Here is a 41,888-nt window from a genome sequence, read left to right as displayed (position 1 = left end):
ACCCGCTCGGAGACGCCGGCGCGGGTGGAGGCTGAGCGGTTGCTCTCCTCGATGCGGGACAGCTTGCCCTCGATCCACTCGAGCATGTGCTCTTCGTTGAGCGGGGGGGGCGTGGCGTCGCCGGGGTTGGTCGGGCGGGTGGTCATGATCGGGAGGGCTTGACGGGGGCGGGGGTGACGGTGGGGACGGGGGTGGGCTTGTCGGCTTTCTCGAGGGCTTCGACGGCGTCTCTCAGGGCGGTGCGGGCGCGGAACAGGCGGCTCTTGATGGTGCCGACCGCCACGCCCATCACTTCGGAAATCTGCTCGTAACTCAGACCACGGCAATCACAGAGGATGAGAACGGCCCGTTGATCGGGGTCCAGGTGGCGGAGGGCGGCCAGCACCCGCTCCTGGTCCTCATGCGCTTCGACGCTCGAGAGCGACCCGGGTTCCCGTGACTGCTCGAAATCGAGGCCGCGGGAGGGGTCTGTCTGGGTCCCCCGGGCACCGTCCTGGAGGGCTTCGAGGCTGGCGGCCTTGCGGACCTTCTCCGAGCGGAGCTTGGAGAGGCACACGTTCATGGTGATCTTGATCATCCAGGTGGAGAGCTTGGCCCGCCCGTCGAAGCTGGCGATGTGCTGGATGATCTTGACGAAGGCGTCCTGCGTGAGATCGGCCGCGAGCTCGCGGTTGTGCACCATGCGGAGGCAGGTGGAAAACAGGCGGTCCTGGTAACGGGAGATGAGGGCGGGCCAGGCCTGGGTGTTGCCGGCGCGGATGGCGTCCACCAGCTTCTGGTCGTAGCTGTCCTCGTCGAGGGGCTTGTTGGCGGGGTGCTGCGGGGGCAACGTGCGGATTGTACTGATCAGTCGGGCTGAAGTGGCTGTGCGGGGCGGCCGATAAGCCAGTGTGCAGTCGTTTTCTCTATTCCATCCCACGAAGCTGCGGTTCGGACGCCGCTGGCCTATAGTGAGCGGATCGCCGGTAGTTCTCAGAGGGCTTGACTTCGGTCTCGCTTCCCGATTGGGCACCTGCTGGCGCGGCGAGCATCAGTGCACTCCAGCACATCGCCGCTCACTTTCACCAGTAGCGCCTGATCTGCCCTACCGAGGACACCTGTCTCATGTTGTTTGCTGATATTTCGCTTTCACCGGTCCTTCTGCGCGCACTTGCTCAGGAGGGTTACACCGCCCCCACCCCCATCCAAGCCCAGTCCATCCCGGTGGCCCTCACCGGCAAGGACGTGCTGGGCTGCGCACAGACGGGCACGGGCAAGACGGCTGCGTTCGTGCTGCCGATCCTGCACCGCCTGATGGCCACGCCCGCCGACAAGACCCGCACCGGCCCCGCCAAGGCGCGGGCGCTGATCCTGTCGCCGACGCGCGAGCTGGCCTCGCAGATCGGCGAGAGCATCGCCCGCTACGGCGCCGAGAGCGGCCTGGTGCACACCGTCATCTTCGGCGGCGTCAGCCAGTACCACCAGGAGAAGGCCCTGCGGCGCGGCGTTGACATCATCGTCGCGACCCCCGGCCGCCTCATCGACCTGATGGAGCAGCGGCTGGTCGACCTGCGCGAGGTGAAGTTCTTCGTGCTCGACGAGGCCGACCGCATGCTGGACATGGGCTTCATCAACCCCATCCGGCAGATCGCCCGCGAGATCCCCAAGCAGCGGCAGACGCTGCTGTTCTCGGCCACGATGCCGGGCTCGATCATGGAGCTGGCGGACTCGCTGCTCACCAACCCCACGAAGGTGTCGGTGGCGCCGCAGCAGCGCACGGCGGACAAGATCGACCAGAGCCTGTTCTTCGTGCCCCGCATGCAGAAGTTCAGCCTGCTGGAGCTGCTGCTCAAGGACGGCACGGCGTCCCGCGTGGTGGTCTTCTCCAAGACCAAGCACGGGGCCGAGAAGCTGGGCAAGCGACTGGGCCAGTCGGGCATCAACGCCGAGACCATCCACGGCAACAAGGCCCAGAACGCCCGCAAGCGCGCCCTGGACTGCTTCCGCAGCGGCAAGGCCCGTGTGCTGGTGGCGACCGACGTCGCGGCCCGCGGCCTGGACATCGACGACGTGACCCACGTGATCAACTACGACCTGCCCATGGAGCCTGAGGCCTACGTGCACCGCATCGGCCGCACGGCCCGCGCGGGCGCCAGCGGCAAGGCGATCTCCTTCTGTGACCACGAGGAGCGCGGGCTGCTGCGCGACATCGAGAAGCTGCTGGGCAAGAAGGTGCCCGTGTCCGAGACCCCCGACCTGCCGAAGGTCGAGTGGAAGCCCGAGCCCCGCGAGGGTCGCGAGGGCAGGTTCGAGGACGCACGCCACAACCAGGGCCACCGGCACAACGACCGAATCTCCACGCAGCCCTTTCACCAGAAGGGCGGCAAGCCGGCCAAGGCCCCTGCTATGAAGGCGGCCCACCAGAACGGCAAGCCGCGCCGGAGCTTCGGCTTCGACCAGCCGCTGGACGCGGTGCCGGCGAATTCTGACATCGTGCGGGGCGACGCGGCGACGCGCGGCCCGCGGGTGTTCGGGGCGAAGAGCTGGACGGGTGCGAAGCGGGGGTACTGAGCCGCTCTTTCTGCAACCGAGATGATCAGCGACGGCCTCTCCCTGCGGGAGGGGCCGTTTTTGCAGGGGACACACTGTGCCTGTGTTGATGCAGGCAGGTCGGCACATGCGTAAAATGGCGGCATGACCGTCACTTTCGATCTGCCGCCTGATATCGAGTCCATGCTGCGGACCAACGGGCAGGATCCATCGGCTGCACTCAAAGAGGCGGCGATGGTTGAGTTGTACCGTTGTGGCGTTCTCAGCGAATATCAGCTCGCGCGCGCACTCGGGCTTGAACGACTCCAGGTCGATGAGGTTCTCAAGCGGCACAATGTCCCGCTTGAGATGACGATCGAGGAGATCGAGGCGGAGGCCGAGACGCTCCGCGCAGGTCGCGGCGGATGATCGTCATCTGCGACACGTCGCCGCTCAACTACCTGATCCTGATCGATCACATCGAGATCGTGCCGAAACTGATGACCGATGTGGTCGCACCGCCTCAGGTGCTGGCCGAGCTGCAGCGTACGGGTGCGGCGGATCGGGTCCGGGCATGGGCCGCTCAGCCGCCCGCGTGGTTGCAGGTTCGCGCTCCGATGGAGATCGCTCCAGACCTCGCTCTTCATATTGGTGAGTCCGCCGCGATTTCGCTCGCTCTGGAGCTGAAACCTGCGCACTCCGTCCAACTCCTGATGGACGAACGGATGGGAAGGCGCGTCGCTCGTAGCCTGGGGCTTCCCACGCTTGGGACGCTGGCTGTGCTGCGGGATGCGGCACGTGGTGGCCTCATCGATATCGAAACGGCGATCTCGCGACTGCGACAGACGCGGTTCCGGGCAACGGAGCAGCTGTACGAGCAACTGCGACAGAGCGTCAGGCGGGAGAAGGACACATGACGAGCCAGTACGACACCTACACCTCCCCCCTCGCCGCCCGCAACGCCTCGAAGGAGATGCTGCGGATCTGGTCGCCCCGCCACAAGTTCCAGACCTGGCGGCGGATCTGGCTGGCGGTGGCGGAGGCGCAGCACGAGATGGGGCTGCCGGTCACGCGTGAGCAGGTGGAGGAGCTGCGGGCGAACCTGGAGGTGACGGACGCGGACATGCAGGCCGCGGAGGGGTACGAGCGGAAGCTGCGGCACGACGTGATGGCGCACGTGCACGCGTGGGGGGACCGGTGCCCGAAGGCGAAGGGGATTATCCACCTGGGGTGCACGAGCGAGGACATCGGGAGCAACGCTGACCTGATCATTCTCTGGGATGCGCTGCGGCTGATTGAGCAGAAGACGGCGCGGGCGGTGCTGTCGTTCACAGCGCCTGCGCAGCGGTGGGCCGCTGCTCCGACGCTTGGCTTCACGCATTACCAGCCGGCGCAGCCGGTGACGGTTGGGCGGCGGATTGCGAACTGGGCGAGCGACCTCAACCTCTGTCTTGAGGCCCTGGACCACCGCGCGAAGTCACTGCTCTTCAAGCGGCGCGGCCTCCGCGGCGCCACCGGCACGCAGGCGTCGTTCCTCAGCCTGTGCGGCGACGATCATGACCGCGTCGACCTGCTGGAGGCGGGCTTCCTGTACGAGCTCGATGAGAAGGGCTATGCACTCGCCCCCTGGAAAGCCGACGAAGCATGGGAAGCCGACAAGGCCGCGCGGATCGAGCGGCTTCGCTACGTCGCGTCGCGGGCCAATGACCCCAATGAGGGCGCCTCCGAGCAGGCGCAGAAGTGGCTGCGGCAAGCGGAGGAGCTCGCCACGATGCCGGTCGCGGAATACCGCGTGAGGGAATCGATCGACTTCACCGGCATGCGCACGTTCCCGATCGTCGGACAGACCTACCCGCGCGTTATCGACTCGCTGATCCTCTCCGACCTCGCCGCCACCGCCTCCGTCCTCCACAAGATCGCCACCGACATCCGCCTCCTCTCCAACCGGAAGGAGCTCGACGAGCCATTCGAGGAGAAGCAGATCGGCTCCTCGGCCATGCCCTACAAGCGCAACCCCATGCGTTGCGAGCGCATCTGCGGGCTCACGCGGTTCGTCATGAACCTCGTGGGCAACGCCTACGACACCGCGGCCACGCAGTGGCTGGAGCGCACGCTCGACGACAGCAGCAACCGCCGGCTGTCGCTGCCCGAGGCGTTCCTGGCCCTCGACGGGGCCCTCGACCTGATGCACAACGTCGCCGGCGGCCTCATCGTGCACGAGGCGATGGTGCGCAAGAACCTCATGGCCGAGCTGCCGTTCATGGCCACCGAGAACATCCTGATGGCGTGCGTGAAGGCGGGCGGGGACCGGCAGGAGTACCACGAGCTGATCCGCCAGCACGCGCAGGCCGCGGGGCTGCGGGTGAAGCAGGAGGGGCTCGACAACGACCTGCTGGAGCGGCTGAAGGCCGACCGGCACTTCTGGTCCAAGCAGCGCGGCGGGCCGCTCGGCGTTGAACTCGACTGGGACGGCCTCATGGACCCGATGAAGTACATCGGGCGGAGCGTGGAGCAGACGGAGCGGTTCCTGCGCGAGGTGGTGGAGCCGCTGAAGCAGCGGTACGCCGACAAGATCGCCGAGCTTGGCGAGAGCGGCCCCCGCGTCTGACCGCCCAAAAGGACAGGTGAGCGGCGCCGCAGCGCACCGCTCACCTCAACAACCCACGTGTGGTCAGCGCCTCAGCGCTCGGCCAGCAGCCCCGCTGTCATGATGTCCAGCATCGTCACGCCCAGCACCGCGGCGATCGCGATCTTCACGTTGCCGCGTTTGGGGTTGTCCTCGTGGTGCAGCTTCTTGAGCGAGTAGAGGTCGAGGAAGTCGCCCGCGACCCGTGTCCACATCCACGGCGAGCGGGCCCGCACGTCCTTCTGGGCCAGGATGGCGATGCCGTTAGCAATCTCGCGGAAGCCGTAGGCGCGGACGACGCCGCGCCGGTCCTCGGCGCCCAGCCACTTCGAGAGCCCCTCGGCGTTCATCACTTCGAGCAAGCCCAGGCCGATGCTGAACCAGCCGAGGCCCTGGGCCATGGCGTCGGGCGGCTCGCCGCGGCGGGGGTCGGGGGTGTCGGTCAGCTCGGTCTTGACGAACTGGGCCTCGCCCGCGGAGAAGCCCGCGGCCCCGAAGCGGGCGGGTGCGTCGTGCAGCGGCTGGCGCGCGGGGCGGGCGTCCATGGGGAGGCCCGCCTGCACGGCCTCGCGCTCGCCGATCTCCGTGGGCAGGTCGTAGCGCGGCGGGGAGTTTCTCGCGTCTCGCACGTACTCGCCCTTCAGCCCGCCCACGTCGCGGGCGCGCTCGTCGGTCTTCGAGCGGCCGAAGTCGCCTTGGCGGCTGCCGGTCCCGCTTTCCATCTCGGTGCCGAAACCAGGCGCGCCCTCGCGCCGGTCGTTGTCCATGCGTCCGTCCATCGCGTCACCTCGCGTTCGTGTCAGAGATTGACTCGCTCACAGCCCCGCTCACGGCTTGAGCACCACCTTGATGCACCCGTCCTTCTTGTCGCGGAAGGTCTTGTACGCCTCGGGGCCTTTCTCCAGCGGCAGCCGGTGCGTCACGATGAAGCTCGGGTCGATCTTGCCGTCCTCGATGGTCTTGAGCAGCATGCCGATGTACTTGGGCACGTGCGTCTGGCCGGTCTTCACCGTCAGCCCCTTGTTCATCAGGGCTCCGATGGGGATCTTGTCGGGGAAACCCGCGTACACGCCGGGGATGGAGAGCGTGCCCGCCTTTCGGCAGCAGTAGATCGCCTGCCGCAGCGCGTGGGCGCGGTCGGTGGTGAGCATCATCGACGACTTCACCTTGTCCATCACAGCGTCGGGCGCGCCCCAGCCGTGGGCCTCGGCGCCCACGGCGTCAATGCAGCGGTCGGGGCCACGCTCGTTGGTCATCTCCTGGAGCGTGTCGTAGACGTCCTGCTCCTTGAAGTTGATGACCTCGGCCTTGCCCTTGGTGCGGGCCATTTCCAGCCGCTCGGGCACCCAGTCGATCGCGATCACGCGCCCGGCCCCCAGCATCCACGCGCTCTGGATGGTGAACTGGCCGACGGGTCCGCAGCCCCACACCGCGACGGTGTCGCCCGGCTCGATCTCCGCGTTCTCCGCGGCCATGTACCCCGTGGGGAACACGTCGGACAGGAACAGCACCTGCTCGTCTTCGAGGTCGCTCTCGATCTTGATCGGCCCAACGTCGGCCCACGGCACCCGGAGCAGCTCGGCCTGGCCGCCCTGGTAGCCGCCCGCCATGTGCGAGTAGCCGTAGAACCCGGCGGTGGCGTGCCCCATCATTTTTTCCTGGATGGGGTTGTGGGCGTTGGTCACGTCGCAGCAGCTGTAGAGCTGCCGCTGGCAGAACCAGCACTGGCCGCACTGGATAGTGAAGGGGATGACCACGCGGTCACCCTTCTTGAACTTGCGGACCTCGCTGCCGACCTCCTCGACGATGCCCATCGGCTCGTGGCCGACGACGTAGCCGGGGGTCATGAACGGCACGTAGAAGTCCAGCAGGTGCAGGTCGCTGCCGCAGATGGCGGTGGACGTGATCCGCACGAGCATGTCGGTGGGGTTTTCGATTTTGGGATCGGGGACCTGCTCGCAGCGCATGTCGCCCTTGCCGTGCCAGGTGATGGCGCGCATGGAACCTCCTTGCTGACAAGGAGTAAGCGTCAGCGGCGTGAGCGCTCCGCCGGTGGCTGGCTGAAGCCCCATGCACCGGCTTGAGCTTCCGACCCGGTGGCGGAATGTTCACCGTGTGGAACTATGATCCAGCTCACCAACTGGAGATTGCATCGATGAAGAAGCTGATTGCTGTCACTGCCGCCGCGGGCCTGCTGGCCCTCACCGCCTGCGAGAAGAAGGAGCCCGCGCCGGTCAACCCCGCACCCAAGACCACCGGCTCCACCACCACGCCCGCGCTGCCGACCACCGGCACGAACACGCCAGCCATGCCGAACGTCAACACCGACACCAGCAAGCTGACCCAGATGGCTGGCGATGCCAAGGACAAGATGGTCGCGGGCGTGGAGTCGGGCCTGGCCTCCGCCAAGACCAAGCTGGACGAGTGGACCACCAAGGTGAGCGCCACGGCCGACGCGAAGAAGCCCGAGATGGAGGCCGCGCTGACCAAGCTCAAGAGCAGCTACAGCACCCTGTCCAGCGATGTGAGCCAGTTGAAGGGCAAGGCGGGTGAAGAGTGGGACAAGGCGTGGACGAACATCAAGAGCTCGTGGGCGAGCTTCGAGAGCTCCATGAACGACTTCACGGCGAAGTACAAGCCCTGAGGCTCACGACGCCGGGACTGAGGCCGCCGCGGCCGAAGTCCCGGGGCGCGACAACTGATGCTCGACTCAACACCCTCGCCCCGAGGGTGTTTTCTTCTCCACTACACTCGCCCCGTGCTCACCCTCCGCGAAGTCCGCGACAGCGACCTTGACATCTTCTTCCTGCATCAGCAGGACAGGGACGCGTGCTATCAGGCGGCCTTCGTGGGAGAAAACCCCTCCGACCGCACCGCATTCAACGAGCACTGGGCGCGGATTCGCTCGAAGCCGACGATCACGATCCGCACGATCGAGGTAGCGGGCGAGGTGGCCGGGTACGTTGCGAGCTTCATGCGCGGCGACGAGCGCGAGGTCACCTACTGGCTGGGGCGCGAGCACTGGGGCAAGGGGCACGCCACGGGCGCGCTGCGCGAGTTCCTGAAGAGCGAGCCGCGCCCGATCCACGCGCGGGCGGCGAAGGACAACACGCCGTCGATTCGTGTGCTGGAGAAGTGCGGGTTCCGGTTGCTTCGCGAGGAGCGGGGGTATGCGAACGCGCGGCAGTGCGAGATTGCGGAAGTGGTGATGGTGTTGAGGGCGTAGAAAGCAAAGAACCCCGGCGTGCGCCGGGGTTCTCCACCACACACACGCTCACCGTCTCAGCACTGGCCACCGCCGAGCACGCGGAAGAAGCTCTCGATGTCGGCGTCGGTGCCCACGTCGCCGTCGGCGTTGAAGTCCGCGCCTCCCTCGTAGCAGCTGGAGCAGCAGGTGCCGCCCAGGCAGGCGAAGAAGGCCTCGATGTCGGCGTCGGTGCCGATGTCGCCGTCGCCGTTGAAGTCGCTGTCGCCGCAGTCGGGTCCGGTGATGTCGGGGCGCCTGCGGACGCGCTTGAGCTCCATCTCGGTGCCATTCTTGGTGATCACGACGTGGCGGATCTTGCCGCCCGCGGTGGGCGCGGCCGGGGCGAGCGGCTGCACGGTGAAGTGGTCGACGTTGTCGAACATGAGGCCGTTGGGGAAGAGGATGCGCTCGGTCGAGATGGTGTTGCAGCCGAAGAAGACCCACTGCTGGAGACCGGCGTCCCAGATGTACTTGGCGGTGGCGCCGGGCGGGCAGGAGTGGTGCCACGTGGGCTGGGAGCCGCCGATGAGGATCGCCTGCGGCTCGCCGATGACGCCGCCGCTGGGATCAAAGCACGTGATCACGTAGCCGGGTGAGCCGTAGGCGGTGAAGTCGGCGCTGAAGGTGTCGGCGAAGTAGCCGTCGGCGGTGGGGTCTTGCTGCGTGAGGCTGATGCGGGCCGCGGAGCCCTCGTCGTCGTAGAGCTTCATCAGGGTGACGTGCCCGCGGCAGCAGTTGCCCCGCGCCAGCTCGAGCTTCCACGCCATCGGCGCCGGGGCCGAGGTCGAGCGACACGCCGTCCTGTCCGCTGCTCCCGAGGTTGTGCACCGGGAGCCGACGCTCATCGCACGAGCCATCGCCGTCGTTGTCGTCGCACACTTCGCCGATGTGCGCCTGGCCCAGGCCGAACGACGAGACGCCGAGGGTCTCGATGGTGGCGCTGGTGAGGGTCAGGCTGGGGACGCCGATGGCGCTGACCAGCATGGAGTCGATGTTGGACGAGATCGGCGGCGAGCCCGGGCCGCTGGTGGGCGTGATCATCATGCGGCCCTGGTAGGTGTAGGTGCCCGTCTCGCCGGTGCTCGTCATGCAGGCCCAGCCCATCCACAGGAACGGCGGGCAGCCGTTGCACGCGCTCATCCACTTGTAGATGAGCACGGGCGTGCCGCCGTTGGGGCAGGTGAAGTTGGGGACCCACGGCTTCGCCGCGATGGGGCCGCTCACGTCGTAGTCCTCGGTGATAGTCCCGTCCTCGGACAGCACCTTGATGTTGATGGAGGAGGCGCCGAGGCTGGAGAAGTCCCAGTGGAACGTGCCCGTGCCGTTGCCGCTCGAGATCATGCGGTGGTTGCCGTAGATAAGGCCGTCCCAGCCCTTGTGGCGGATGCGGACACCGCCGCCGGCCACGCTGAGGACCGGGGCGATCTCGACACCGGTGCCGCCGCCCATGGACGAGTGCAGGCGGAGCTCGACACCGTCCTGCCCGGAGGAGCCGAGGTTGTGCACGGGGAGGCGGCGGCCGTTGGGTGTACCGAGCACCGCGCCGCCGGTGGCGGTGTGCTCCAGCCCGCTGACGACGGTCTGGGCAAGGGTGGTGCCGGCGAGGGTGGACAGAATGATCGCGCTGGAGAGCAGGGAGTTCATGGGTCTCGTCCTTTTCTGGGCCGCGGTGCGGCGTGTGGTTGTGGTGGGGACACCATGACTTCCCCGCTGGGTGGGGGATCTTGCAGGGGCTTGGCGAAATCGTGGGTAGGTCGCCGAGGCCGTCGAGGTCCACGAACGAAAACAGGCGTGCCGTGGGGCACGCCTGTGGAGCAGATTGCTGAGGTCGTTGATTACTTCACGCGTTTGGCCGTCACGGCCTCCATCCAGCCTTCCTGGCCCTTCTCGTACCAGCTCCAGCGGCTCTTGAAGTTGTCGTCGTCGATGAAGTTAATGACGACGCTGTCCATGTGGCCGACGTCGCGCGACTTCATGTTCGTGCCGTCCTTGAACTCGAAGGTCGCGGTGTTGCCGTCCTCGCTGACCTTCGTAAGCGTCAGGCGCGGCTGGTTCTTGGCCATGCAGTAGTGCGTGAGCATGAGGGTGTCGCCGTCCATGTGGTACATGGTGACCATGGCCATGTCCGGCTTGTCCTCCATCTCGTTGCCCATGAGCACCGAGCCGCCGGCGATGAGCTTGTAGCTCTCGGTGAACTCGCCGATGCCCGAGCTCTTGCACTCCCACTTGCCCTGGAACTTCTTCATCTTCTCGAAAACGGCCAGAGCCTGCTCCTTGGTCGGCTTGCCAGCCTTCGCGGGCGCGGCCTCCTTGGGAACGGGCTTGTCGGCCTTGGTCTCAGGCTGCGAGTGGTTGTGCGAGTGCTGGGCGAAGAGCGCGGCCGTGGCGACGGCGGTGACGGCGGCAATGGTGACGAGCTTCTGCATGGGGTTCTCCAAGGTCGGATGGGAGAGAGGCATCGAGGCACGCGGCGTCAAGGCATGAGGCGGCTGAGTGAGACTCAGTGGCCGCCGCCCTGGAGGTCCTGGAACAACATCAGGGCGTTGCCGTCTGGGTCGAAGAAGGTGGCGAGCTTGACCATGCCGGGGAACTCGTGCGTGGGGCCGTCGAAGCGGACCTTCTTGCTCTCGAGCTGTGAGCGGGCGTGGTCGATGTCCTTGACGCCGAAGGTGGGGACGGGGCCGGCGCCGGTCTTGGGCTTCTGGTTGTCGGAGAGGCCGATGTTCACGCCCTTGATCTCGGTGGCGAGCTCGCACCAGCCGATCTCGGCGACGTCGTACAGCAGCTGGAACCCGAGGGTGTCGCTGTACCACTTGGCGGAGGCCTTGCGGTCCTTCACCTGCATGGAGAGGGTCAGTCCGCCGTTGAAGTTCAGGGGCGAGGGCATTGTGATTCTCCTGTTGAGTGCCTGACAGTTGAGCAGAAGGCCCGCAAGGCTCCAAGCGGGGCACTCCGATTCGTCGGAGGGAGGCCTTGCGGGCCCGATGGATACTTTTTATAGTAACGTACAAGGCGTGTCAAGCCTGTTCCGGGGTGTACGCTGTCGCAGCAACCAATCAACCTCCCCGACCTCTTCCACCGGCGCTGGATGCTCCCTGTCCTGGCCGAACTGCACCGCGGGCGCGGGTGCAAGTTCGTGACGCTCGTCCACCGGACAGGGGCGTCCCGAAAGGCGATCAACGACACGCTGGCGGCCCTCATCAGGCTGGGGCTGGTGATGCATAACCCCGGCTACGGCCACCCGTTGCGCCCAGAGTACCTGCTCACGACGCGGGCCATGCAGTCAGGCCCGGCGCTGCTGGCCCTCTACGACCTGCTGACCGTCCACGCCCTGCGGGACACCGCCCTCAAGAAGTGGTCTCTGCCAGTGCTGCTGAAGGCGGCGCAGGAGCCCGGAGGCGTCCGGTTTTCCACACTTCGCTCAGAACTGCCCACTATCACCGACCGTGCCCTCACCCTCGCCCTCAAGGACCTCCAGAGCGCCGGGCTGGTCGCGCGCCTGGTCCTGGACTCCTACCCCCCCACCACGCTCTACCAGCCGACGAGCGCGGCGACGCCGGTCATCGCGGCGCTGGAGGCGCTGCTGGGGGAGTTCCCGTGCCCCCCGGCCGGGGCTGAGAACCGCCGGCGGGCCCTGGGGTGAGCCGCCGGTGGTGAGACTGTCACCCCCGATCTCGATACACTCCGCCCACAAGCAGTAGTAGAGAAGAAGGACGGAGCCACATGAAGGTCATCTGCGATCGCGGCGCCCTGTTGGACGCCATCAACCTCGTTTCCGGCGCTGTCGCCGCCCGCACGCCCCGCGTCCAGCTCACCTGCGTCAAGCTCACGGCCAGCAAGGCCAACGGCGCGGGCGACCTCACCCTCTCCGCCACCGACGCCGAAGTCGCGCTCAAGCTCACGCTCACCCAAGTTGACGTGCAGCAGCCCGGCGAGGCGCTGATCCCTGCGGACAAGCTCCGCCAGATCGTCTCGGCCGAGGACGGCGACCCCACGCTGACGCTGGAGGTCGAGAACGAGGTGTGCCACATCCGCGGGGCGGATGCGCACTTCAAGGTGTTCGGCTACCCGCCGGCAGACTTCCCGCCGATCCCTGACTTTGGCATTCTGTCCACCGGCGATGCCAACACGCCCAAGGCCAAGGCGATGATTACGCACCCGGCCGGCTCGCTCAGCCAGCTGGTGGCCCGCACCCTGTTCGCCACCGCCCGCGAGAACTCGCGGTACGCGATCAACGGCGTGCTGCTCAAGCGCGACGGCAAGCGGCTGGAGATGGTGGCCACCGACGGCCGCCGCCTGGCCCTCGCCCGCGCGGCCCTCAGCGGCGGCGAGAAGGACAGCAAGCCGGTCACCTGCATCATCCCCACCAAGGCCCTCAACATGCTCCAGAAGCTGATCCAGGAGCATGATGAGGCGGTGCAGATCGCGGTGACGGACAACCAGATTCTGTTCAGCTTCGGCACGGCCGCGAGCCCGGGGCGGGCGGTGCTGGTGAGCAACCTGGTCGAGGGCGCCTTCCCTCCCTACGAGGACGTGATCCCGAAGGACCAGGATAAGAAGGTGACGTTCGACCGCGAGAGCGTGTCATCGGCGGTGCGGCGTGCGGCGCTGCTGACCAACGAGGAGTCGCGGGGCGTTCGCCTTTCCTTCACCGGGAAGGGCAAACAGCTCGAGCTCTCCAGCCGGGCGCCGGAGATGGGCGAGGCCAACGTAAAGGTCGACCTCAATGGTTACGACGGCGACGACATCGAGATCGGGTTCAACCCGCAGTTCATCGTGGATGCGCTGAAGGTGATGACGGAGCCCGAGGTGATCATGGAGCTCAAGGCGCCGGGCAAGCCGGGGCTGATCAAGAGCGGCAACGACTTCATCTATGTGGTGATGCCGGTGACGCTGCAGTGATCAATCGCCGCGCAGCGCCTTGAGGTCGAGCGTGAACCCCTCCAGTGAAACCGATTCGATTGAGTCGGTTTGGCTGGTTTGTTCGACCAGTTCGTTCCCGATCCGACGCCACGCGCGAACGTTGGCAGTATCGGGGTCAATCACCCAGTACTCGGCAACACCGAACCGCTCGTAATCGCCGCGTTTGGTGATGAGATCGAGCGCCTTGGTGCTCGGCGACAGGATCTCGATCACGAGCTGGGGCGGTGTGGTCAGCCGTTGCGGAAGGGATTTCAGAACGCCGGGTGCGTAGAGCGCCAAGTCTGGTCTGTAAACCAGCTTGGGACCAACCTGCAGATCCACGTCCGGGATCACCCGCGCACCCGCGTGCGAGCGTCGCCACTGACCCGCTTGTTCCTGCAGGAGCTGCAGTAGTTCCTGGTGGCGGGGAGTCGGGGCTGGCGACATCAATACGACTCCATCGATGAGCTCGTACCTGGCCTGAGTTTCGCCGATTTCGAAAAACTCGTCGGCGGTCATCCGCAGCCCGGCGTAGCCGAGCCTGTCCGGGAGTTGACCTTCGTACTTCGGAGCTGCCGACATGCCAGAAGGATACTCGCCGCCCCCGGTTTGTGCCCACCAGCTTTGGCGGGTATTGTCCTGACCCACGATGCCGGTGATGCGTCCACGAACCCTGCTGATCAGCGCCGCACTCTTCGCGGCCGGCGCCTTTGCACCGCGCGTGCACGCGCAGCCGCAGCCGCCGGCAACCCCGTCAACGCCGCCGGAAGGTCAGCCCGATACGCAGCCGACGCCACCTACGCGCCAGGGTGTGCCGCCTGAGCTTGAGCCCTATGAGGGTCGCCTCGTGCGACAGGTGACCCTCCGCACGCCCGAGCGTGTGCAGGATGGCCAGACCACCCCCGGGCAGGCGCTGGACCAGCAGACCGAGAGCCTGGCCCGCAACCAGCTGCGCCTGCGCGAGGGGGCGCCGTTCTCAGCGCTCACGGTGTCGGACGACATCGCTCGGTTGGACCGCCTGGGGCGGTTCAAGCGGGTGGAGAGCCGCGTGCAGCTGCTGTCGGACGGGTCGGTGGAGCTGGTGTACGTGCTGGACCCGCGCCCGGTGGTCACGGCCGTGCAGACGGTGGGCAACCGCGCCTTCGGCGACAAGGACCTGGTGGCCGGCGACGCGATGGTGGGCGCCCCGATCGACCCCGCGTTCATCGAGCGCATCGCCCGCGGCATCGAGGCGAGGTACCAGGCCAAGGGCTACGCCAACGCGCTCGTCACGGTGGACCAGAAGGAGCTGGACGAGAGCGGCATCGTGCTGTTCCGCATCCGCGAGGGCGAGCGCACGCGGATCACGCTCGTGCAGTTTGAGGGCAACGTCTCGCACTCGGACCGCGAGCTGCAGGGGGCGATCAAGACCAAGGCTGCGTTCCTGCTGAACAAGGTGCCGCTGGACGAGGACACGCTGGCGCAGGACGTGACGTCCTTGATCCAGTTCTACCGTGACCGCGGCTACCTTGATATCCGCGTGGGCTACCGCGTGTTCCCCAGCCCCAACGGCAAGGAGGCGATCGTCCAGTTCGACGTGGACGAGGGGCGGGTGTACACGCTGCGGAGCGTGCAGAGCATCCTGCCCGACGAGAGCGCCCCGATCTTCACCAACGAGCAGCTGCTGGGGTTGATGGAGTCGCAGCCGGGAGACGTGTACAGCGAGGCCAAGCTCAAGCGCTCGGTGGACGCGATCAAGGACGCGTACGGCAAGCTGGGGTACTACGACGCGAAGGTGGATCGGCGCGAGAACCGCGACGTGAACCGCCCGTTCGTTGATGTGGTGCTGATCATCACGCAGGGCCGCCGCTGGAAGACCGGGCTCATCGAGGTGCAGGGCAACGACATCACCAAGGACGAGGTGGTGCGGCGGCAGCTGACCATCCTGCCCGACCGGCCGCTGGACAACACGGAGATCCGCGAGAGCGAGCGGCGGCTCCGGCAGACGCAGCTCTTTGACCGCCAGCGCAGCCGCATCACGCCGCAGCCGGAGGACCCGGACAACCCCGGCTACCGCGACGTGCTGGTGGAGATCGAAGAGACCAACACGGGCAAGTTCTCCATGGGCGGCTCGGTGGGCAGCGACGGCGGCGTCGTCGGCCTGGTCAGCCTCCAGCAGAATAACTTCGACATCACCGATTTCCCCGACACCTTCGGCGAGCTGGTGAAGGGCAACGCGTTCCGCGGCGGCGGGCAGCAGTTCACGATCGCCGCGATGCCGGGAACCGAGACGGGCGAGCTTTCCGCCTCGCTGACTGATCCCTACCTGTTCGGCACGGACTACACCGGCAGCGTGAGCGCCTACTACCGCACGCGCGACTTCCGGTCCTATGACGAGCAGCGCGTGGGCGCGTTCCTCTCGCTGGGGCGGCGGTTCGGCTCGCGGTGGACGTTCTCGGTGCCGCTGCGGGCCGAGCAGGTGCAGCTGACGTCTTTCGAGGACAACGCCCCGGTGGACTACTTCGAGGTGGAGGACCCGCAGCTGCTCACGGCCATCGGCGTGAACCTCCAGCGGCGCACGCTCGACGACCCCTACCTGCCCACGCGCGGCACGCGGATCGCGATGGGCGTGGACCAGTACCTGGGCGACTGGACCTTCAACCGCATCACGGCCGAGTACGACACGTACATCCCGCTGAGCGAGGACGTGCTGGGACGGGCGACGGTGCTGCGGCTGTCGACCTCCGCCCGGTACATCCCACAGGGGCAGGAGGACGTGCCGTTCTACGAGCGCTTCTACCTGGGCGGCAGCAACTTCCGCGGCTTCAAGTACCGCGGGGCGTCGCCGGCGGGTCGTCGCGCTGACGGCAGCATCACCGACGACCCCGTTGGCGGCATTTTCAGCTTCTTCGCGGGCGCGGAGGTGCGGCAGCCGGTATGGGAGGACGTGGTCTCGATCGTCGGCTTCATCGATTCGGGCACGGTGGACACCGAGCTCGCCTTCGACGACTACCGCGTGTCGGTGGGCGTGGGGCTGCGGATCTACGTGCCGGCGCTCAGCCCCGTGCCGCTGGCGTTTGACTTCGGCTTTCCGCTGCTGAAGCAGGAGACCGACGAGAAGCGCGTGTTCACCTTCACCGTGGACTTCCCGTTCCGCTGACTGTTTTCGCCGCCCGACCGGCACACGGCCAGGCGGGGTATCATGCGTGCTGCCAGTCGTTTGCAGGCACGACAACACGCACAACACGGGCGCCAACAGCGACCCGCTTCAGGGGATTACCCGACATGAACACGCTCCGCTCCGGTCTCTTTGCTTCGCCCGTGGTGGCGGCGCTCGTGGTTGGCGCTTCGCTGGTGGGGGGCATGGCCCTCACGGCCCACTCCTCGCCCGCCCCCGCCGCGGCGCCGGTGAGCGTGGCGGTGGTCGACATCGCCAAGCTCATCAACGGCCTGAAGGAGCTCGAAGACCGCAACATGGGCAACAAGCCCAAGCTCGATGAGTACAACGCCAGCCTCAAGCAGATCAAAGACCGCATCGAGAAGCTCACCAGCGACCTCAACGACAAGATCCCGCAGAAGGACTACACCGCTCGCTCCGCGGCCATGTCGGAGAAGTACGAGCTGGAGACGCTGTACGAGACCCGCTTCAAGATCTACCAGCGGCAGCTCGACGTGCTCAAGGGCGACACCATCACGCTGCTGTACAACAAGTCGCTGGTGGCGATCGAGGCGATGGCGAAGAAGGAGGGCATCGACCTGGTGATGATCGATGACCGCAGCGTGAAGCTGCCGGAGGTCGGCCAGGCGGTGCAGCGCGACGTGTTCGGGGCGATGGACAACAAGCGGATGCTGTACGTCCGCGACGGGATGGACATCACCGACCGGCTCATCAGCCTGATGAATGAGCAATACCTCGCGGGGCCGCGGGCGGCGAACCCGCCGGCGAATACCGGCGCGAACCCTGCGCCGGCCAGCCCGCCCGCCAATCCGGCCCCGCTGAACAACCGCTGAGAACGTGGCGCACGAGCGGGCCATCTCCATCACCACCGGCGAGCTCGCGGCCCTCGTGGGCGCCGAGCTGCTCGGCCCCCCCACCATCCGTCTTGAGCGCATCGATGCGCTCGAGCGGGCGGGCGCGGGCACCCTGTCGTTCATCCGCTCGGGCGCGTACCTGAAGGACTGGGAGAACGGCAAGGCGGCGGCGGCGCTGGTGAGCCGGGATGTGCCGCTCGGGGTACTTCGTGAGACGCTTGGGAATGGGAGCGCGATGCGGGAGGCGCGGGCACTGCTGGTGGTGCCGGATGCGGACCTGGCGATGGTGCGCGTGCTGGATGTGTTCGCGGCGCGGTCCGCGCCGGTGAAGCCGGGTGTGCACGCGACCGCGGCCGTGGACCCAGGCGCAACGGTCTCGCCCTCGGCGTTCATCGGGCCGGGCTGCACCGTGAGCGCGGGGGCGGTGATCGGCGAGAACGCGGCCCTGATCGCGCAGGTGCACGTTGGGCATGGCGCCAAGGTGGGCGCGGGCACGACAATCCACCCGCACGTGTCAGTGCTGGACCGGTGCGTGGTGGGCGCTCACTGCATCATTCATCCGGGCGTGGTGATCGGCGGGGATGGCTTCGGCTACCGGCCGAGCCCCGACGGGCGCGGGCTGGTAAAAATCCCGCACATCGGCAACGTCGATATCGGCGACCATGTGGAGATCGGCGCCAACACGTGCATCGACCGCGCCAAGTTCGGATCGACGGTGATCGGCAGCGGCACCAAGATCGACAACCTGGTGCAGATCGCCCACGGATGCCGCATCGGCCGCTCGTGCATCATCTGCGGCAAGTGCGGTCTCGCGGGCTCGGTGGTTGTCGGCGACGGGGTTGTGCTCGGCGGCGGAGTGTCGGTCGCGGACAACCTGGAGATCGGGTCAGGTTCCAAGCTCGCAGCGTTGTCGGGCGTCGTGAACAACGTGCCGCCGGGGTCGATCTGGATGGGCGCGCCGGCGGGCCCCGCGGGCGAGTGGCGGCGCACGTACGCGGCCCTGCGGCGGCTGGGGAAGAAGCCGTCGCGCGATTGACCACTCCCCGTCAACGCGTACGCGCGTTCGCGAGATAACGCATGCACCGCCGGACTATCAGCCGTGAAACACCCACCTTGCGAGGGCCGGGGTTGTTCAGCGGCGAGGAGTGCGCGGTCACGATCCGGCCCTCGGTGGTCGCGAATGGGATTCTGTTCACCTCGCCGGGGCGCGGGCCTGTTCAGGCTCATGTGTCGCGGTGCGTGGACTGGAGGCCACGGGGGTTGCCGGCGGGGCTGCCCATCCGTAACACGTCCATCGGCGCGGGTGACTGGTCCGTCGGCACGATCGAGCACGTAATGTCGGCCCTCGCGGGGCTGGGGATCACCGACGCGGTGGTGGAGGTGCAGGGGCCGGAGGTGCCGATCCTGGATGGATCGGCGCTGCCGTTTGTGGAGGTGCTCCTGCCGCTGGTGGTTGAGTTCGAGCGGGAGCAGGACCCGATCGTGCTGCGTGGGCCGGTGGAGGTGCAGGATGGAGGTGGCGGGGTGGTGCGAGCTGAGCCGCGGCCCGGCGGCTGGTCGTTCACCTACGCGCTCGATTACGGGCCGTCTTCACCGATCCAGGCGCAGGCGGCGGTTTGGAGCGGTGACCCGGCGGAGTACGCCCGTGACATCGCGCCGGCCCGCACGTTCTCGCTTCGCGCGGAGGCGGAGGCCGCGGCCCGCGCGGGGCTGTTCACGAAGTTCTCGGCGCGCGAGATGGTGGTGGTGGGCGACGACGGCCAGCCGATCGACAACCAATGGCGGATGCGCAATGAGCCCGCGAAGCACAAGCTGCTCGATCTGATCGGGGACCTGGCGTTGCTCGGGCGTCCGCTGGCGGCGGACGTCACCGCGACGCGCTCGGGGCATGCGTTGGTGCGCGAGTTCTGCCGGAAGGTACTGGAACAGGTACAGGAAGCCTGAGCGTCAGCGAGGGCATCGCCGCGCTTCGCGGCGATACGAGCGACACCCGTTGACCGCAAGTGTCTGTCCACACCAGCGCCGAGCGTATGGCCGCTCAGTCGCGGCCATGCCCTCGCTGACGCTCAGGCCTCCTGTCGGCTCCTCTACTGCTGATTGAGCACGTAGTCGATCTTCTCTCGGAGCTTCTCGTAGGTGAAGATGTACTGAGTGCTTCCGTGGCGCGACCACACCTTTGTGCCCCGTTGGTTCAGCCCGGCTTCGTTCAGTCGGCGCGTTCCCCAGGCCTTCAGTGAGTTCATGACGAAGTCCTTCTCGCGGTTCGCCTTCACCACGCAATGGACGTGATTGGTACGAACATTGAGGGCGTGAAGTATCCATTGGTGGTGCTCGCAGACACCGCGGAGCGCCGCGTCAACGCATGCGCGTTGCGCATCCGAGAGAGCGACGGGATCGTGCTTCAGGTGTTTCTCATCGTACTTCAGCCACTCGGCGTCCGGCTCGATGAAGGGAGTTCCGAACTTATTGCGCGACTCGTGCACCGACCCGCGCTCATCGCCGTGCAGCCACGTGCCGTAGGTGCGGAACGTGATGAAGTAGGCGAGCGGCTCGTTGTACATCCGGGCGAGCGTACCGCGCTGGGGTGCCTTTCGATTTCCGGTGCCCAACGTATGGCCGCTCAGTCGCGGCCATGCCCTTCCTGACGGTCGGGCTTCTTGTTTCGCACCGACCTCACTCCTGCACGGTGGCCGGGTCCACGCCGTTCTCCATCGCCGCGATCTTGCGGATGCGGCGCGAGTGGCGGCCGCCCTCGAACTGCGTGTTGATCCACACCTCGGCGATCTTCTCGATCAGCCGCTGGCCCAGCAGGTCGGCGGAGAGGCAGAGCACGTTGGCGTTGTTGTGCGAGCGCGATAGCTGGGCGGTGAGCTCGTCGTGCACCACCGCGGCCCGCACGCCCTTGACCTTGTTGGCCGCGATCGACATGCCGATGCCGGTGCCGCAGATGAGGATGCCCAGGTCGGCCTGGCCCTTCGCCACCGCCTGCCCGACCATGTACGCCCGCTCGGGGTAATCGGCGGGAGCGCCGCTGCAGTCGCCCAGCAGTTCGGGCTCGTGGCCCTGGCGCTTGAGCTGGTCGGCGAGGCTCTTGATCCCCGCGATCCCACGGTGGTCGGCGCTCAGCGCGATCTTCATGGCGAAGTCCTTTCAGTAGACGTGGGGGTCGTGGGGGCCTGGATGGCGGCGTCGAGCTCCCGCAGGCGGCGCTCGACGAGCGTCCTTAGCTTGCGGGCGGTGGAACGATATTCATCCTGCGTGCCGCCGATGGGGTCCTTGACGTCCTGGCCGGTGGGGTCAAGCACGAGCACCTTGGCCGCGGCTTGCGGCGCCACCGCCAGCACCGCCTGCATGTGCGAGCGCGTCATCGCGAAGATGACTTCGGCCTCGTTCAGGAGGTCACGGGCGAGCTCGCGGGCGCGGTGGTGGCCGTGATCGACGTTCATCTCGGCCAGTGCCTCACGTGCCTCGGCGGTCATTGGCTCGCCGGGCAGGGCCGACACCCCCGCGGAGGTCACGCGCGTGGGGATCGGGCTCTTGAGGTTCGCGAGCACGTCCCGGGCGATCGCCTCGGCCATGGGGCTGCGGCAGGTATTGCCGGTGCACACGAACAGCACCAGCCGCTCCACCTTCTTGCGGATGTAGCGCTCGTCGAAGAGCCCGCCGGGGATGACCTCGTACGTGCCGTCGCGCCCGAGGTGGATGCCCGTCGAGGGCTTGCCCAGGCGCGTGGGGCCATCATCGACCACGGCCGCGATGCCCATGCGCTCGATCGTGCCCTGGATGTCCTCCGGGATCTCCTTGCCGTCGCCCAGGCCAAAGGCGCTGATGCGGTCGGCGATGATCACGCCGCCCGCCCGCTCGATGACCGCGACGCCCAAGGGGTGGTCGGGGATGCGGACCCAGACCTCGTTGTTGCGGTCGATCACGCCGGGCTTGACACCCAGCTGCGCGAGGATCGCGGTGATCTCCTCGGGCGTCTTCTGCACCTGCAGGCGAACCGGGCCGGGGGTGAGCTTCTCGATGAGGCGCAGGTGCAGGGGGTGCGTGATGTTGAGCACCTCCAGCACGCGCTGGGTGCTTGGGGCGTGCCAGCTGCTCGCGGGCGGCAGCGGCGGGCGGTCGATGGGCGGCACCACGAGCGCGTGCAGTCGCGCCACGGCGTCCGCGTTGCGGGCGTCGCATGCCAAGCCGTAGACGGTCTCGGTGGGGATGATGGCGAGGCCGCCGGAGCGGATCGCTTCCGCCGCGGCCGCAACTGCCGACCCCTGCCCGCTGTAGCCCGATGGTGTGGCCAGTGAACTCACAAGGGGAGTATGGGCAGTGAACGCCCGGGGATCAAACCGGGCCTTCCCGGGGGGCCGCCAGGCCGGGTGATTCGGGCGTGTGGCGGTGGTCAGGTTCGGGATGCGGACGGGAATCTTCCGGAAAGTGCTTCGGCATCCATATTGTTCGCGGTAAGCTGGAATGGCTGAGGATGACCGATTCGAGCAACCCCGGACCACCGGGGCCGCGAACAGACCATGGATGTGCCGGGGTTCCCCGCCACGGAGACTTGTATGAAGCGTGACACGAATGTGCGGACGCGGGCCTTCAGCCTGATCGAGCTGCTGGTGGTCATCCTGATCATCGCGCTGATCGTGGCCATCGTGCTGCCGGCGCTGAGCGGCGTGCGGGCGAAGTCGCGCGAGATGGCGACGCGGAACCTGCTGCAGAACGTGTCGCAGGCGATCTCGGCGTTCCAGTTGGATAACAAGCGGCTGCCGGGCAGGTTCGCCGAGAGGGACCTCGGCCTCGCGGCCAACGGCGCCAACCCAGCCGGCATGGGCCTGACGTCCATGGAAAACGTGATGCTTGACCTCGCGGGTGGCGAGGTGCCTGCGGGTACGACGCCGCTGCCCGCCGGCAGCTTCAAGGTCGGGCCGCACAACACGGCTGCTCAGAACATCGACTACCACCCCGACCTGGTAGGAAAGGGCAAGTACTTCACGCCGCCCGCGCAGCACTTCACGATCCATAACGGCAGCGAGGTCAGCCAGAAGATCGCCTCGGACTCCGCTCCGGCCGAGAACATGCGGATGAAGGACCTTGTTGACGCCGAGGGCATGCCCATCATTCTCTGGATGTCGGATTCGTCGACCGTGGGCCCGATCGTCGATCACAACGACATGGCCCGGGTCGCACCCACGAACACCGCTGGCTCACGCTTCTACTGGAACTCCAACGCGGCTTTCCTGAACTCCACGCGTCTGGGCAAGAAGGGCGTCAACCAACAGGACCAGAGCCTCATCGGTTTCGCGAACGCGAACCGGGCGACGTCGCTCGCGGCCATCCTCGGTGCCCCCGGCAGCCCGAAGGACGTCACCCAGCCCTGCGCTCAGATCTACCCCTCGGCCCCTCGCGGGTCGTTCGTCCTCCATGCTGCGGGCCGCAACGGCGTCTTCCTCGGCAACGAGGAGCGGGGCGCGGCTGGCGCCACCGCCGTGCCGGGCAACAACTTGTTCTACGGCATGAACTTCAAAACCTACCCCAACACCGAACTGCGCGACGACCAGGACCGCCCGACCTCCACCGACATCATCAAGGACTTCGACGACCTGATCGTCGCGGGCAGCTGATCGGGGGTACCACGACCGTGCTCTGAAGGTCGTGTTCTCGCCGGTTCCAACCTACTCGAAGTGACAACACCCTGCCCCCGCCGATAGCTTGGTGGCGTGCAGGGTGTTTCTCCATCCACGCCCCATTCCGCGCCGGTCGCCGTGCCTGGAGCGTCGACCGCGGGGGACGGGCTGGCCCAGCAGCTCGCGCGGACGCGCCGGCGGGTGCTGACCGCGTTCGTGCTGGTGGCGGTCGGGCTGGCGCTGGGGCGGGCGTTGCCGTGGATGTCGTCGGCGTGGTTCGCGCTGGCGCTGGGCGCGTGCGCCGCGGCCATTGCGACCAAAGCCTGGGCCTGCCGCGCTGCCCTGGCGCTCGCCATCATCTGCGGCAGCGCGGGCTGGATGCACGCCCGTATCTTCGAGCACACGGTCCGTGACCTGGGCGTGCTCCTGGCGGATACGCGGACGCTGGTTACGCTCGAGGGCACCGTCCTCCGCACGCCGCGGGAGGTGAAGCCGCAGCGCGGCACGCTGCCGTTCCAATCGCAGCCGCGGGTGCGGCTTGACGTGGATGTCGACACCATCGTCACGGAGAAGGGCGGCCTGCCGGTGCACGGCAAGCTGTGGGCGCGCACTCCGCCGCCCGGCGCCGGTGCGATCGCTCTCCCGCGCGCCGGCGACCGCATCCGCCTCACCGGCTGGTTCGAGCCCATCGGTCCGCCGAGCAACCCTGGGCAGGACGACCTGCGCGAGTACGCCGCGCAGGTGGGCTTCGCGGGCTCGCTGACGCTGAGCAGCGCGACCCTGCTGCAGCCCATCGAACGTGACGGCAGCGCTCTCGGCAGCGTCAGTGCCCGCTGGCTCGCCGCCCGCGCGGCGCTCGAGGACCGCGCCAGACACCTCCTCACTCGCGCCGCCGGCAACCTCGAGGGCGAGGAGGGTGAGCGCTCGCGGGCCCTGCTGCTCGGGCTTGTGCTGGGCGACTACGACCCCTCGCAGCGCGAGGTGCGCGACGCGTTCGCCCGCCAGGGGCTCGCGCACGTGCTGTCCATTTCCGGCTTCCACCTGTCTGTCATGGCCCTGCTCGCGCTCTTCGTGCTGCGGCTGAGCGGCGATCGTGGGTGGCTCGAGCCCGCACTCGTGGCGGTCATCGTGCTGCTGTACGTGCTGATCGTGCCCGCGAGCTCGCCGATCCTGCGATCCGCGGCCATGGTGCTGGGCGTGATGGCGGCGGAAGCCAGCGGGCGCCGCTACGACCGCCTCACGCTGCTGACGTGGATCGCCGTGGGCCTGCTGCTGTGGCGCCCGCTGGACCTATGGAACCCCGGCTTCCAGCTCAGCTTCGGCCTCACGGCTTGTCTCTTCTGGCTGGGCCCCACCGTGCACGCCCGCATGTTCGGCGTGCCGATCCAGGGCATCGTGCGGAAGGAGATCCCGTTCTTCACGTGGACGCGTGACAAGCTGACGCAGAGCTTCTCCGCCGCCGTGATGTGCTGGGCCGTGTCGCTGCCGCTCATCATGCACCGGTTCGGGCTCATCAGCCCGCTAGCGATCGGCGCGACCATCCTGATCACGCCGCTCATCGTGCTGGTGCTGTGGGCGGGGTACTTGGCGCTGCTCGCGGGCGTGTTCATCCTGCCCGCGGCGGACTGGGCGGGGCACGTGCTGGCGCACCTGTGCCAGTGGTCCGTGGCGGGTGTGAACCTCTTCGACGCCGTGCCGTTCAGCGCGCTCTGCGTGCCGGTGGTGTCGGGCCTGTGGTGCGCGGGCGCGACGCTGGTCATCGTGGCGTGGCTGAAGTACTGGCGCTGGCGCGAGTGGCGGGCGTGGGGCGCGGGCGCGCTCGTCGGCGCGTGGTTGGCGCTCCAGTGGGCCAACCCGGGAGGCCTCCGGCGCGATGTCGCCCTGCGCATCGACATCCTCGATGTCGGTAATGGCTCGTGCTACCTGCTGCGCAGCGGTGATGATGCGGTGCTGTGGGACTGCGGGCCGATGCCGGGGAACGGGACGACCCCGCCGCTGGTGGGCGCGGTGCGGGCCTTGGGCGCGTGGAGGACGCCGAGGGTCATCGTCACGCACCCGGACCTGGACCACTTTGCCGGGCTGGCGGAGGTGCTGCACCCTCTGGGCGTGCGCGAGGTGCTGGTGCCGGCGCGGTTCATCGCGCAGGCGGCGGAGCAGCCGGCGGGAGCGGTTGCTGAACTAACGCGCGAACTCAAGGCCCGCGGCGTGCCACTCCGTGCGTTGCAGCAGGGCGACACAACGAGCATCGGCCAGACCACACTGACCTTTCTGTCCCCGCCGCCTGCGGCCGACTGGCCGCTGGATAACAACCACTCGCTGGTTGCGCTCGTCTCGACACCGGCGGACCCGCATGCCGCGCTGCTCACCGGCGATGTGCAGGATGAGGCGATCGCCGCGCTCCGCAGCACTCACCCTGGGCTGATGCCGCGCGTGCTGGAGCTCCCCCACCACGGCTCGGCCCGGCCGGCCGCGATCGACTTCGCGTGGCACCTCAACCCCGAGGTGGTGCTGCAATCGACGGGCGCCCTGCGGGCCGACGACCCCCGCTGGGACGGCGTGCGCGTGAACCGCACGTGGTACACCACGGCCACGGATGGGGCGAGCTGGGTGGAGTTTCGTGAGGGCGGCGCGCTCCACTCCGGCCCGCATAGGAACCGCCACCGTTAGGGAGCATGCGGCCCAGGTCGCGGGCCGCACGGATCGCGCGAAGCGCGGCGATGCCCTCGCTGACGCTCAGGCTTCCTGTGGCAGGGTGTTGAGGTACGCCCGCCACGGCCCCACCAGCTCGCGCGACTGGTACGCGATGGCCATACACGCCTGCCGCACGTGGTGGACATCGTGCACGCTCCAGGTGGCGAGCAGCTGGGCGAGGGTCACGTCACCAAAGGCGGGGTGCCGGCCGCGCAAGGCCAGCTCGCGCTCCCCGAGGTTCATGGCCCGCAGCGCCGACAGGCTCTCGGCGCGCAGCCGGGTGAACTCGTCGAGCAGCGATTCAAGTGAGCGGCCACTCGCCGCGTGCACGGTGGCATCATGCGGGAATGGGTCGAACGCGCGCGAGACGCCGTGCTCCAGGATCCGTCGCGCCCGCGGGATCCAGTCGTCCTTTTCGCCCACGATCAGGTGGCCGACGACGTTGTACGCGCTCCACGTGCCGGGGCCGTAGTTGGCGTGCGTCAGCTCCGGCGGCAGGCCGCGGAGCATGGTGTCGAGCACCCGCGGCGTGCGCTCCAGCACCGCGATCGTGTGCGGCAGTGAGAACTCCATCGGCTTGCTCCCTTGCAGGCGCGGCGACGCACGGGCACTGGCGGTCAGGGTCACACGACCCATTCTGCACCGTCAGCGTACCGCGCGAGAGCACGGGGGCCCAAAGCAACTCCCGGCTTGGATCGACGCGTAACTCCGTGTATATACGCACAGCCCGCGCAGGGACGCGCGGCCACATCCGTGACCAGAGGGAGAACAGCATGGTCCTTCGCACCGCGGGCGCCGCAGCGCTCGCCCTCCTGCTCGCCGCCGCGCATGCCTCGGCGGACTTTACTGTGAGCTACACCTCCGGCAAGATCAGCGTCGTCGACAACGACACGGGACGCACGGTGATTTCGGGCGACCCCATCATCCGTCACCGCGTGTACACGCCCGCCAACGGCGACGCGGGCACCATCGAGCCGACAGTCGCGTGGCTGCCCTCGGGCGGAGATGCCGCGCACGCCGACGGCATCGATCTCGCGTTCACGTTCGACAACACGCAGGGCACAACCGCCCGCCGTCCCGGCCCGCTCTACGTTCCCGGCATCACCTTCGGCCTGCCGGTGGATCAGCGCGGGCGGGTGCGCACGCGCGACTTCTTCCTGACCGGGCAGGCGCAGGACATCACGACGAACCCGCTCGACAGCGGCTGGAACATGGACCAGGAGGCGAAGTACCCCGGGTCGCTCTTTGCCCCCGTCGCGTTCCTGCACGCGGGCGAGTACGCGCTGGGGGTGTCGCTGCAGTACCCGCTCGTCGACCCAGCTGCGCCCGGCGGCGCAGCGGGTCCGAACCAGTACGCCCACCGAGTTGCGCTGGGCATCCACGTGTTCCCGCCCGCGGAGGGCGAGCCGCGCACGTGGGAAGTCCAGATGATCCTCGCGGCCCGCGACTTCACCAACGCTGACCCGGCGCTGACCGAGGGGCTGGTGCCCGCGGGCGAATCGCGCACCTACGTGGTTAGCGTCCGCGCGATGCGCACGAGCACGCCCACGGGCGGGGCCTGGAGCCCGGGGGGCACGCAGACCATCCCCGAGAACGCCTACGACACGGCCAACGCGCCGCAGCAGTGGCTCAGGCTCTTCCAGCCCTACCGCGAGTACTTCACGGCGCGGTACGGCGGCGTGCGCTACACCGCCGACCCGCGCCCGGTGCTCGGCTGCACGACCACTCAGGCTGACCTGATCTCCGCGAGCAACCCCTACGGGTTCGTTGAGTTCTCCGGCGGGGGCGGGCGGCCATACCCCGAGGGGTGGGACCGCTGGCACCAGGAGCTGCTGTTCCAGCACGCGCGCGGCTGGGCGCGCTTCATGATGTGGACCCCCACGGGCCTCTTCCCGACGACTCCCAGCGATTACAACTTCCCCTTCCAGTTCACTTCTCGGTGGAGTGCACAGCAATCGGCGGGCGCGGGACCGGCGGTGCTCGCGGACATCACCAACAGCAGCGGGCGTGAGCTGGGCCTATGGTGGGGCAACTCCACGCAGGTGATGACAAGCTGGCCGCCCACCGCCGCGAACCCGCCCCTGGTGATCGACCCTGCGAACCCCACGCACGTCGCGCTCGCGCGTCAGGAGGTGGATGGGGCGGTGCAGATCGCCAACACGCGCGTCGTCGGGCTCGACGCGTTCGCGCACCTGCCGGTGTGGCAGAGCTACCACTGGCTGCGGCAGCTGCAGCAGTGGTACCCGGGCGTGCGGTTCCTGATCGAGCCGATGCCGTGCGACATCCTCGCGACGCTCGCGCCGGGGTTCACCTACGCCACGCGCCCGAACTGGGCGTCGACGTACCGGATCGTCACGCCGCACTACCTCGCGCAGCTGCTGGTCCCCGGGCACGAGCTGTGGGGTTCCATCCAGAAGCACCACCTGCACGACGAGCTGGGCCGCTGGCCCGAGCCGCTGGAGATTGTCGAGCGGGCCCGCTACTTCGCGGCCATGGGGTACGTGCCGATCGTGTTCGGCGACGCGGCCATCAACGGCATCGACCTCTCGGCGCAGCAGCCGAGGGTGATGCCCATCACCGCAACCTGCTCGGCCGACTTCAACAACGACGGCGACACCGCGACCGATCAGGACATCGAGGCGTTTTTCGCCTGCATCGGTGGCAACTGCTGCCCAACGTGCGGCAGCGCCGACTTCAACGCCGACGGCGACACCGCGACGGACCAGGACATTGAGTCGTTCTTCCGGGTGATCGGCGGCGGGGCCTGCTAAGAACACCGACGGTCAAGAAGGGGTTGGCCGCGCTCCCCGGCCACGCTCCGTTACCCGACCCCGCGCGCAGTGGCCGGGGAATGTCCGGGTGGAGCCCAAGAACCGGGCGGTAAAATCCCCTTCCATCCCTTGGCCGATGTGTTAGTCTTCCGTCGCCGCGGGCAGGGGTTTCTGCGCCCGTGGGCTTCATCTCATTCCGTCGTTTCGTCGGGGCCTGGAACGGAGGCTTTCATGGTGCATCGGTGGATTCGTGACCTGGCGATCCCGGGTCTGGTGGGTGTCGCGGGTCTGGCCGCGGCGTTGTGCGGCCCCTGCGGCTCGTGCGGATCGTCCGAGAACGCTGATCGCGGGCTGGCAATGCCGGCCCTTATCGGCCGCTTCGTTCAGGCCGAGTCGTGGGCGAAGCTCGCCCCCGTGCACCAGCGGATGCTGATCAACATCGCCGCGCGCCCCGAGTTGCTGGCCGGGCTCTCCACCTGCTTCGACGACGCCACCGACCACAACACGATGATGGTGTTCAACCAGGTGATGTTCGGCCTGGAGCCGCGGTTCAACCAGTCCGCCCGCTGGGGCGCCACCGCAATGACCGGGGCGACCGCGGTCGGTTCACCGATCACCCTCACCTACAGCTTTGTGCCCGACGGCACGCCCATCCAGGGGTTCAACGGCGAGCCCGCCGCGCCCAGCGACCTCTTCGCGTTCATGCGCGGGATTTACGGCGCGAACGACGCCACCTGGCAGGCGCACTACCACGCGATCTTCGCGCGGTGGGGCCAGCTGTGCGGCGTGACGTACGTGCACGAGCCCAACGACGACGGCGTCGGCCTGGGAACCTCGGCGGGGCAGGTGGGCGTCCGCGGCGACCTGCGGATGGGCGGGCACTTCATCGACGGCGCCTCCGGTGTCCTGGCGTACAACTTCTTTCCGCAGAACGGCGACATGGTCGTCGACACGGGCGATTCCTTCTTCAACACCACCTCCAGCAACTCGCTGCGCCTGCGCAACGTTCTCGCCCACGAGCACGGGCACGGGATGGGTCAGGCCCACGTGTGCCCCATCGCCCAGACCAAGCTCATGGAGCCGTTCATCAGTGTGGCCTACGACGGGCCGCGCCACGACGACATCCGCAACGCCCAGCAGCACTACGGCGACAAGTTCGAGCCAAACAACAGCGCCGCGACAGCGACGCAGCTGGGCACGCTCGTCGCGGGCACGACAACGACGATCGGCGCGGTGCCCGCGCCGGCCATCCCGCTGTCCTCCCTCGCCAGCCTGAACATCAACAACGACGCGGACTGGTACAAGATCAGCGTGACCGGCCGGCGTCTGCTGAACGTCACGGCCAGCCCCATCGGCACCACGTACGCCGACGACGTGCAGAACTGCGCCGGTCAGAGCGGCTCATGCTGCAACACCGACGTGACCGACAGCCTCGCCTCGGGCGATCTGGACCTCCAGGTGCTCTCGGCCAACGGCACGACCGTGCTGGCCACGGGCGTGGCGTCGCAGGCCGGTGTGGCGGAGGCTCTGCAGAGCGTGGTCCTGCCCGCCGCGGGCGACTACTACGTGCGCGTGTTCAGCACGTCGGGCGTCAACGAGGTGCAGCTGTACAGCCTGTCGCTGCAGGTCGCGGACACCACGGTCGACATCGTGCTGCCCAACGGGGCCCCTTCTGTGGTCGAGCCGGGCGCTCCGGTCAGCTTCCCGGTGCAGGTCACGGCGGGGAATCAGAACGTCGCTTCAACCGCGCTGTTCTACCGCTCCAGCACCAGCGGCGCGTACACCAGCGTGCCGCTCACCTTCAACGGCGGCAACAGCTACACCGCCACGCTGCCGGCGTTCAGCTGCGGCAACAACCCCCAGTTCTACCTCCAGGCGACTGGCAGCGGCGGGGCGGTGGTGCGCTCGCCCGCTAACGCCCCCACCGCCGTGTACTCAGCGCTGGTGGCTCAGGCCCCGAGCGTGCTGTTCAGCGACAACTTCGAGTCCAACACGGGGTGGACGGTGCAGAACGACGCCGCGCTCACCAGCGGCGCGTGGGTGAGGGTCGACCCGGTCGGCACCACGGCGCAGCCAGAAGATGACCACACCGCCAACGGCACACTCTGCTGGGTGACGGGCCAGGGTGCCGTCGGCGGGCAGATCGGCGCGGCCGACGTCGACGGCGGCACGACGCACCTCATCAGCCCGACCATCAACGCCGCGGGCGCGCTGGAGATGGTCATCAACTACTGGCGCTGGTACAGCAATACCCAGGGTTCCGCCCCCGCCGCGGACACGTTCCTCGTGAGTGTGTCCAGCGACAACGGCGGCAACTGGACCACTGTCCAGACCATCGGTCCAGCTTCGAACAACAACGGCGGCTGGCTGCAGGGGACCATCGACCTGAGCAACTTCCCCGCCATCGCCCTCACCAACCAGATGAAGCTGCGCTTCAGCGCCGGCGACACCGGCTCGGGCTCGCTGGTGGAAGCGGCGGTGGACGATGTCGAAGTCGTGGTCCGCATGTGCACCCAGACCGGCGGGTGCGGCAACCAGGACTTCAACGGCGACGGCGACTTCGGCACCGATCAAGACATCGAAGCGTTCTTCGCGTGCCTGGGCGGCAGCTGCTGCCCGACGTGCTGGCAGGGCGGCGCCGACTTCAACGGCGACGGCGACATCGGCACCGACCAGGACATCGAGGCGTTCTTCCGCGTCCTGGGCGGCGGGACCTGCTGAGCCGCCCTACCTCCTGAAGTGAATCGCAAGGGCCCGCGTCTACGGACGCGGGCCTTTTTCGTTCTCCTGCTTCTCCCGTGCGCGCTCATCCCGCGCGCCGCAGGCGCGGCCGCTCCACCCGTCGGATGAGCCCCTGCGCATCCACGGGCGCCCGCACTTTCGCGTCATTGTCGAAGTACACGTACACGTCGCGCGCCTTGCCCGCTGCACACGCCGGCATCACGCGCCGGGCCCCGCGCGGGTCCCGCCCCTCGGCCCACGCCGTCACCTTTCGGCCCCACCCGTCGAGCTCGCTGTCCGAGTAGCCGCTGACGTAGAGCTGCTCCGACCCGTGCAGCCGCACGTACACGAAGGGCGCGGTCACGTCCTCGAAGGTGCTCCAGTTCTCCGCCCCGTCGGACACCACCAGCGCCACCTGCTCGCGCCGCAGGAGCTTGATGAACGCCGGCACGAAAAAGCTGTCGTGCCGCACTTCCACGGCGTGCCGCACCTCGCGCAGGGGCCCGGGCTTCACCCACGCCCGGCCCTCCAGCCGCTCGTCGTGACGCCTGGCCCAGCGGGCCACCTCGCCCGTCGTGCGCGGCAGCACCGACAGGAACGCTTCAAACTTCTCCATGTCCAGCGGCATCTGCGCGGGGAACTGCCACAGGATCGGCCCCAGCTTCTCCCGCAGAAGCAGCATGCCGCTGGCGAAGAAGTTGGCCAGCGCCGTCTCGGCATTCTTGAGCTTCAGGTAGTGCGTGATGTACCGCCCGCCCTTCACGCTGAACTGGAAGCCATCGGGCGTGTGGTCGTACCACTGGGCGAAGCTCTCGGGCCGCTGCAGCGAGTAGAACGTGCCGTTGATCTCGACCGTTGGGAACCTGGAGGCCGCGTACTCGAGCTCACGCCGCTGGGCGAGCCCCTCCGGGTAGAAGTTCCCCCGCCACCCCGCGTATCGCCAGCCCGAGATGCCGATCCGCACCGCGCCGCCCATGCCAGACCGTGCGTTCACGCGGTGATACGCCCATGAAGCCGGTGTAGCATTGCCCGTGCCCGAGCGCGTGCGCATCACCGACGTCTCCCCCCGCGACGGCCTCCAGAACGAGCCGGGCGTGATCCCCACGCCCGACAAGGTCCGGCTGGTGGAGCTGCTGTGCGGCACCGGCGTGGACGAGGTGGAGGTCACCAGCTTCGTGAGCGCGAAGTGGGTGCCGCAGCTGGCCGATGCCCGCGAGGTGCTGGGGGAACTGATCGGCCGATGGCCGCGTGAGAGCCGCCCGTCCTGCTCCGTGCTCGTTCCCAACCAGGTCGGCATGGAGGGTGTGCTGGAGATCAACGATCGGGCGATGGAAGAAACCGGGCGGAGGTTGATCGATACGGTTGCCCTCTTCACCGCCGCGAGCGAGACGTTCACGAAGAAGAACATCAACGCGACGATCAGCGAGAGCCTCGACCGCTTCCAGCCTGTGCTGGACTGGGCGTGGAAGCACCGGTTGCGCGTTCGGTTCTATATCTCGTGCGCGTACGGCTGCCCTTTCGAAGGAGAGGTCGATCCTCGCGCGGTCCGGGGGGTTGTTGCGGGCTGCATCTCCAGCGTGACGCACTCCCGATTCACGCCTGGAGAGGAGGGTGGGTTTGCGGGCGTCGACATTGCTGTGTCGGACACCATCGGTATAGCGACGCCGAGGAAGATCCAGGCCGTGCACCACGAGCTCGACCCCAATGACCTCGGTGACAGGCTCGGGGGGTACTGGGCCGAGTTGTCCGGCTGGCGGATTCCTGCCACCCTCACCCTCCACCTCCACGACACCCACGGGCGCGCCACCGAGTGCGTGCGCACCGCGCTCGACCTCGGCGTCCGCTCCTTCGATGGCTCCGTCGCCGGTCTGGGCGGTTGCCCGTACGCCAGCAAGCCCGGGCAGCGCGCCCCGGGCAATATCGCCACCGAGACGCTCGTGCGCACCATTCAGGACGCGGGGTACGAGACTGGCGTTGATCTCGCCAGGCTCGCCGAAGCCGCGGCGTTCGCCCGCGAGATCGTGGGGAAGTCGCGCACCGGCGGCGCAGGGACAAAGCCATGATCGACGTGCAGCCCCTGGGCGAGGTCGCCGTCATCCGCCTCGACCGCCCCGAGAAGCGCAACGCCCAGACCCCGAAGATGCTCGCCAGCCTCGTCGGTGCGATCGAGCGTGCCAACAGCGCCAAGGCCATCGTGCTCTCGGGCGTGGGCGAGGTCTTCTGCGCCGGGTTCGACCTCACCCTCTGCCGCGACGACAACACCGTGCTCGAGCAGCTGCTCACCGGGCTGTCCCGCGCGGTGAAGGCCGTGCGCACGGCCCCGTGCCCAGTGGTCGTCTCTGCCCACGGCGGCGCCATCGCCGGCGGCTGCGCCCTCGCCGCGGCCGGCGACCTCGTCATCACCAACGCCGACGCGAAGCTCGGCTACCCCGTGCTGCGGCTGGGCATCTCGCCCGCGGTGAACGCGCCGGTGGTCCGGGCCAGCATCGGCGACGGCCCCGCCCGCACCCGCCTGCTGGAGCCGCGCCTCATCGACGGCCTTCAGGCCCACCGCATCGGCCTCGCCCACGAGTGCGTGCCGCTGCTGAGCAACTGCGAGCCGCGGGCGATCGCCCTCGCCCAGGAGCTCGCGGCCAAGCCCCGCCACGCGCTGGGCTACACCAAGAGGTGGCTGAACGAGCTCGACCGCACCAGCGACGATGCGGTGCTGGAGCGTTCGCTCCGTGTTTCAACCGCGCTGGTGGGTACCGAGGAGCAGCGGCAGCGCCTCGCCGAACTGTGGAAGGCAACGGAGAAGAAGTAACCATGCCCGACCTCGCCCTGCTCACCACCACCGGCACCACGGCCACGCTCACCCTCAACCGCCCGGACGCCCGCAACGCCCTCTCGGTCGAGCTGCTCGAGGCCCTGCACGCCCGCCTCGACGAGCTCGCGGCCATGCCCGAGGGCAGTCGCCCCTCAGTGCTCGTGCTCACCGGCGCGGGCAAGTCCTTCTGCGCCGGCATGGACCTCAAGATGGTCCTGGACGTGCCGGGTGCGCCGGCGAAGTTGCTCCACTCGCTCGCCGAGCTCACGCTCAAGCTGCGGGCTCTGCCCATGGCCACCATCGCGAAGGTCAACGGCGCGGCCATCGGGGGCGGCTGCGGGCTCTCCTGCGTGTGCGACTTCGCGATCACCCACGCGGACAGCAAGATGGGCTACCCCGAGGTGGACCTGGGCGTCTGCCCTGCGGTCGTCGCTCCGTGGCTGGTGCGGAAGGTGGGCGCGGGGCGCGCCCGCACGATCCTGCTGATGGGCGGCACGATGTCTGGTCAGCGTGCCCACGAACTGCGCATGGTGGATGTCCTTGCGCCCACGCCCGCGGAGCTCGACGCGGAGACCGACGCCCTCGTCGCCCGTCTGTCCAGCGCCGCACCGCAGGCGCTCCGCGCCACCAAGCAGCTGCTCAACGAGCTCGACGGCTCGTTCGACGCGGAGGTGGTCCGGCGCGGGGCCGACCTCTCCGCCAAGGTCGTCATGATGCCCGAGACGCGCGAGATGCTGCGGGCCAAGTTCGCGGCCAAGAGCTGATCGCTGCGTCCTGGGTACCCCGCCGCTCCGCGGCGGCTCTTCGTGTTGCACCAGAATGCGCGAGTTGCCACGTTGCACGCGCTCTACACCGCCTTAAGACCGCCGCGGAGCGGAGGGGTACCCAAAGACACCACCCAAAGAAAAACGCCGCCCCATTCGGGACGGCGTTCTCGATGGATCAACTCAGGTCGAGCCTCAGCCCTTCTTCGGCTGACGCGACTCGATCACCGCCTTCAGCAGCGCCTTCCGCTGGTCCACGCTGAGCGCCTGGTACAGCTCGTTCATCGCGGCCTCCTTGTCGGCGTCGGTCTTCGCGCCCTTGGCCTTGGAGGCCGCGGCCTGGGCCCGCGTGGCGGCGTCGCCCTCGAGCTTGAGCGCCGGCATCAGGGCGTCGAGCTTGCCCGCCGCCTCGATCTTCATCTGGCGGTGGTAGTACATGGGCTCATCGAGGCTGGCCTTGTAGAGCATCGCCAGGCCGCGGGTGGCGTCCAGCTTCTGCTCCATGATGATCGCGTCGGTGTACTCCTTGCTGATCTTCTGGTTGAAGCGGGCCTGCTCGTCGGTGAGGACCTGCTTCTCCTTGAGGTCCTCGGCCAGGGGCTTGGGGGCCGCGGGCGCCTTCAGCGGCTGCGACACGTCCAGCAGCTTCTTGAGGTTGGCCCGCTTCTCCTCGGTGGTCGACAGCGGGATGGTCTCGAAGATGCCACCCTCCACCTTCTCGACGAGGTCGACGTTGTCGGCGACAATGTTCTCGAACGCGGCCTTGCGCTGCGCGAAGTAATCGCCCAGCCGCTCGCGCTCCTTGTCCATCACCAGCGGGTTGTTCTTGAGGGCCGCGTACTCCGCCGGCTCGCTCAGACGCACCACCTTGCCGTCGGTGCCCTTCTGCACGATGCTCTTGTATGGCACGTTGGGGAGCGGCGCGGGCTGTGCCTTCTGCGCGGGGCGCGTGGGGTTGATCGTGATCTGGCCCGGCGGCACCGTGGGGATCGGCTGTTGCGGCCCCGGCGTGACGGGGATCCCCTTTTCCGGCGCCGGCGCTTCCGCCGGCGGCGGGGTCACCATCTGCGCCATCGCGCTGGTTGCGCTCAGCAGGAGGGCGGTGCTCACAATCGCGGTACGGTGCTTCATGGGTCGTTCGTCCTCGTTCGCCGCGGCTGTTCGCCGGGGTTGGGGTCCTGATTATCGGCGCGCGGCCACGTCTGGTTCAGGCCATGCCACGGGGTTGTTTGACCCAGCCGCCCGCTTGTACGGCCCGAAATCCCCACAACCCGGTCGGGACCCGTCCGGATAGGGGCCTCGCCCCCTCCCCGAGTAGGCTGTCGGCCATGAAGCGAGCCCTCCTGGCGTGCATCGGCCTGTTGCTCCTGGCCCCCGCTGCCCTTGCCCAACCGGCACCTCGGGGCGCGGATACCGGGGCCGCGCGAAGCGTGGGACGCGAGCTCAAGGAGGCTGTGCTGCGGGCTGAGCTCGGCCGCTTCTGGGGGGCGGTCCTGGTAGTCCGCCGCGGCGAGGTGCTGCTGGCCGAGGGCTTCGGCCTCGCGAACGAGCAGCTCGACCCCATCGGCCCCGACCACCTCTTCGACATGGGCTCGGTCACGAAGATGTTCACCGCCGCCGCCATCCTGCGGCTGGAGCAGGATGGCAGGCTCTCGACCGAGGACCCGCTGTCGAAGTTCTTCCCGGACGCGGGCGAGGGCGCCGAGACCATCACGCTCAAGCACCTGATGGCGCACACCTCGGGCAAGAGCGACCGCGCTCGAGCAATCCAGCACCTTGGGTTCAATGACCGGGACGAGGCGGTGCGGCGGTTCGTGAAGTCCCGCAGCGCGGGAGCCCCTGGCGAGCAGTTTGAGTACTGCAACGGCGGGTATGTGGTGCTCGGCGCCGTGCTGGAAAAGGCCGCGGGGAAGACGTACGAGCAGGCGGTGCGCGCTCTGGTGTTGGAGCCTGCGGGCATGAAGTCCTCGGGGTTCCTCGACGGCGCGGGGCTGGACGCGTCGAAGCAGACGGTGCGCATCACCAGCGGCCGTATGGGCGACCGGCGCGGACTGATGCTCGACAAGACGGTGGAGCCGTGGGCCTGGGGCCTCAAGGGCGCGGGCGGGCTGGTCACCAGCGTCAACGACCTCGTCGCCTTCGAGCGGGCGCTGCGCTCGCGGACAATCCTCGGGGAATCGTCGCACACCAAGTGGACCACGCCCGTGCTCGACCGCTACGCGCTCGGGTGGATGGTGAGCACGGACGAGGAGGGGCGCACCGTACACCGGCACGGCGGCGCGACGCGCGGCTACCGCTGCGACCTCGTGCACTACCCACAGGAGCAGGTGTTCATCGCGGTCATGATGGGCGAGAGCGGCATGGGGCCGACCGAGATGGCCGACCTGCTCGCGAAGGTGGTGATGCCGCCCGAGCCGGCGAACATGACGGCAGTGATGAGCTTCGAGGGCGAGACGCTCAGCAAGTACAAGGCTGTCGAAGTGGAGTCCGGCGCGGTGCTGAAGGTGGAGCGCGACGCGGGTGGCGGCGCGACGCTTCGTTTTGGACGCGCCGAGCCCGAACGCACCCTCGCGACCTTCACGATGGATGCGGGCGCGACGAAGAAGCTCGCCCGCACAATCCGCGCCACGCTCGACTCGGGCCAGCACAAGGCCGCGAAGGACGGCGGGGTGAAGGGCGGGCTGTACCTGTACCAGTACGCCGACGACGTGAAGGCGGGGACACTGACAATCGAGAACGCCGCGTGGATGGTGATGCCCGGCTACTCGGGACGCGGCGAGAACGGCGAGAGCATCACCGACCCGCGGGTCGTGCTCGCCCTCACCGACCCGAACCACGAGGGCGGCTGGTGCGCGATGGTCCATGTCGATGACGACACGGCGGAACGGCTGGTGCGCGAGCTGAGCGGGAACTAGCAATGGCGTTCTGCGACTTTGCACTGCTGATGTCGGATGGTTCCATCCCCGAGCGGGTCGAGCTCGATGCCCGCACGCATGGCAAGCTGGTCAAATGGGCGGAGTCACACAAGGCGAACGCGCTCATCCGCGCATCTGACATCTATGGAGACGAGGTCGAGTACGCAGACTCCGAGCTCGAGGCGCTGAGACTCGACACTTCCACAATGGCAGCAGCGCCGGACCGTGAGCTCGCTGGGATCGCGGTGGCGCTTCTCCAATTGAGCGATCGGGCACTTCACGAGAAAGCGCGGGTTGTGTTCCTGCCCAACTGAGCCACTTCAGTTGCGCGGTGTTCGCCGCTTCCGCACCAACTCGAACAGCTTGTGCCCCGGCGCAAACTCCGGCGCGCTCGCGATCGCGCGCGACGCCATCGCCTCGGCCTCGCCGTACCGCCCCACATCCATCAGGAATCGCCCGAACCCCACGGCGTAGGTCGCCTGCGATGGCTTCATCCGGTGCGCCTTCTCCAGCCACAGCCCCGCGCTGAGCGTGTCCTTGAGGTACCGGTGGCACTCGCCCATCCAGAACGCCGTGGGCGCGTGCTCGTGGAGTTCCCACGACTCGCGGAGCAGCACGAGGGCCCGCGTGAACTCCCCGAGCTCGAACTGCTCACGGGCGCGGTAGTACACCTTCTGAGACTGCAGGAAGCGGCGGTCGAGGTCCTCGAGCATGGTGAACTGTTCGCGCCCGCGAGGCCGCCTCCGGCAGGGGTACTTCGCTCATTTCCGTTGTGAGGGGGCCGCACCGGCCGGTACAGTGGGCCGATGAAACTCCTGGGGTTTGTCGTGGGGCTGCTCCTATCCGTTCCCGCTTTGGCACAGCTTGGAATGGCCGAGCCCGAGCCGCTCATTGCTCCTTCGGAGATCGCGGGCCTGCACCGCATCATGGAGAGCACGAAGGAGCAAGAGAAGGCGGTCGACCAGCTCCGCGCCGGCGCCATGGCCCAGCTCAGCCAGGCGGAGGAGCGGCAGCGCAAGGTCAGCGAGTGGTGGCGCTCGCTGCCGGAAGAGGATCGCACGCCCGAGCGGCGCAGCGAGTTCATTGAGCGGCTCCAGGAGCTCGAGCCCGACACCGCCAAGCTCCGCGAGCGCTTCTTCGCCGATGCGCGGGCGACGCTCACGCCGGCGCAGGAGGAGCGCTGGCCCGCGTACGAGCGTTTCCTGCGGCGCGACCGGCTGATGGGCGACCGCCTGCTCCGCTTCAAGCCCTTCGACCGGACCAACCTGCTCGGCGTCATTCAGATGGTCGAGCTCACCGAGGCCGAGCGCGCCGCGGCCGCGCCGTTGCTGGACCGGTACGAGCGCGAGCTCGATAGCAAGCTGCGCGAATACGAGGTCACCGCGGCAGAGGTGGACCTGGCTATTAAGAAGATTGGTCCCGCGAGCGATGAGGCGCAGATGGAGCGGATCCGCGAGGCGGGCAAGCCGTTGGGCGACGCCTCCAAAGCGATCAGCATGTTCAACTACCAGTACGTCCGCCGCATTTCTGGCGTGCTCACGCCGGAACACGCGACGGCTTTCTCTAAGGCCTACGAGCGCGTCTGCCTCCGTGAGGCGTACGGGTTCGAGAGCCAGGACGTCATGATCCGCACCGCGCCCGACCTTCCCGGCATCGCTCCTGAGAAGCGCGAGCGGCTGCACAAGAACGCGGCCGAGCACGCGCCCAAGTGGGATGAGTTCAGCCGCCGCATCGCGGCGATGGAGCGGCGATCGAAGCCTGCGCAGCCGGAGGACGAGGCTATTGACACAACCGATTGGGACAAGGTGCGCCTGGAGCGCTGGCAGACGATGGCGACGTACGCGAAGGTCGTGCAGACCACCCTGTCCGAGGACGAGTGGAAGCGGCTGTGGGAAGAGGTCAACCGGCGAGAATCGGAGTGGAAGGCCAAGCTGGCGCGGTGAGCGGGGTGCGAGCGACGCCGCATGTCCGATCTTCATCGCGGCTTGCATGAAGACCTCGAACGCTACCGCCGCGTCATCGCTCCTGGCAGGTGCTCTCGCGCGACGGCCGGGGCGTTCTCGGGGGACGCATAGACATCGGGTGCGACACCCTTGCCTTCCAACCGGCCGCCCTCTGGCGTGAAGTAGTCGAGCGTGGGGATCATCATGGTCCACCCGTGCGAGAGCGGCACCTGCGAGGAGGACAGCATCGCCCCGGCGGTGCGCTCGCCGATGAGGGTGGCTCGCCTTGACGTTTTCAGCACATGGACCAGCGGCTCGGCAGCGGAGGCCGTCCTGCGGCTGGTGAGCACGACAACCGGGTTCTTGTAAACGGTCTGAGCCGGCCTTGTGATCCCCCGCACCCCGCCCTTGCTGAACGCGGTGCCAAGGACCTCCTCGGGCGGGTCCGAAGGGCTGCAGGTGGGGAGCTCCGACCATCTCCCCGAGCGGGCCAGCTCGCGCCCCTTGCTGGAGACCAGCGCCCCCATCTCCTTGGGGGTTTCCAGGAGATACGACGCGACCACCGCGCTCGAGAACGTTCCACCCTGGTTGTCACGCAGGTCGATGATCAGCGCCTCCGGGGAGCGTTCCACGACTTCCCGCATCGCGCGCTCGATTACTTCCGAGGGGACCGCGAACGATGGAATCCGGAGGGTCGCCACGCGGCCGTCCATCGTGAGCGTCGGCGCTTGCTCGGGCCCCACACCAGTCTGGGCCAAGGCGCTCTCCTCGCCCGCCAACCGGACCAGCCCCACGTGCGAGAACGGGAGCGATCGCGCACTCACATAGAAGCCGAACAGGAACTCGCCCTGGTCCCGCGCTTGTGTTGGAAGCCGCTCGATCCGGGCGAGGAAGTCGCGGCATTCCGGCGTGCTGAGCAGCTCCGGATCAAAGAGGCGGTCCTTGAGAACCCCGGCAATGTCGTTTGCGACGGCCTTGAACTCGGGCAGTGGAGGTCGCCCGATCTCCTCGGGCGCGATCGGCCGGAGGCTGGCAGTGCCCAGCGTCTGACCGCGCCGCTTCAGGACCATCGGCTGCATGGCCGAGGAGCCCTCCGTGCGGAAGTTCCCCATCGGGGTCCGCAGAACTCCAGTGATCGATTGGTCCTGCTGGACCGAGCCCTCCCATCGCACCAGCACGCCGTCGTCGAAGCCGCCCATCGACTCGGCAACGAAGCCCTTGAAGCCGCCGATGAGCTCGCCCGCCGCGTCGGGGCGCGAGTTGCCTCCAAAGCTGGTCGGCCCGTCTTTGCCGGCGCCGATGGCCATCACCACTGTCACGGGCCCCGCATCGTTGGTGTCGATCGTGAGCTCGTAGAGCCCCGACGGGACCTGTGCACGCGCGCCGGGGCCGGCCTGCTCAAGTCGGATCACCGAGGAGCCGCACCCGGCCACCAGCAGCACCCAAACGACAGCCACCCACCCAACCCACAGCTTGACGCTCGACATCAGGGTGCTCTCCAGGAGTGATCATCGTTCCGAGGGGAAGTGCCGCAACGTATTCGCAAAGTCCTCGCCCGCGTTGCACGGGAGGTCTCGCGCGCACGTAAAAAGGGGCCCCTGTTGGGGCCCTTACACAAGTATCGTTGCCGATCGATCAGAGGTGCGTAGAAAGTGCGCGTCTACTCCTCCGGCGCGGTCTCGTCGTCGCCCTCGCCCTCGGCGGGGGTGCCGGGGGTCAGGGGCTGGGCCATCTTGACCGCCAGCACGTTCATCCGGATTTCCTTGAACAGGTCGGGGTTGTCCTTGAGGAACTGCTTGCTGGCCTCGCGCCCCTGGCCGATGCGGATGTCGCCGTAGCTGAACCACGCGCCGGACTTCTGCACCACCTTGGCGTCCACCGCCAGGTCCAGCAGGTCGCCGGAGGCGGAGATGCCCTCGGTGTACATGATGTCGAACTCGGCGTCGCGGAAGGGCGGGGCAATCTTGTTCTTGACCACGCGTGCGCGGGTGCGGCTGCCGATGGTGACGTCGCCCTCCTTGATCGCCCCCGTGCGGCGCACGTCGATGCGGACCGAGGAGTAGAACTTGAGGGCCCGCCCGCCGGTGGTGGTCTCGGGGTTACCGAACATGACCCCGATTTTTTCACGAATTTGATTGATGAAAACCATGCATGTTTTTGATTTCGCCACGATCGCTGTTAATTTGCGCAGCGCCTGTGACATCAATCGTGCCTGTAAACCTACATGAGAATCACCCATCTCGCCCTCGAGCTCGGCCCGCGGCACCAGCGCCGCCACCGAGTCGATGACGATCACGTCGATCGCCCCGGAGCGCACCAGCACCTCGGCGATTTCCAGGGCCTGCTCGCCCGAGTCGGGCTG

38 protein-coding genes are annotated in these 41,888 nt (G+C 67.9%); 22 read left to right on the top strand and 16 right to left on the bottom strand.

What is annotated here, in order from left to right; genetic code table 11:
- Positions 1–142: 142 nt before the first annotated feature.
- Entirely contained in the window at positions 143–829 is a 687-nt protein-coding gene (locus tag VD997_14460) for an RNA polymerase sigma factor (GenBank protein HYE63194.1), read from the bottom strand.
- A gap of 275 nt (positions 830–1,104) precedes the next feature.
- Between VD997_14460 and VD997_14455 the strand changes: the two genes are divergently transcribed.
- The 4 genes from VD997_14455 to VD997_14440 all read left to right on the top strand — a co-directional run bounded on the left by VD997_14455 (position 1,105) and on the right by VD997_14440 (position 5,116).
- Positions 1,105–2,550, top strand: coding sequence for a DEAD/DEAH box helicase (locus VD997_14455; protein HYE63193.1), 1,446 nt, complete (start codon positions 1,105–1,107; stop codon positions 2,548–2,550).
- Positions 2,551–2,673: 123 nt separating this feature from the next.
- Complete coding sequence (locus tag VD997_14450) at positions 2,674–2,937, top strand: UPF0175 family protein (protein ID HYE63192.1); 264 nt, start codon at positions 2,674–2,676, stop codon at positions 2,935–2,937.
- Complete coding sequence (locus VD997_14445; protein HYE63191.1) at positions 2,934–3,425, top strand: DUF3368 domain-containing protein; 492 nt, start codon at positions 2,934–2,936, stop codon at positions 3,423–3,425. The genes VD997_14450 and VD997_14445 overlap by 4 nt, the downstream gene beginning before the upstream one ends.
- Complete coding sequence (locus VD997_14440; protein HYE63190.1) at positions 3,422–5,116, top strand: lyase family protein; 1,695 nt, start codon at positions 3,422–3,424, stop codon at positions 5,114–5,116. Before VD997_14445 ends, VD997_14440 begins: the two co-directional genes overlap by 4 nt.
- Positions 5,117–5,187: 71 nt before the next feature.
- On the opposite strand, the gene VD997_14435 is transcribed toward VD997_14440, so the two are convergent.
- Both VD997_14435 and VD997_14430 read right to left on the bottom strand, forming a co-directional pair.
- On the bottom strand, positions 5,188–5,913 hold the full coding sequence (locus tag VD997_14435) for a hypothetical protein (GenBank protein ID HYE63189.1): 726 nt from the start codon (positions 5,911–5,913) through the stop codon (positions 5,188–5,190).
- Between the two features lie 48 nt (positions 5,914–5,961).
- Complete coding sequence (locus VD997_14430; protein HYE63188.1) at positions 5,962–7,134, bottom strand: zinc-dependent alcohol dehydrogenase; 1,173 nt, start codon at positions 7,132–7,134, stop codon at positions 5,962–5,964.
- 155 nt (positions 7,135–7,289) lie between these two features.
- Here VD997_14430 and VD997_14425 point away from each other — a divergent pair, with 155 nt between their 5' ends.
- Together VD997_14425 and VD997_14420 are read left to right on the top strand one after the other, a co-directional pair.
- A complete protein-coding gene (locus tag VD997_14425; GenBank protein ID HYE63187.1) occupies positions 7,290–7,778 on the top strand; it encodes a hypothetical protein in 489 nt (162 codons plus the stop codon).
- A gap of 114 nt (positions 7,779–7,892) precedes the next feature.
- Entirely contained in the window at positions 7,893–8,360 is a 468-nt protein-coding gene (locus VD997_14420; protein HYE63186.1) for a GNAT family N-acetyltransferase, read from the top strand.
- Positions 8,361–8,948: 588 nt separating this feature from the next.
- Here VD997_14420 and VD997_14415 read toward each other — a convergent pair.
- From VD997_14415 to VD997_14405, 3 genes are all read right to left on the bottom strand, one after another.
- Positions 8,949–10,025: a hypothetical protein gene (locus tag VD997_14415; protein HYE63185.1), complete on the bottom strand. Its 1,077-nt coding sequence runs from the start codon at positions 10,023–10,025 to the stop codon at positions 8,949–8,951.
- A gap of 191 nt (positions 10,026–10,216) precedes the next feature.
- Positions 10,217–10,807, bottom strand: a complete 591-nt coding sequence (locus tag VD997_14410) for a hypothetical protein (GenBank protein HYE63184.1) — start codon at positions 10,805–10,807, stop codon at positions 10,217–10,219.
- Positions 10,808–10,881: 74 nt separating this feature from the next.
- Positions 10,882–11,268, bottom strand: coding sequence for a VOC family protein (locus VD997_14405; protein ID HYE63183.1), 387 nt, complete (start codon positions 11,266–11,268; stop codon positions 10,882–10,884).
- A 201-nt stretch (positions 11,269–11,469) separates the two neighbouring features.
- Here VD997_14405 and VD997_14400 point away from each other — a divergent pair, with 201 nt between their 5' ends.
- Both VD997_14400 and dnaN read left to right on the top strand, forming a co-directional pair.
- Positions 11,470–12,024 (top strand): winged helix-turn-helix transcriptional regulator, encoded by a 555-nt coding sequence (locus VD997_14400; protein ID HYE63182.1) that lies wholly within the window; start codon positions 11,470–11,472, stop codon positions 12,022–12,024.
- 80 nt (positions 12,025–12,104) lie between these two features.
- Positions 12,105–13,283, top strand: a complete 1,179-nt coding sequence (dnaN, locus tag VD997_14395) for a DNA polymerase III subunit beta (GenBank protein ID HYE63181.1) — start codon at positions 12,105–12,107, stop codon at positions 13,281–13,283.
- On the opposite strand, the gene VD997_14390 is transcribed toward dnaN, so the two are convergent.
- Positions 13,284–13,865, bottom strand: a complete 582-nt coding sequence (locus tag VD997_14390; GenBank protein ID HYE63180.1) for a Uma2 family endonuclease — start codon at positions 13,863–13,865, stop codon at positions 13,284–13,286. It abuts the gene before it with no gap.
- Between the two features lie 76 nt (positions 13,866–13,941).
- On the opposite strand from VD997_14390, the gene bamA reads away from it, so the two are divergent.
- The 4 genes from bamA to VD997_14370 all read left to right on the top strand — a co-directional run bounded on the left by bamA (position 13,942) and on the right by VD997_14370 (position 19,238).
- Complete coding sequence (gene bamA, locus VD997_14385) at positions 13,942–16,422, top strand: outer membrane protein assembly factor BamA (protein ID HYE63179.1); 2,481 nt, start codon at positions 13,942–13,944, stop codon at positions 16,420–16,422.
- A gap of 125 nt (positions 16,423–16,547) precedes the next feature.
- Positions 16,548–17,273, top strand: coding sequence for an OmpH family outer membrane protein (locus VD997_14380; GenBank protein ID HYE63178.1), 726 nt, complete (start codon positions 16,548–16,550; stop codon positions 17,271–17,273).
- 4 nt (positions 17,274–17,277) lie between these two features.
- Positions 17,278–18,330 (top strand): UDP-3-O-(3-hydroxymyristoyl)glucosamine N-acyltransferase, encoded by a 1,053-nt coding sequence (gene lpxD, locus VD997_14375; protein ID HYE63177.1) that lies wholly within the window; start codon positions 17,278–17,280, stop codon positions 18,328–18,330.
- A 41-nt stretch (positions 18,331–18,371) separates the two neighbouring features.
- Positions 18,372–19,238 (top strand): UDP-3-O-acyl-N-acetylglucosamine deacetylase, encoded by an 867-nt coding sequence (locus VD997_14370; protein HYE63176.1) that lies wholly within the window; start codon positions 18,372–18,374, stop codon positions 19,236–19,238.
- Positions 19,239–19,381: 143 nt separating this feature from the next.
- Here VD997_14370 and VD997_14365 read toward each other — a convergent pair whose 3' ends face one another.
- The 3 genes from VD997_14365 to VD997_14355 all read right to left on the bottom strand — a co-directional run bounded on the left by VD997_14365 (position 19,382) and on the right by VD997_14355 (position 21,601).
- Positions 19,382–19,855 carry a transposase gene (locus VD997_14365; protein ID HYE63175.1) on the bottom strand — a complete coding sequence of 158 codons (474 nt, stop codon included), beginning with the start codon at positions 19,853–19,855 and terminating at the stop codon, positions 19,382–19,384.
- 112 nt (positions 19,856–19,967) lie between these two features.
- On the bottom strand, positions 19,968–20,432 hold the full coding sequence (gene rpiB / locus VD997_14360; GenBank protein ID HYE63174.1) for a ribose 5-phosphate isomerase B: 465 nt from the start codon (positions 20,430–20,432) through the stop codon (positions 19,968–19,970).
- The gene (locus VD997_14355) at positions 20,429–21,601 is read right to left on the bottom strand and encodes a Sua5/YciO/YrdC/YwlC family protein (GenBank protein ID HYE63173.1); all 1,173 of its coding nucleotides are present in this window, start codon (positions 21,599–21,601) and stop codon (positions 20,429–20,431) included. Before VD997_14355 ends, rpiB begins: the two co-directional genes overlap by 4 nt.
- Positions 21,602–21,853: 252 nt before the next feature.
- Between VD997_14355 and VD997_14350 the strand changes: the two genes are divergently transcribed.
- Both VD997_14350 and VD997_14345 read left to right on the top strand, forming a co-directional pair.
- On the top strand, positions 21,854–22,912 hold the full coding sequence (locus VD997_14350; GenBank protein HYE63172.1) for a prepilin-type N-terminal cleavage/methylation domain-containing protein: 1,059 nt from the start codon (positions 21,854–21,856) through the stop codon (positions 22,910–22,912).
- A 96-nt stretch (positions 22,913–23,008) separates the two neighbouring features.
- Positions 23,009–25,582 carry a ComEC/Rec2 family competence protein gene (locus VD997_14345; protein ID HYE63171.1) on the top strand — a complete coding sequence of 858 codons (2,574 nt, stop codon included), beginning with the start codon at positions 23,009–23,011 and terminating at the stop codon, positions 25,580–25,582.
- Positions 25,583–25,648: 66 nt separating this feature from the next.
- Here VD997_14345 and VD997_14340 read toward each other — a convergent pair whose 3' ends face one another.
- Positions 25,649–26,242, bottom strand: coding sequence for a DinB family protein (locus tag VD997_14340; protein ID HYE63170.1), 594 nt, complete (start codon positions 26,240–26,242; stop codon positions 25,649–25,651).
- A gap of 137 nt (positions 26,243–26,379) precedes the next feature.
- Between VD997_14340 and VD997_14335 the strand changes: the two genes are divergently transcribed.
- On the top strand, positions 26,380–28,377 hold the full coding sequence (locus tag VD997_14335) for a hypothetical protein (protein ID HYE63169.1): 1,998 nt from the start codon (positions 26,380–26,382) through the stop codon (positions 28,375–28,377).
- A 231-nt stretch (positions 28,378–28,608) separates the two neighbouring features.
- The gene (locus tag VD997_14330) at positions 28,609–31,098 is read left to right on the top strand and encodes a matrixin family metalloprotease (protein ID HYE63168.1); all 2,490 of its coding nucleotides are present in this window, start codon (positions 28,609–28,611) and stop codon (positions 31,096–31,098) included.
- Between the two features lie 85 nt (positions 31,099–31,183).
- Here the strand turns inward: VD997_14330 and VD997_14325 are convergent, their stop codons facing one another.
- Positions 31,184–32,092 carry a DUF72 domain-containing protein gene (locus VD997_14325; protein ID HYE63167.1) on the bottom strand — a complete coding sequence of 303 codons (909 nt, stop codon included), beginning with the start codon at positions 32,090–32,092 and terminating at the stop codon, positions 31,184–31,186.
- Between the two features lie 37 nt (positions 32,093–32,129).
- Here VD997_14325 and VD997_14320 point away from each other — a divergent pair, with 37 nt between their 5' ends.
- Genes VD997_14320 through VD997_14310 form a run of 3 tightly spaced genes read left to right on the top strand, consistent with a single transcriptional unit; the run spans position 32,130 to position 34,668 of the window.
- A complete protein-coding gene (locus VD997_14320; GenBank protein ID HYE63166.1) occupies positions 32,130–33,161 on the top strand; it encodes a hydroxymethylglutaryl-CoA lyase in 1,032 nt (343 codons plus the stop codon).
- Positions 33,158–33,901 (top strand): enoyl-CoA hydratase/isomerase family protein, encoded by a 744-nt coding sequence (locus tag VD997_14315; GenBank protein ID HYE63165.1) that lies wholly within the window; start codon positions 33,158–33,160, stop codon positions 33,899–33,901. The genes VD997_14320 and VD997_14315 overlap by 4 nt, the downstream gene beginning before the upstream one ends.
- Positions 33,902–33,903: 2 nt before the next feature.
- Positions 33,904–34,668, top strand: a complete 765-nt coding sequence (locus VD997_14310) for an enoyl-CoA hydratase/isomerase family protein (GenBank protein ID HYE63164.1) — start codon at positions 33,904–33,906, stop codon at positions 34,666–34,668.
- 195 nt (positions 34,669–34,863) lie between these two features.
- On the opposite strand, the gene VD997_14305 is transcribed toward VD997_14310, so the two are convergent.
- Complete coding sequence (locus tag VD997_14305) at positions 34,864–35,799, bottom strand: hypothetical protein (protein HYE63163.1); 936 nt, start codon at positions 35,797–35,799, stop codon at positions 34,864–34,866.
- Positions 35,800–35,996: 197 nt separating this feature from the next.
- Here VD997_14305 and VD997_14300 point away from each other — a divergent pair, with 197 nt between their 5' ends.
- Together VD997_14300 and VD997_14295 are read left to right on the top strand one after the other, a co-directional pair.
- Complete coding sequence (locus tag VD997_14300; protein ID HYE63162.1) at positions 35,997–37,583, top strand: serine hydrolase domain-containing protein; 1,587 nt, start codon at positions 35,997–35,999, stop codon at positions 37,581–37,583.
- Positions 37,584–37,585: 2 nt separating this feature from the next.
- Entirely contained in the window at positions 37,586–37,897 is a 312-nt protein-coding gene (locus VD997_14295; GenBank protein ID HYE63161.1) for a hypothetical protein, read from the top strand.
- Positions 37,898–37,903: 6 nt separating this feature from the next.
- Here the strand turns inward: VD997_14295 and VD997_14290 are convergent, their stop codons facing one another.
- Positions 37,904–38,296, bottom strand: a complete 393-nt coding sequence (locus tag VD997_14290) for a hypothetical protein (protein ID HYE63160.1) — start codon at positions 38,294–38,296, stop codon at positions 37,904–37,906.
- 93 nt (positions 38,297–38,389) lie between these two features.
- Between VD997_14290 and VD997_14285 the strand changes: the two genes are divergently transcribed.
- Positions 38,390–39,526, top strand: a complete 1,137-nt coding sequence (locus VD997_14285; GenBank protein ID HYE63159.1) for a hypothetical protein — start codon at positions 38,390–38,392, stop codon at positions 39,524–39,526.
- 62 nt (positions 39,527–39,588) lie between these two features.
- Here the strand turns inward: VD997_14285 and VD997_14280 are convergent, their stop codons facing one another.
- Together VD997_14280 and recA are read right to left on the bottom strand one after the other, a co-directional pair.
- Positions 39,589–41,013, bottom strand: a complete 1,425-nt coding sequence (locus VD997_14280) for a S41 family peptidase (protein HYE63158.1) — start codon at positions 41,011–41,013, stop codon at positions 39,589–39,591.
- Positions 41,014–41,186: 173 nt separating this feature from the next.
- On the bottom strand, positions 41,187–41,888 hold a 702-nt coding region (recA, locus tag VD997_14275), incomplete at its 5' end, for a recombinase RecA (GenBank protein HYE63157.1).

The organism is Phycisphaerales bacterium (assembly GCA_035627955.1).
Taxonomy (GTDB): Bacteria; Planctomycetota; Phycisphaerae; order Phycisphaerales; family UBA1924; genus JAEYTB01.
The sequence above is the reverse complement of the archived record's forward strand: the minus strand, read 5'-3'. Positions and strand labels throughout refer to the sequence as shown.

Coding starts and splice junctions, on each gene's coding strand:
- bamA (HYE63179.1), top strand. CDS start 13,942: ATGCGTCCACGAACCCTGCTGATCAGCGCCGCACTCTTCGCGGCCGGC.
- VD997_14445 (HYE63191.1), top strand. CDS start 2,934: ATGATCGTCATCTGCGACACGTCGCCGCTCAACTACCTGATCCTGATC.
- VD997_14290 (HYE63160.1), bottom strand. CDS start 38,296: ATGCTCGAGGACCTCGACCGCCGCTTCCTGCAGTCTCAGAAGGTGTAC.
- VD997_14435 (HYE63189.1), bottom strand. CDS start 5,913: ATGGACGGACGCATGGACAACGACCGGCGCGAGGGCGCGCCTGGTTTC.
- VD997_14285 (HYE63159.1), top strand. CDS start 38,390: ATGAAACTCCTGGGGTTTGTCGTGGGGCTGCTCCTATCCGTTCCCGCT.
- dnaN (HYE63181.1), top strand. CDS start 12,105: ATGAAGGTCATCTGCGATCGCGGCGCCCTGTTGGACGCCATCAACCTC.
- VD997_14400 (HYE63182.1), top strand. CDS start 11,470: ATGCTCCCTGTCCTGGCCGAACTGCACCGCGGGCGCGGGTGCAAGTTC.
- VD997_14365 (HYE63175.1), bottom strand. CDS start 19,855: ATGTACAACGAGCCGCTCGCCTACTTCATCACGTTCCGCACCTACGGC.
- VD997_14425 (HYE63187.1), top strand. CDS start 7,290: ATGAAGAAGCTGATTGCTGTCACTGCCGCCGCGGGCCTGCTGGCCCTC.
- VD997_14455 (HYE63193.1), top strand. CDS start 1,105: ATGTTGTTTGCTGATATTTCGCTTTCACCGGTCCTTCTGCGCGCACTT.
- VD997_14440 (HYE63190.1), top strand. CDS start 3,422: ATGACGAGCCAGTACGACACCTACACCTCCCCCCTCGCCGCCCGCAAC.
- VD997_14295 (HYE63161.1), top strand. CDS start 37,586: ATGGCGTTCTGCGACTTTGCACTGCTGATGTCGGATGGTTCCATCCCC.
- VD997_14410 (HYE63184.1), bottom strand. CDS start 10,807: ATGCAGAAGCTCGTCACCATTGCCGCCGTCACCGCCGTCGCCACGGCC.
- VD997_14450 (HYE63192.1), top strand. CDS start 2,674: ATGACCGTCACTTTCGATCTGCCGCCTGATATCGAGTCCATGCTGCGG.
- VD997_14310 (HYE63164.1), top strand. CDS start 33,904: ATGCCCGACCTCGCCCTGCTCACCACCACCGGCACCACGGCCACGCTC.
- VD997_14280 (HYE63158.1), bottom strand. CDS start 41,013: ATGTCGAGCGTCAAGCTGTGGGTTGGGTGGGTGGCTGTCGTTTGGGTG.
- VD997_14305 (HYE63163.1), bottom strand. CDS start 35,799: ATGAAGCACCGTACCGCGATTGTGAGCACCGCCCTCCTGCTGAGCGCA.
- VD997_14335 (HYE63169.1), top strand. CDS start 26,380: ATGGTCCTTCGCACCGCGGGCGCCGCAGCGCTCGCCCTCCTGCTCGCC.
- VD997_14330 (HYE63168.1), top strand. CDS start 28,609: ATGGTGCATCGGTGGATTCGTGACCTGGCGATCCCGGGTCTGGTGGGT.
- VD997_14415 (HYE63185.1), bottom strand. CDS start 10,025: ATGAACTCCCTGCTCTCCAGCGCGATCATTCTGTCCACCCTCGCCGGC.
- VD997_14300 (HYE63162.1), top strand. CDS start 35,997: ATGAAGCGAGCCCTCCTGGCGTGCATCGGCCTGTTGCTCCTGGCCCCC.
- VD997_14340 (HYE63170.1), bottom strand. CDS start 26,242: ATGGGTCGTGTGACCCTGACCGCCAGTGCCCGTGCGTCGCCGCGCCTG.
- VD997_14390 (HYE63180.1), bottom strand. CDS start 13,865: ATGTCGGCAGCTCCGAAGTACGAAGGTCAACTCCCGGACAGGCTCGGC.
- rpiB (HYE63174.1), bottom strand. CDS start 20,432: ATGAAGATCGCGCTGAGCGCCGACCACCGTGGGATCGCGGGGATCAAG.
- VD997_14315 (HYE63165.1), top strand. CDS start 33,158: ATGATCGACGTGCAGCCCCTGGGCGAGGTCGCCGTCATCCGCCTCGAC.
- VD997_14405 (HYE63183.1), bottom strand. CDS start 11,268: ATGCCCTCGCCCCTGAACTTCAACGGCGGACTGACCCTCTCCATGCAG.
- VD997_14380 (HYE63178.1), top strand. CDS start 16,548: ATGAACACGCTCCGCTCCGGTCTCTTTGCTTCGCCCGTGGTGGCGGCG.
- VD997_14350 (HYE63172.1), top strand. CDS start 21,854: ATGAAGCGTGACACGAATGTGCGGACGCGGGCCTTCAGCCTGATCGAG.
- VD997_14370 (HYE63176.1), top strand. CDS start 18,372: ATGCACCGCCGGACTATCAGCCGTGAAACACCCACCTTGCGAGGGCCG.
- VD997_14430 (HYE63188.1), bottom strand. CDS start 7,134: ATGCGCGCCATCACCTGGCACGGCAAGGGCGACATGCGCTGCGAGCAG.